Genomic DNA, 56405 nt, shown 5'->3' with positions numbered 1-56405 from the left:
CGTCGCTCGTGGCGCGCCAGGTGCAATGTGCACCGCGCGACTTGCCTCCGCCAGGGCCGCCGGAATCCGCGACGGATCCTCGGCCCGCAGCTCGTAGAGGGCGTCCCCGGCCCGCACCACATCGCCCGGCCGCTTGTGCAACACCACACCGGCCGGCACGCTCACCGGGTCCTCCTTGCGGGCCCGGCCCGCGCCGAGCCGCCAGGCCGCAACCCCCATGGCGTACGCGTCGACGGCCGCGACGTGCCCGTCCTGTTCGGCACGGACCACCTCGACCTCCGGCGCGGTCGGCATCGGCGCGTCCGGGTCGCCGCCCTGCGCGCGGATCATCGCCCGCCAGGAGTCCATCGCCCGCCCGTCGCGCAGCGCCGCCGCGGGGTCGGCGTCTGGCAGGCCGGCGGCGTCGAGCATCTCCCGGGCCAGGGCCAGCGTCAGCTCCACCACGTCGGCCGGCCCGCCCCCGGCCAGCACCTCCACCGACTCGGTCACCTCCACCGCGTTGCCGATGGCCAGTCCGAGCGGGGTGGACATGTCGGTGAGCAGGGCGACCGTCCGCACGCCGTGCGCACCACCCAGCTCGACCATCGTGCGGGCCAGCTCACGGGCCTGGTCGACGGACTTCATGAAGGCGCCCGAGCCGACCTTCACGTCCAGGACCAGCGCACCGGTGCCCTCGGCGATCTTCTTGCTCATGATCGAGCTGGCGATCAGCGGGATCGCCTCCACGGTGCCGGTGACGTCGCGCAGCGCGTACAGCTTGCGGTCGGCGGGCGCGAGCCCGGCGCCGGCCGCGCAGATCACCGCGCCGACCTCTCCGAGCTGGGCGATGAACTCGTCGTTGCTCAGCGAGGCCCGCCAGCCCGGGATGGACTCCAGCTTGTCCAGCGTGCCGCCGGTGTGCCCGAGGCCGCGCCCGCTGAGCTGCGGAACGGCGGCGCCGCACGCGGCCACCAGCGGGGTGAGCGGCAGGGTGATCTTGTCACCGACACCGCCGGTGGAGTGCTTGTCGACGGTCGGGCGACGGACCGCCGAGAGGTCGAGCCGCTCACCGCTGGCGATCATCGCGGCCGTCCACCTGGCGATCTCCGGCCCGGTCATGCCGTTGAGCAGGATCGCCATGGCCAGCGCCGACATCTGCTCGTCGGCGACAGCTCCCCGGGTGTACGCGTCCAGCACCCAGTCGATCTGCGCGTCCGACAGCACACCCCCGTCCCGCTTGACCCGAATGACGTCAACAGCAGCAAAACCACTCATTAAAAGATCTTCCTAGTCGATTGCAGATCCCGCCCCCCAAGCTCAGCCACCAGCCCACCGCACCGGGATCTCAGCAGGCGGCTCCCCCTCGCCGGCCCAGAAGATCGTCCCGGTCTCGTCGACAACGACAACTCGGGGCGTGCGCGCCATTCCCCAGGTGATCGCCTCGTCCGGGTCGTCCCAGCTCGGAGCCTCCTCCAGCACGCCGGTCTCGGCGCTCGCGTCGTCTCCCGCCGAGCGCTCCCAGTACGCCGTCCAGACCTGCTGCCCGTCCGAGAGGTCCGGGTGCACGAAGACGGTGCCACGTCCACGCCAGGCGGCCAGCCGCTCCGGGACCACCGGCACCGGGGTCTCGCCGGTCACCGCCTCCAGGTCCTCCACGCCGAAGGCGTGCGGCAGCAGTTCCGCCATCCGCAGCGGGCGGCTCTTCGTCTCGATCAGGCACTCCGGCCCGCCGTTCTCCCAGAGCAGTTGCCGGCACCTGCCGCACGGCATCAGCGGCTCACCTGTCGCGTCGACACAGGAGAGCGCGACGAGGCGACCACCACCGGTGGCGTGCAGGCTGGACACCACTCCGCACTCGGCGCAGAGCGTCACGCCGTACGCGGCGTTCTCCACGTTGCAGCCGACCACCACGCGGCCGTCGTCGACCAGCGCGGCCGCGCCGACCGGGAACGTCGAGTACGGCGCGTACGCGTGCCGCATCGCCTCGGTGGCGGCGGCGCGCAACCGCGCCCAGTCAATGTCGGTCATCCCATCATTCTGCCGAAGCAGCCCAGGTCAGAAGCAGGCAGGGCAGGGTTGCCGGATACTCTGTACCTACTGGTATGTACAGTGAGGTTATGGACTCGCGACAACTACTGGTCGACACGATGAGCGAGCTCATGTGGGAGCGCGGCTACGCCGACACCAGCCCGCGTGACGTTCGCGAAAGGTCCGGCGTGGGCCAGGGCAGCATGTACCACCACTTCCCGACCAAGCGGGATCTCGCGCTCGCCGCCCTTGAGCGCAACATCGCCGATCTGCTGCCGGCCGCGTCCGAGCTCGACGCTCCGGGGGACCCGATGGCTCGGATCGAGGCCCACCTGATGCGTCCCCGCGACGCCCTCAAGGGCTGCAAGGTCGGCCGGATGACCCAGGACCCGCAGGTCCGCGAGGATCCGGTGCTGCTCGCCCCGGTGGCGCGCGCGTTCGCCCAGGCCCGCCTCAGCTGGGTCAGGGTGCTGCGCGAGGCCATCGCCGCGGGCGAACTGCGGGACGGCCTCGACCCGGAGCAACTCGCCAACACCCTGATGGCAGTCCTGCAGGGCGGCTATGTGCTCGCGATCGCCCAGCAGGACCCGGGCCCGTTCGACGATGCCCGCGCCGGCGCTCTCGCCCTGCTCCGGACGGCGGCACCAGGCGGGCTCGCCCACGAGAACAACAGGAGGAACTGAAGCCATGACGGTACGCATCGGCATCAACGGGTTCGGACGGATCGGGCGCACCTACCTGCGCGCGGCCCTGGCGAACAACGCCGACGTCGAGGTGGTCGCGGTGAACGACCTCACCGATGCCCGCACGCTGGCCACCCTGCTCGAGTGGGACTCGGTCTCCGGTCATCTGGAGGGCGTCGCCTTCGACGGCGACGCGATCGCCGTTCGGGGCACGCGCATGAGGGTCTTCGCGCAGGCCGACCCGGCCGCCATCGCCTGGGGTGACCTCGGCGTCGACGTCGTGATCGAGTCCACCGGCCACTTCACCGACGGCGACGCCGCGGCGGCCCACCTCAAGGGCGGCGCGAGGAAGGTCATCATCTCGGCACCGGCCAAGGGGGACGTGCCCACGTTCGTTCTCGGGGTGAACGACGACCGGCTCGACCCGGACGGCCACGACGTCTTCTCCAACGGCTCCTGCACCACGAACTCGCTGGCACCGCTGGCGAAGGTGCTCAACGACTCGTTCGGCATCGAGTCGGGACTGATGACGACGGTCCACGCCTACACGGGCGACCAGCGGCTCCACGATGCGCCACACTCCGACCTGCGCCGCGCCCGCGCGGCGGCCGTCTCGACAATCCCAACGTCGTCGGGCGCGGCGAAGGCGATCGGCAAGGTCATCCCGGAGCTCGACGGGCGTCTCACCGGCGCCGCACTGCGCGTGCCCGTCGCAACGGGCTCGATCACCGACCTCACCGTGGTCCTTAGCCAGAGCGCCGACGTCCAGGACGTCAACGCGGCGTTCCGCGAGGCGGCGGCATCCGAGAGGCTGCGGCGCTACCTGCAGTACTCGGAGGCGCCGCTGGTCTCGGCGGACATCGTCGGCAACCCCTACTCGTCGATCTTCGACGCGCCGCTGACCGAGGCCGTCGGCAACCAGGTCAAGGTGTTCGGCTGGTACGACAACGAGTGGGGCTTCTCCAACCGTCTCGTGGAGTTTTCCGAGCGGATCGGAGCGACTGCGGCGGCCTGACGCCGATGACCAACAGGCGTGCCCGGCGGGACGTCCCGCCGGGCACGCCTGTTGGTGTCAGCCCTTGATGTAGGGCTTGCCGTCGGCGGCCGGTGCCCGGACCCGGCCGACCAGACCGGCGACCGCCAGGATGGTCGCCAGGTAGGGCAGCATGGCCAGGAACTGGCTGGGGATCGAGCTGTTGATCGCGCCCAGATAGGTGGCGAGCTGGTCGGCGAAGCCGAAGAAGAGCGCGGCGAGCAGCGCCCCGGTCGGGTTCCACCGGCCGAAGATCAGCGCGGCCAGCGCGATGAACCCCTTGCCGCCGATCATGTTCTTGGTGAACGAGTAGAGCGCCAGCGTGTACGACGCGCCGCCGATGCCCGCCACCACGCCGGCCAGCAGCACGTTGCGGTAGCGCACCCGCAGCACCTTGACCCCGAGCGTGTCGGCGGCGATCGGGTGCTCGCCGACCGACCGGGTACGCAGGCCCCACCGGGTGCGGAACAGCCCGATGTGGATCACCAGCACCAGGAGCAGGCCGACGTAGAGGAAGATGTTGCCGCGGAACAGCGCCGGCCCGAGCACCGGGATGTCCTTGAGCAGGGGGATCTCCCAGTTGCTGAAGCGCGGCGCGCTGTTGTACTTCTCCGCGTCGGTCTGCATGAGCCGCTCGTAGAGGAAGCCGGTGACGCCGACCGCGAGCAGGTTCAGCACGATGCCCATGACGACCTGGTCGACCAGGTAGCGGATGGCGAAGACGGCCAGCAGCAGCGAGATGAACGCGCCACCGATGGCGGCGGCGACCAGACCCACCCAGACGTTGCCGGAGATGCTGCCGAACAGGGCCCCGCTGAACGCGCCCATCAGCAGCTGACCCTCGATGGCCACGTTGACCACGCCGGACCGCTCGCAGAGCACCCCGGCGAGCGCGCCGAAGATCAGCGGCAGGGCCAGGATGAACGTGCCCCGGATGATGTTGACCAGCGGCATGAAGTTCTGCCCGGTCGGCGCGGCGGAGACCTGCCAGCAGAGGAAGGAGAGCACGAAGCCGACCAGCCCGACGGCGAGCACGGGCAGGAACCAGCGCTTCGGCACACCGGCGAGCAGCGCCGCGCCGGCGGCGATCGCGATGATCCCGAACAGGATCGCCCCGATCGTGCCATTGATCTCCAGTGCGGCGCCGGCCGCGTCGTCGCTGAGCGTGAACCGGGCCTGCTGATCGGTGGCGAGCGCCCCGAAGAGCACCGCCGACAGCAGACCGAGCGCCAGCAGCGTGAGACCGACCTTGCGGGTCCGGGTCCAGAAGCCCTCGTCGACCGCGGCGACCGCGACGTCGGGGACAGCCATGGTGGACATGCGTTACCAGCCCTTCGCCAGGCTCGTCTGCAACCGGGCGGCCCGTGCGGCCCGGAGCTGGAAGATCGCCTTCACCAGGGCCGGCGCGGCGATGAAGATGACGATCAGCGCCTGAAGCACGGTCACCAGCTCCAGCGAGATACCGGAGTACGACTGCATCCGGTTGCCTCCGGCCTGAAGCGCGCCGAACAGCAGCGCCGCGAGCAGCACCCCCCACGGCTTCACCCGGCCGAGCAGCGCCACCAGGATGCCGTCGAAGCCGATCTGCGCGACCACCAGCGGGGTCAACGCGCTGGCCGTCGAGCCGAGCACCATGTTCGAGCCGCCCAGGCCGGCCAGGATCCCGGAGAAGACCATGATCAGGATGTACGTCCGGGTGACGCTGATGCCCGCCGTCCGCGCGGCGTCCGGGTTGGCGCCGACCGCGCGCAGCTCGAAGCCGAGTGTCGACCGGTTCAGCAGCCAGGCGACCGCCCAGGTGGCCAGCACGGCGAGCAGGATGCCGGCGTGCACCCGCAGGTTGTCGCCGAGCAGGCGCGGCAGCTGGGCGGAGGTGTCCACCGCCTTGCTGATCGCGTCGGTCCGGGTCGGGTCCTGCACGCCGTTCTGCACGATGAGCCAGGTCAGGAAGTACGTGGCGACGTAGTTGAGCATGATCGTGTTGATCACCTCGTGGGCACCGGCGCGAGCCTTGAGGATGCCCGGGATGAAGCCCCAGATCGCCCCGCCCAGTGCGCCGGCCAGCACCGCCACCAGCAGGTGCAGGCCGGGCGGCAACGGCAGCAGGAAGCCGGCCAGCGCGGCCAGGATCACGCCGATGGTGGCCTGGCCCTGCGCGCCGATGTTGAACAGGCCGCCACGGAAGGCCAGCGCCACCGCCAGGCCGGTGAAGACCAACGGCGCGGCGTACGTCAGCGTCTCGGAGATCGGCGCGAGCACCGCCTGCCAGCCGTTGCTGCCGTTCACCCAGCCGGAGAACGCCTCGGGGTCGAAGATCGAGCCCTTGAACAGGTTCGCGTACGCCTCGCTCACCAGCGTCCAGCTTGAGTTGAGCGCATCGGCGGGACGGGCGGTGATGTAGGTGTAGGTGTGCAGCACGTCCGGGTCGGAGACGATCATCAGCACCGCGCCGACGACGATCGCCAGCACCAGCGACAGCAGGGTCACCGTGAAGGTGTTGGCCGCCCAGAGGTTGTCCAGGAAGAGCCGACCCAGGGACGGCTTCGGCTGCGGCTCGGGTGCCTTCGGCGTGGTGGTCGTGCCGGCCCGCTCGGTGTTGCCGAGCGCGTTCTGCGCCGCCTGCGCCTCGCTCGCCGGCTCCTTGTCCGGGGAACCCGACTGCGGATTGCTGTCGCTCATGCCTCGTCCTCGTTCGCGGAGCCTGCGTCGCTCGCCGGGCTCCCGTCGGCCACGCCGGTCTCGCTGGCGGCGGGAGTCGTGCCGGTCCCGGCGGCAGCGGGGGCCGCGTCGGGCTCGGCCGGGGTGCCGGAGCCGGCAGCGGCGTCCGGGCGGATGCCGGCCATCAGGAGGCCGATCTCCTCGCGGGGGGTGTCCGGACCGACGATGCCGATGATCCGTCCGCGGTACATCACCGCGATCCGGTCGGCCAGCCCGACCACCTCGTCAAGCTCGCTGGAGACCACCATGACGGCCGTGCCGATGTCCCGCTCGTGAATGATCTGGCTGTGGATGAACTCGATCGACCCGACGTCCACGCCACGGGTCGGTTGGGCGGCGATGAAGAGCTTCAGCGGCCGGGACAGCTCCCGGGCCACGATCACCTTCTGCTGGTTACCGCCGGAGAGGGTGCCCACCGCCGCGTCCGCCGATGAGGTGCGGACGTCGAACTGCTCGATCCGCTCGCGGGCCGAGGACGCGATGGCGTCCGGCTTGAGGGCGAGCCCGGCACCGAACGGCGGCCGGTCGTAGATGTCCAGCACCAGGTTCTCGGCGACGCTGAACTCCTTGACCAGGCCGTCCACGCTGCGGTCCTCGGGGACGTAGCCGACGCCGGCGCGGAGCACCTTCTTGGTCTTCCAGCCGTCGATCCGGTCGCCGCTGAGGCTGACCGTGCCGGCGAGCACCGGGCGCAGGCCCATGATCGCCTCGATCAGCTCCGTCTGGCCGTTGCCCTGCACGCCCGCCACGCCGAGCACCTCGCCCGCGCGTACGGTCAGGTCCACGCCGTCGACCGCCCGGATCTGCCGGTCGTCGTCGACGACCAGCCCGGCCACCTCCAGCACCGGCTCGCCCGGGGTGGCCGGCGACTTCTCCACGGTGAGCCGGACGCTGCGGCCGACCATCAGGGCGGCCAGCTCGTCCCGGCTCGTCTCCGGCGAGGCGGTGCCGACGGTCTTTCCGCGCCGGATCACCGTGATCCGGTCGGCGATCGCCTTGACCTCGCCGAGCTTGTGGGTGATGAAGACGATCGACTTGCCGGCCGCCTTCAGCGACCGCATGACCGTCAACAGCTCCTCGGTCTCCTGGGGCGTGAGCACCGCGGTCGGCTCGTCCAGGATGAGCAGGTCGACGTCGCGGGTGAGCGCCTTGACGATCTCCACGCGCTGCTGGATGCCGACCGGCAGATCCTCGATCACCGCATCGGGGTCGACCCGCAGGTTGTAGCGCTCGGACACCTCGGTGACCTCGCGCCGGGCCCGCCGCCGGTCCAGGAAGCCGGCGATGCCGCCCCGGACCTGCTCGGCGCCGAGCATGATGTTCTCGGCCACCGTGAAGACCGGCACCAGCATGAAGTGCTGGTGCACCATGCCGATCCCGGCCGCGATGGCATCGGACGGGCCCTTCAGCTTCAGCGGCGTGCCGTCGACCAGGATCTCGCCCTCGTCGGGCTGGTAGAGCCCGTAGAGCACGTTCATCAGGGTCGACTTGCCCGCGCCGTTCTCGCCGAGCAGGGCGTGAATCTCTCCAGGCTCCACCGTCAGGTCGATGTGGTCGTTGGCGACCAGATCACCGAACCGCTTGGTGATGCCGCGCAGTTCGAGTCTCAGCGCAACCTCCTGGAGTGCGAGCGATGGTGCAGCGTAGCTGCTGGTCGACCGGGCCGGACCAGGCCGGTCACCGTGGCGCGCGATCGGCCGCTCCGGCCCCACGGGTGGTCACCCGCGGGCCGGAGCGGCCGGATCGGTCGTACCTGTACCCCGCCGCTCCTGCGATGATCTCACCGGAGCGGCCGGGCGGTTGTCACTTGGTCGGCTGGGCCTTCGAGGTGACGGTGATGGTGCCGGCGGCGATGTCCGCCTTGATCTTGTCGACCTCGGCCTTCAGCTCGGCCGGAACCTTGCTGTCGAAGTCGTGGTACGGGGCGATCGAGACACCGGTGTTGGCCAGGGTGCCGACGAAGCCCGGGTTGGCCTGCAGCTTCTCGCCACCGGCGGCCTTGACCACGGCCTCCTTGACGGCCTCCGGGATGTTCTTGACCACGGTGGTGATGATCGCGGCGCAGTCCGGGGTGCTCTCGCAGCCGTCGACGTCCACCCAGATGGTGTTGTACTTGCCGCCCGAGGCCTTCGCCGCCGAGGTGGTGCCGAGGCCGGAGCCGCCGGCGACCGGCATGATGATGTCCGCGCCCTGGGCGACCAGCGCGTCGGAGACCTTCTTGCCCTCGTCCTGCTTGGCGAAGTCGTTGGTGAAGGAGCCCTTCTGGGTCTCCTTGTTCCAGCCGAGCGCCTGGACGTTCTTCTTCTTGGTGGTGTTGTAGTACGCCACGCCGTCGACGAAGCCGTCCATGAAGATCGTCACCGGCGGGATCGGCAGACCACCGTAGGTGCCCACCTTGCCGGTCTTGCTCATCCCGGCGGCCAGGTAGCCGGCCTGGAACGCAGCCTGGGCGGTGTCGAACTGCATCGGGTAGACGTTGGCGTCACCCGGGTTGGCGTCGACGATGCCGAACTGCTGGTTCGGGTTCGCCTTGGCGATCTTCGAGGTCGCGTTGGCCATCAGGCCACCGACGGCCAGGATGAAGTCGCACTTCTGGTTGACGTACTGCGTCAGGTTCGGCTCGTAGTCGGCCTCGGCCTTCGACGCGACGTACTTGATGTCGATGTTGTCGTTGGCGGCCTTGGCCTCCTGCAGGCCCTTCCAGGCCGAGGTGTTGAACGACTTGTCGTCGATGCCGCCGACGTCGGTCACCATGCAGGCGCTGAACTTCTTGGCGCCACTGCCGGCGTTCTTGTCATCATCGGGGGCCTCGCCACACGCGGCGGCGCTGAGCACGAGCCCACCTACCGCGAAGATCGAGGCGATCCGCATCCCACGCACCGAGCGCAAGACGTCTCCTTCCCATTGCACACCGCGCCTAGTGCGGTGGCAGCCCATCAGCCGACCTGCGGGTGTGCCGCCGGCTGTCCCACGTTACGGACGGGAGCGTACGCCCGCGCCCACCCACCGGCCGACAATCGTGCACGACTGTTGAGCGCCTGTTACCCGGGTGTAACCCTTGGGTGGGGCAAGTCACTCTTCGTGCTGGTAGTCGAGCATCAAGGCGTCCCGAACGTCCGGTTCGGCGGAGGTCATCCCCTCCCCGGACGCTACCGCCAAAAGACCGCGACCGCCGCGTTGACCAGGGTCAGGCCGACGATCGCGAGGAAGTGGCCACGGTTGACCACGTCCCGCTTCCGCGAGAAGAAGACCATGACAAAGATGAGCAGCGCGATCACCAGCTTCGTCACAAGTTTCGCCGGGTCCGGCTCGTCGTCACCGCCGCCGCGCAGCGGCGCGGAGAGTCCGAGGCCGGTCAGCAACTGGATCACGGCGCCCCAGAGCATGGCGGAGTTGATGCGCAGCTTCCCGCTGACGTACTGGGCGATCGAACCGCCGAGCAGCAGGGCGAAGCCGATCAGATGGACATAGAGGAGAATGAGTCGCAGTGCTTCCACGCCGCCCATCCTCCCCCATCAACGACGGTTCGTAGTAGGGGGTCAGCCGGTCGGCGCGTCGAGGGGGCTCACCCCTTCACCGCGCCGGAGGTCAGGCCGGAGACGATGAAGCGCTGAAGGAACTGGAACACCAGCACTGTCGGGATCGCGGTGAGCAGGGTGCCGGCCGCGAAGATCCCGAAGTTGGTGTTCCGCTCGCCGCCCTGCAGCATGCCCCGCATGCCGACCGCGAGGGTCTTGGCGTCCGTGTCGGTGAGGAAGACGCTCGCCATCAGGAACTCGTTGATGGTGTTGATGAACGCGAGCAGCCCGGTCACCGCGAGGATCGGCGCCACCAACGGCAGCATGATCCGGAAGAAGACCTGTGCGTGCGAGGCGCCGTCCATGGTGGCCGACTCGTCCAGCTCCCGGGGCAGGGTGTCGAAGAAGCCCTTCATCAGCCAGGTGTTCACGCCCAGCGCCCCGCCCAGGTAGAGCAGCAGCAGACCCCACGGGGTGTTGAAGCCGACCGCCGGCCACAGGTCGGTGATCGTGCCGAAGATCAGGAAGATCGCCACGATCGCCAGGAACTGCGGGAACATCTGGATCAACAGCAGCGACAGCAACCCCACCCGTCGCCCCGCAAAGCGCATCCGCGAGAAGGCGTACGCCGCGAGCGCCGAGAGGAACACTGAAGCGAACGACGCGCCCCCCGCGATGAGCAGCGAGTTCAGGAACCAGTTGGCGAAATCGGTGCGGGCGAAGAGGTCCCCGAAGTTCTCGAACGACACCCCGCCGGTCGGCACCAGCTCGGTGGAGGAGAGGGTGCCGAGCGGGTTGAGCGCCGCCGAGACGACAAAGACGAGGGGGAAGAGGCTGAACAGCACGCCGAGCAGACCGACCAGGTGCCGCCAGCCGACCTGCGCAAACCAGCGGTTCCTCCGCCTTCGCGCCGGGCGGTCGACCGCCGTCGGGCGGCTCGTGCCGGTGAGTGTGGTCACGCGTACACCTCCTCCTGTTGCCGGGTCCGCCGGAAGCTGACCGCCGACACCACCGCGACGATGGCGAAGATGAACAGCGAGACCGCCGCGGCGAAGCCGAACTGTGCGGCCTGCCCACCGAACGCCAGCCGGTAGGTGTACGTGATCAGCAGGTCGGTGGCCCCGTTGCTGGGGTTGTCCGCCGGGAACGGCGCACCCTCGGTGGTCAGGTAGATCGCGTTGAAGTTGTTGAAGTTGAACGCGAACGACGAGATCAGCAGCGGCGAGAGCGCGACCAGCAGCAGCGGCAGGGTGACCGCCCGGAACGACTGCCAGGGTGAGGCCCCGTCGACCGAGGTGGCCTCGGTCAGCTCCCGCGGGATGGCCTGGAGCGCGCCGGTGGCCACCAGGAACATGTACGGGTAGCCGAGCCAGAGTTGCACCAGGATCACCGCGGCGCGGGCCGTCCAGTCCTGACCGAACCAGTCGACGCCGAGCCCGAACAGGTTGTTGATCAGCCCGAAGTCGGTGTTGAACATGTCCCGCCAGACCAGCAGCATCGCGAACGACGGCATGGCGTACGGCAGGATCAGCAGCATCCGGTAGAGGTTGGTGCCCCGCATCCGGGGCGAGTGCAGCGCGAGCGCGATGAGCATGCCGAGGATGAACGTGCCGCCGGTGGAGCCGATCGCGAAGGCGAAGTTCCAGACAAGCGTTCCGAGGAAGGGCCCGGAGATCCGCTCGTCGGTGAGCACCCGGGTGAAGTTGGACAGCCCGACGTTCACCTTCCAGCCCTGGGCCAACCGCTCGCCGTCGGTGGCGACGAACGCGCCGGCCTCGCCATCCGCGGTCCAGGTCCGGCCGCTGTCACTGTCCCGGACGCAGTCGCAGCCCGCGTCGTACGCCCGCACGGCCTTGCCCTCGTACGCCCGGGACAGGCCGGACGAGCGCAGCGCGCCGCCGGCGGTCGGCACCACCAGGTCGGTGATGTCCTTGCTGCGCGCGCTGGCCTGGCCGATGGTCAGCACGGTGTAGCCGTCGGCCGCGGTGACCTTTCCGCCGAGGGCGACGGTGACCGCGTCGGGGTCGAGCGGGCGCAGGCCGCCGGTGTCGCCGACGGAGACCGTGTTGGTCTCCGGGTCGGTGATGAGGAAGACCAGGTCGCCGGTGGCGGGGTCGCCGGTGGTGGCGACGGACAGCGGGTACTGGGTGGAACCCGGGACCTGCTTCACCGAGGAGCTCTCGATGGCGACGATCGCGTCGTCCTTGCTGCCCCGGTGGCCGTCGCCGAAGTTGGTGAAGGCCGTGCTCGCGGTGTAGAGCACCGGCACGATCTGGAAGGCGATCAGGAAGAGCGTTCCCGGTACGAGGTACTTCGCCGGGACGTGCCGGCGGCCCGCGTACAGGTAGAACAGCGCGGCGGTGGTCACCACCAGCACCGCCAGCCCGATCCACTGCCCGGCCTCCACGAGCGGGAAGGCCGCCCAGATCGCGATTCCGGCCACCAGGCCGAGCAGGATCACCTTCGCGGCGAGACCGGCCGCGGTGATCGGCGCGTGGTTCCGCGCGGTACGGGACGTGCGCGGGGACCCGCTACCCACGGGCCCCCGGCCCGGGGTCTGCTGGGCAGACTCCGGGCCGGACAGCGGCATACTCATTATTTGATCGAACCGGCGATCGTCTTGCCGGCAGCGGTGACCGTGCTCGTCGGGTCGGCGCCGCCGATGACTGCGGCCTCCGCCTTGCCGAACGGGTCCCAGATCGCGGCCATGGCCGGGATGGCGGGGAGCACCTGGCCGTTCTTACCGGCCTCGATGAACTTCGCCAGGTCCGGGTCGCTGCCCTTGACCTGGTCCAGCGCGGCGGTCAGCGCCGGCGGGCGCGGGTCGGCCTGGTAGAGCGCCACGGCCAGTTCCGGCTTGGCGACGTAGTTGGCGACGAACTCCTGGGCCAGAGCCTTGTTCTTGCCCTTGGCGGCGACGTAGAAGGACTGGACGCCGACGAACGGGGCGGCGGGCTTGCCACCGGCGAAGCCGGGAACGGCGGAGATGTCGTACGTGATGCCGGCCTTCTTGACGTCGGCGGTGGCCCACGGTCCGGAGACCAGGAAGGCGCACTTCTTGCTGGTGAAGGTGGCTGTCGAGTTGGTGTCGGCGATAGAGCGCTTCAGCACGCCCTCGCCCTTCTCGCCGAGCGCGGCGATCTTCTTGAACGCGGCGATCGACTCCGGCTTGCCCACGCCGAGGTCCTTCGGGTCGTAGTCGCCGTTCGCCGTGGTGCCGAAGAGGTAACCGCCGGCCGAGGCGTACAGCGGGTAGATGTGGTAGGCGTCGCCCTTCTGGCCGACCTGCAGGCAGAGCGTCTCGGTGACCTTCTTCTGCGCCTTGAGCTGCTTGCCGGTGGCGACCAGGTCCTCGATCGTCTTCGGCGCCTCGGGGGCCAGGTCGGTGTTGCGGATCAGCGCGAGGTTCTCCTGCGCGTACGGCACGCCGTAGAGCTGGCCGTTGAACGTGACCGCCTTGATGGCGGTCTCGTTGAAGGTGGCCTTCTGCTCGTCGGGCAGCTGCACCGGGTCGATGGCACCGTTCTGGACCAGGTTGCCGATCCAGTCGTGCGCGCCGATCACCACGTCCGGGCCGCCGCCCTGGCTCGACACGGTCACGAAGTTGTTCTGGAGGTCCTCGTTGGGGACGGCCTGCACCTCGACGGTGACGCCGTTCTCCTGGCCGAACTTGTCCGTGAACGGCTTGAGGGCGGCGGTCCGCTTGTCGTCGGCCCAGATCACGAGCTTGCCGCCGGCGGCCTGGGGGGAGGCGCCGGCGCCTGGCTTGTCGCTCTTGTCGTCGCCACCGCAGCCGGAAGCGGCGAGCGCCAGGGTGAAGAGGGCGACCACACCCGCGGTACGGATGCGCATCGGTACTCCTGTCGTCATGGCGGAGCCGCCGGGGGAAGGGCGGTCCGCCAGTGGGAAGTTGAAAGTTTTTGCCAACCGACGCAGCGATGCTGCGCCGCTGCTCGCGTATGTTGCGGGGACGTTAGCAAGACGTTGCAGATAATGGAAGGGCTTGCAGAGCACCCCGCAAGAACTTGCCGGTGGGCTAAAGTGCCGCCATGCGCGCTCGACTGTCCGACATCGCCCAGCAGGCCGAAGTCAGCGAGGCCACGGTGTCGCGGGTGCTCAACGACCGCCCCGGCGTGGCCCCGGAGACCCGACAGGCCGTCCTGACCGCCCTCGACGTCCTCGGCTACGAGCGACCGGCACGACTGCGCAAGCGCAGCGCCGGCCTGGTCGGCCTGGTGGTGCCCGAGTTGGACAACCCGATCTTCCCCGCGTTCGCGCAGGTCATCGAGTCGACGCTGGCGCAGAGCGGGTTCACCCCGGTGCTCTGCACCCAGACCGCCGGCGGCGTGACCGAGGACGAATACGTGGAGATGCTGCTGGACCGGCAGGTCTCCGGGATCGTCTTCGTCTCCGGCCTGCACGCCGACACCGCAGCCAACCACGACCGCTACCGGGCGCTGATCGCCCGGCCGCTGCCGGTCGTGATGATCAACGGGTACGTCCCCGGCATCGGTGCCCCCTTCGTCTCCTGCGACGACCGGGAGGCCGCCGAACTCGCCGTGGCCCACCTCGTCGCGCTCGGGCACCGGCGGATCGGCCTGATCACCGGCCCGGACCGGTTCGTGCCGGTGCAGCGCAAGGTGGCCGGCTGGCGGGCGGCGATGACGCGCCTGGCCGGCGTCGCCGAGGCCGACCTCGGCCCGCTGGCCGAGCTGACGCTGTTCGGTGTGGAGGGTGGCGAGGCGGCGGCCGGCCGCCTGCTCGACCGGGGCGTCACCGGCCTGGTCTGCGGCTCCGACCTGATGGCGCTCGGCGCGGTGCGGGCGGCCCGGCAACGCGGTCTGACCGTTCCGGGCGACCTCTCCGTGGTCGGCTACGACGACTCGCCGCTGATGGCGTTCACCGACCCGCCGCTGACCACCGTGCGGCAGCCAGTCATCGCCATGGCGGTGGCCGCGGTCCGGGCCCTGGTGGACGAGATCAACGGGCACGGCGCCCCGCACTCGGAGTACCTGTTCCGCCCCGAGCTGGTCGCGCGGGGTTCGACAGCTGTCGCCCCGGCCGCCGTGCGGTTTCCTTACGCAAGATCTGCTTGACTCTTGCAGAGGCGGGCGGCATATTGCTCAGACAGCCGCGCCCGAGCCTGAGACAGACGGGGAAACATCACCAATGGCCGTCAGCACCATCACCCCGCCCCGCACCGACGACTGGTGGCGCTCGGCGGTCGTCTACCAGGTCTACGTGCGCAGCTTCGCCGACAGCGACGGTGACGGCGTCGGCGACCTCGCGGGCATCCGGGAGCGGCTGCCGTACCTGCGCGACCTCGGGGTGGACGCGCTCTGGCTGACCCCCTTCTACACCTCCCCCATGGTCGACGGCGGTTACGACGTCGCCGACTACCGGGACGTCGACCCCATGTTCGGCACGCTCGCCGACTTCGACGCGATGATCACCGACGCGCACGCCCTCGGCCTGCGGATCATCGTCGACCTGGTGCCCAACCACACCTCCAGCGCGCACCGCTGGTTCGTCGACGCCCTCGCCGCCGGCCCCGGCTCGCCCGAGCGCGCCCGCTACCACTTCGCCGACGGCCGGGGCGAGCACGGCGACAGGCCCCCCAACGACTGGGAGAGCATCTTCGGCGGCCCGGCCTGGACCCGGATCGCCGACGGCCAGTGGTATCTGCACCTGTTCGACCCGGCCCAACCGGACCTGAACTGGCGCCACCCCGAGGTCCGCGCCGAGTTCGAGGACGTCCTGCGGTTCTGGCTGGACCGGGGCGTGGACGGCTTCCGCGTCGACGTGGCCCACGGCATGATCAAGGCCGAAGGGCTGCCGGACGTCGGCTTCGGCACGGCGACGACCGGGCAGCGCCAGGTCGACCTGCTCGGCCGGGCCCGCCTGCCCTACTTCGACCAGGACGAGGTGCACGAGATCTACCGCGCGTGGCGGCCCATCCTGGACAGCTACCCGGGCGGTCGAATGGCAGTCGCCGAGGCATGGGCCGAGACACCGCAGCGGCTGGCCCGCTACATCGGCCCGGACGAGCTGCACCAGGCGTTCAGCTTCGACTTCCTCGACGCCACCTGGTCGGCCGACTCGTTCCGCAAGGTGATCGACACCGCCCTCGCCGAGGCGACGGTGGTCGGCGCCCCCACCACCTGGGTGCTGTCCAACCACGACAAGCAGCGACACGTCACCCGCTACGGCGACGGCGCCGAGGGTCTGCGCCGGGCCCGCGCCGCCAGCCTGCTGATGCTCGCCCTCCCCGGCAGCGCCTACCTCTACCAGGGCGAGGAGTTGGGCCTGCCCGAGGTTCTCGACCTCCCCGACGAGCTGCGCCAGGACCCGGCGTTCCTGCGGACCGGCGAGAGCCGCGACGGCTGCCGGGTGCCGATTCCGTGGAGCGGTGAGCTGGCGCCGTACGGCTTCGGGCCGGCCGGCAGCGAGCTGAGCTGGCTGCCCGCACCCGCGACCTGGCGTGCCCTGTCGGTCGCCGCGCAGGCCGGTACGCCCGACTCGACGCTGGAGCTGTACCGGGCCGCCCTGCGTATCCGTCACGAACACCCGGCGCTGGCCGTCGACGCCGGCGAGGTCACCTGGCTGCCGGCCGAACCGGGCGTGCTGGCCTTCTCCCGCACCGCGGGCACCACGGCGCTGACCTGCGTCGTCAACCTCAGCGGAGCGCCCGTGGCCATCGACGGGTACGGCGAGCCCATCGTCGCGAGCGCACCGCTCACCGATCACCTGCTGCCCATCGACGCGTCCGCCTGGTTGGAACGGCGCTGAGCGGGTAAGCCCAACTCGACCTGGTCGTCCGTCGTGCCCCGCGCCAACGGGCGACTGGGCTACCGGCCCCTTGTGGTGGGGGGTGAGGTGCACCGGCGTCACGCGGAGTCCGCTCCGCGCGGCGCCGGTGTCCGTGTGCGACAGGTGGTGTGCCTCGTCGCCCCGGTGGGTACCGCCGTCGCGACGGAGGTGACCCCATGGCGGTACGGATGGCGCAGTACACGATCGATGTCGAGAACCTGGACGTGATGGTCGCGTTCTGGTCGGCGGCGCTCGGCTACGAGGTCGAGCAGGGCGACGACGGCAGCGCCAAGCTCTGGCCGCCGGAGGCGCCGTCCGCCGCCGCGCCCACCATCTGGTTGCAGGGCTCCGGCACCGCCAAGCAGGGCAAGAACCGTCTCCACCTCGACCTGGTCGCGGACACCGACCCGCAGGCGGAGGTACGTCGGCTGGTGGGCCTCGGCGCGCGGCACGTCGACGTCGGCCAGACCGGCACCGAGCGGTTCACCGTGCTCGCCGACCCCGAGGGCAACGAGTTCTGCGTGCTGGACGAGCCGCCGACCCGCTGAGCGGTCGCGTCACTTCGCGGTGAGCAGCGCCGCGATCCGGGTGAAGCCCGCACGCACCTCGGCCTCGTCCGGCGGCTCGGCGGGCTCACCGTGGCCCGCCTCGTCGGCCGCCGCGTCCAACTCCTCGTCGATCACGTCCTCGAAGTCTCCGTACAGGTCAGCCCCCTCGACCTGCCGGGCCTCGTCCTCGGCGGCCACCTGGGCGGCGGCGATCTCGCTGCGGATCTCGTCGGCCGACAGCGCCGGCAGCAGCGGCTCGACAACTGCCATCAACTGCTCCTCGGCCACCACCGCCTCGGCCAACGCCAACGCGTGCGGCCGTTCGTACGGCCCGCAGACCACCGGCTCCCACTCGTCGAGGTCGCCCAGCGGCCCGAAGGTGATGATCCACGGCAGGCCGAGCATCGGCGAGTCGGCCGGCAGGTCCAGTGTCATGAGTGCGCCCACGCGCTCATCATGGTCCGCGAACGCGAGCGCCGGTGCGGTTCTGTTCAGTTACCGCCCGTCCGGCGGTCAATGGGGGACCGGTCAGCCGCCGACCGAGGTGTCGCCCGGTCAACGCGCGAACAGGTTGAGCGCGAAGTTCTCGTCGGAGTTGTGGTTGGCGAGTAGCTCGTACCCGGAGGTCCGCCGGAACTCGTACGTCGGAGCGGAAAAGTCGACGCCGATCAGCCAGTTGAGCACCGCCCTGCGTTCCTTCGCCCCGAGGGCCGGGCCGATGCACCCGTCGACAAGCGTCTGCAACAACTGCCGCTGCACGCCATCGCGCAGTTTGACCATGCAGAGGACCTGGGCCACCTCGTTCTTGCGGTCCTTCGAGGGCTGACCGACCGCGGCCGACAACTGGCCCTGCTTACCGGGCAGGGTCACCCGGATGATGTGCAGCGCGCCGTCCACCTTGACCGGGACGGGCCACCGCCCGGCCCAGGCGTCCATGACCGTGCTCGGTGTCATGCCGGGGAACACCGCCATCGGGCCGGAGCGAGTAGGCGAGCTGGACGGGTACTCCCCCGGCTCCCCTCGCGTTCCCTGCTGAGTGGCGGACCGCTGCGGGGGCTTGCCCCTGTCGCGCACCACCGACACAGCCGCGAGCCCGGCCAGCACCAGCGCCACGGCAGGCACCGCCAGCAGGAGCCATCGTTTCGACGTCGCTCCACGACCCGCCGGAGGTGATCCGGCTTCCCGCTCGGTCCCACTCACATCGTGCTCCCCGTGTCACGGCTGATCGGCGGTGGCGCCACCCACCGCTGGCCGCCTCGCAGGGTACGCACGGCCGCAACACCGGTCAATGTCACACATTCATCGGCACCCCTGGAGCCGGTGGCTCGTGCAACCAGAGCAATAGCCACGGGAAACGTTCACCGATCTGCGCGGCTCAGTCGTGCCGGGTGGCGTCGAGGGCGGCGCGGACGAGAGCGACAGCACGCTCCGGGGGTACGCCCAACCGCCGTGCCTCGGCGGCGTACTCGACGGCGGCGCGGTGCAGCCGGTCGACGGCGTCGTCGCGGCCGGGTGCGACGAACGTGCCGTTGCGCCCCCGGGTCTCCAGCAGCCCCGCCACCTCCAGCTCCCGGTACGCCCGCGCCACCGTGTTCGCGGCCAGCCGCAGGTCGGCGGCGAGCTGCCGGACGGTGGGCAGGCGGCTGCCCACCGGCAACCGGCCGTCACCGATCAACTCGGCGAGCTGCACCCGCACCTGCTCGTACGGGGGCACCGGCGAGTCGGAGTCGACAGTGATCAGCACGTCAGGCACCTCCGCCATCAGCTCGCACCCCCCGGCGCACCGGGATCGGTGTCCTCGTCGGGATCCACCGGCGGGGCACCCTCCGCCAGATCCACCACCCGCCCGCTCGTGCTGGTCGCGAGCAGCGCCGCCCCGAACAGCACCAGCTGGTTGAGCAGGTAGAGATAGAGCAGCAGACCGACCGCGCCGGCCACCACCGTGTACGCCGGGTTCCGCTCGGTACGCACGACGTAGTACCGCCCGACCGTGTTGAGCAGGGTGATGCCGATCGCCACCAGCAGCACCACCGGGCGCAGCCGGGACCGGCTCATCCGCAGCCGGGGCACCGCGAGCAGCAGCGCGGTGGCGAGCACCGCGTTGACCAGCACACTGAGCACCGCGCTGACCGTGGTCAGACCGACCGACCCGGTGCTGCGCAGCAGGAAGCGCAGCAGCGACTCCAGCGCGTCCACCGCCGCCACCGAGAGGCCGAGCAGCACGAAGACGCCGATCATCACCCCCAGGTCGACAAGCCGCCGGACCACGAGGTTGCCGGGCTGCTGGTTGAGGGCGTACATGAGGCGCTGCGAGGAGCGGATCGCCTCCACCCAGCCGATCCCGGTGAAGACCAGGATGACCAGGCCGACCACGCCGACAGTGCCGCTGGAGTTGGCGATCTGCTGCGCGTCCAGGAACGGCAGGTTCTCCTTCAGGAACCCGGCCGCCGCCGCGGAGACCTCGTCGTTGTCCTCCAGGATGGCGCCGAAGATGGAGTACGCGACCAGAGCCAGCGCGAAGACGGCGAAGAAGCCGTAGTAGGCGATCGCCGCGGCGAGCCGCCCGGCCAGCACCTCGGCGTAGAGCGCACCGGCCCGCCACACGTGGTCGAACAGGTTCGACCGACTGCGCGCGGCACCCACCCAGCGGTCGATGCCCGCCTCGATACGGCCGATCACGTTCACGCGATCATCCTCGCCGATCTCCCACCGCCGCCGTGGCAACCGGCGCAAGAGTGCTCGCCGCCCGGCGGGTCGCCGACCGTCAGTCGCCGAGGCGGAAGTCCCGGCGGGGCTGCCACCGGGCCTGCCCGCTGTGCGAGAAGAGGGTGAACCCGTCGACCTCGAACATCGCGGAGAAGTCGGCCAGATCCTCGTACACCTTGTCCAACGCCTCCGGTGCGACGTCCTGCGCCACGGTGACGTGCGGATGGTACGGGAAGCGGGTCTGGCGGTGCAGGCCCGGCGCGGTAGCGATCGCGGCGGCCAGCAGTTCGCATTCGCTGATCCCGGCGGCCACCGCGACGAACACCACCTGCGTCACCGGCCGGAACGTGCCGGTGCCCCGCAGGTGCAGCGTGAACGGCAGATGCGCGGCGGCCACGGCGGCGAGGTGCCGCTCGACGCCCGGCAGGACGGCGGTCGGGATCTCGGTCGGACCGAGCAGCGTCACGTGTGCCGGCACCGCGAGGGGATCGCCCGCCTCGACCCGTCGCCGGGTGAGCTGTGCCCCCCACGGCTCCGGGATGTCCACCGCTATGCCGATCTGGACGGTGTCGCCGGAGGGCGGCACCCCGCCACTGCGATCCACGCTCCGCGCCGCCACGTCGGCCACCGACCCGCCCACCTGTCCCGCAGCGCTATTCGCCGCGCACCGGCGGGAAGAAACCGATCCGCTCGTACGCGGACCGCAGGGTCGTGCCGGCCACCGACCGGGCCTTCTCCGCGCCGGCGGCGAGCAGCTTGTCCAGCTGCGCCGGGTCGTCGAGGTAGGTGCGCGTGCGCTCCTGGATGGGGCGGACGAACTCCGCCACGACCTCGGCCAGCTCCTTCTTCAGGTCTCCGTAGCCGCGGCCGGCGAACGCTGCCACCAGCTCGTCGATGCCCCGCCCGCTGAGCGCCGAGTAGATGGTCAGCAGGTTGGACACGCCCGGCTTGGTCTCGGCGTCGAAGACGATCTCCCGGCCGGTGTCGGTCACCGCGGAGCGGATCTTCTTCGCCGACCGGGCCGGATCGTCCAGCAGGTCGATGATGCCGGCCGGCGAGGACGACGACTTGGACATCTTCGCCGTCGGGTCCTGCAGGTCGGTGATCTTGGCGGTGTCCTTGACGATGTGCGGCGCGGGCACCGTGAACGTCGCGCCGAACAGCGAGTTGAACCGCTGGGCCAGGTCACGGGAGAGCTCCAGGTGCTGACGCTGGTCCTCGCCGACCGGCACCGCGTTGGCCTGGTAGAGCAGGATGTCGGCGGCCTGCAGAACGGGGTAGGTGAAGAGCCCGACGCTGGCCCGCTCGTTGCCCTGCTTCTGCGACTTGTCCTTGAACTGGGTCATCCGGCTGGCCTCGCCGAAGCCGGTGATGCAGCCGAGCACCCAGGCCAGCTGCGGATGCTCGGGCACCTGCGACTGCACGAACAGGGTGCTGCGCTCCGGGTCGAGACCGACCGCGAAGAGCTGGGCCGCCGCCACCCTGGTCCGCTGGCGCAGCAGCGCCGGATCGTGACCGGCGGTGATGGCGTGCAGGTCCACCACGCAGTAGAACGCGTCGTGGGTGTCCTGCAGGGCCACCCAGTGCCGCACGGCTCCCAGGTAGTTGCCGAGGTGGAACGAGTCGGCCGTCGGCTGGATGCCGGAGAAGACGCGGGGTCGCTCGGAAACGTCGGGCATGGCGATAATTCTGTCAGCAAGCGGGCGGGGCCGTCATGACGGGCCGGCGCGTCGGCCACGGCCGGCCGGTGTCGGGGCGCTGACCTCGCGTGGCAAGCCCGCGCGCCGCTGCTCCGGCACGCGGAGCGCCGACACCGCGAGCCGGGCGACCCGGCGGCCGTCCAGGGCCAGCACCCGCAGCAGCCACCCGTCCGCCGGGTCCACCGGATCGGGACCGCCGTCGTCGGGCGGCTCGGCGGGTACGGGCACCTCGTCCCCGGGCAGCGGCAGCCGGCCCAGCACCGCCATCACGTACCCGCCGACCGTCTCGTACGGTCCGGCGGGCAGCGCCACGCCGGTCCGCTCGGCGAAGTCGGCGAGGTTGAGCCGGCCGTCGACCACCGCCGGTAGGCCGGCGTACGGCGGGTCGGGGTTCGTGTCGTACTCGTCGTGGATCTCGCCGACGAGTTCCTCGATCAGGTCCTCCAGGGTGACGATGCCGGCGGTCCCGCCGTACTCGTCGATCACGACAGCCAGGTGGTGACCCTCCCGGCGCATCTCGGTAAGCGCGGCCAGGACCGGCTTGCTGCCCGGCACCTGCTTGACCTCACGGGTCAGCTCACCGACCGTGACGCACGGGTCGGCGTCCGGACGCAGCAGGACGTCCCGCAGGTGCACGAACCCGACCACGTCGTCCTGGGTCCCGTCGGTCACCGGGTAACGGGTGTGCGTCTCGGCCCGCACCAACCGGGCGGCCTCGGCGATGGTCAGCCGGGCCGGCAGGAAGACCACCTCGGTGCGGGGCATCATCACCTCGCGGACGAGACGCGCGCCGGCCACCAGCACCTCGTCGATGATCCGCCGCTCGTCCGGGTCGAGCACCGTGTTCACCGCGAGCAGGTCCCGTAGCTCGGCCTCGGAGATGCGTTCCCGCCCGGCCGCCGGGCCGGCCCCGAGCAGGTCGGTGACGAGGCGGGTGGCGCCGTCGGCGGTGCGGACCAGGATCCGGGCGAGGGCTCGGGCGAGCGGGCCGGGGTCGCGGCGGGGCTTCCCCCGCACGCGTCGCCGGAGCCCGGAACGGGCCGCTTCCCGCATGACAGAGATGGTAGACACCGGGTGCCCGCCGCACCGGGGATCGCGCCGAGTCGCCGGCGATGTGCGGCTCTGTTTAAACGTGAGAGATTATGATGGAATGGGTTGGCGGCGTGCTCGACTCCGGTCCCATCCGCCGCCGTAGGGTGATCACCAAAGGCCACGTCCCGGCGGGCCAGGCAGGAGGCAACGACGTGAAACTGCTCGTCACCGGGGGCGCCGGGTTCATCGGCAGCGTGGTGACCCGGATGCTGCTCGACGCGGGCCACCAGGTCGTCGTCCTGGACGACCTGCGCACCGGTCACCGCGAGGCGCTCGCTCCCGACGCGACCCACGTCGAGGCGTCCATTCACGACGCCGCCCAGATCCTCACCCCCGACGCCGGCTTCGACGGTGTGCTGCACTTCGCCGCCCTCATCGCCGCCGGCGAGTCGATGGTGAAGCCGGAGCTGTACTGGCAGACCAACACCGTCGGCTCGCTCGCCCTGATCGACGCCGTCCGCGCCGCCGGGGTGCCCCGGATGGTCTTCTCCTCCACCGCCGCCGTCTACGGCAACCCCACCGAACTGCCGATCACCGAGACCGCGGTCAAGGCGCCCACCAACACGTACGGCGCCACCAAGCTCGCCGTCGACCTGGCGCTCACCTCCGAGGCCATCGCGCACGGGCTGGCAGCCGTCTCACTGCGCTACTTCAACGTCGCCGGCGCGCACCTCACCGGTGACATCGCGCTCGGCGAGCGGCACGACCCGGAGACGCACCTCATCCCGATCGCCCTGGAGGTCGCCGCCGGCCGGCGGGAGAAGCTCCAGCTCTTCGGTGACGACTACCCCACTGTGGACGGCACCTGCGTCCGCGACTACATCCACGTCGCCGACCTGGCCCGCGCCCACCTGTTGGCGCTGGACGCCGCCACGCCGGGCCAGCACCGCATCTACAACCTCGGCAACGGCAACGGCTTCACCAACCGGCAGGTGGTCGACGTGGTCCGCGAGGTCACCGGGCACCAACTGCCGGTCGAGGTGGCGCCGCGCCGCGAGGGCGACCCCGCCGAGCTGGTCGCCTCCTCCGCGCTGGCCCGGGACGAGCTGGGCTGGGTGCCGCAGAAGCCCACCCTGCACGACATGGTCGGCGACGCCTGGGCCTTCTACCGCACGCACGTCCTGGAGCAGTCATGAGCACCCCCACCGGTGACGTCGTCGAGCGGGCCGCCGCCGGCTTCACCGACCAGTACGGCGGTCAGGCCACCGGCCTCTGGGCCGCGCCCGGCCGGGTCAACCTGATCGGCGAGCACACCGACTACAACGACGGGTTCGTGCTGCCCTTCGCGCTGCCACTGCGTACCGTGGTCGCCGCCGACCGACAGGACGACGAGCGCTGGACGGTCTGGTCCGAGCTGTCCGACGAGACGATCACCTTCGGCGCGGATGACGTGGCCGAGCCCGGTCGGGTGACCGGCTGGGGCGCGTACGTGGCCGGGGTCGTCTGGGCGCTGCGCGACGCCGGCCACGCGGTGCCCGGCGCCCGGCTGGCGATCGCCTCCGACGTACCGCTGGGTTCCGGGCTCTCCTCGTCGGCCGCGCTGGAGTCGTCGGTGCTCGCCGCCCTGCTCGACCTCGGCGGGCTGGACCTGTCCCCCGAGCGGCAGCCGCGGCTGGCGCAGCGGGCGGAGAACGTCTACGTGGGTGCACCGACCGGCATCATGGACCAGTCCGCGGTGATCCGCTGCCGCGAAGGGCACGCGCTCTTCCTCGACTGCCGCGACGAGTCCGTCGAGCACATCCCGTTCGACCTGGACGCCGCCGGGCTGGCCGTGCTGGTCATCGACAGCCGCGCACCGCACCGGCACGCCGACGGGGAGTACGCCGCCCGCCGCCGGTCCTGCGAGGCGGCCGCCAAGGCGCTCGGCGTCGCCGCGCTGCGTGACGTGGCAGTCGATCAGCTCGACGGCGCGTTGGCCCGCCTCGACGACGAGGAGACCCGACGGCGCGTCCGGCACGTGGTCACCGAGGACCAGCGTGTGCTGGACACGGTGGCGCTGCTGCGCGCCGGCCGGGTCCGGGACATCGGCCCGCTGCTCACCGCCTCGCACGTCTCCATGCGCGACGACTTCGAGATCACCGTGCCGGAGATCGACACGGCGGTCGAGGCAGCCCTGTCGGCCGGCGCGCTCGGTGCCCGGATGACCGGCGGCGGGTTCGGCGGCTGCGTCCTCGCCCTGGTGGACACCGACCGCGTCGAGGCGGTGGCGGCAGCCGTCACGGCCGCGTACGCCGAACGCGCCTTCACCGCCCCCACCACGATCCCGGTCCTCCCCGCCCCCGGCGCAACCCGCCTGCCCTGACCCACCCCCGCCCACCCCCGCCCGCACCCCCGCCCGCGCACCTCCGCGTTGATCAAGAGGTTTGCGTCAGAATCCGGGCTCGGACTGACGCAAACCTCTTGATCAACGGTCGAGGCGGCGGGCGGCGGGCGGCGGGCGGCCGGTGGCCGGTGGCGGGTGGCGGGCGGCGGGGCCGGCGGGGCCGGCGCCTCTGGAGGCCGGGGAGATCGTGCTTGTTCATGGAAGTAGTGGCCTCGCCCGACGGGCGAGGCCACTACTTCGTGGATCGGGTGCGATCTTGTTGGCGCGGGGCGCGGGGGGGTTAGCTGGCTTCGACGATCATGGCGGCGCCGACCGTGCGGTTGGTGGCCTCGTCGATGATGACGAAGCCGCCGGTGGTGCGGTTACGGCGGTACTCGTCGGCCAGCAGCGGCACCGTCGTGCGCAACCGCACCCGGCCGATCTCGTTGAGTCGCAGCTCGTCGGCCGACTCGTCGCGGTGCAGCGAGTTGATGTCCAACCGGTAGTGCAGCCCCCGCACGATCGCCCGGGCCGACCGGGTGGTGTGCTTGATCGCGTACCGGCCGCCGACCCGGAGCGGGCTGGTCTCGTCCATCCAGCAGACCATCGCCTCGATGTCCTGGGCCACCGCCGGCGCGTTGTTCGGCCGGCAGATCATGTCGCCCCGGGAAATGTCGATCTCGTCGGCCAGCCGTACCGTCACCGACATCGGCGGGAACGCCTCCGCGACCGGCCCGTCGGCGGTCTCCACAGCGGCGATCCGGCTGGTGAAGCCGGACGGCAGCACCATCACCTCGTCCCCCGGCTTCAGCACACCGGAGGCGACCTGACCCGCGTAGCCCCGGTAGTCGGTGACGGTCGTGGACTGGGGGCGGATCACGTACTGCACGGGGAACCGGACGTCGACCAGGTTGCGGTCGCTGGCGATGTGCACCCGCTCCAGGTGGTGCAGCAGCGACGGACCCTCGTACCACGGCATGTTCTCCGACCGGGCGACGATGTTGTCGCCGCGCAGTGCCGAGATCGGCACCACTGTCAGGTCGGGTACGTCGAGCTTCGCGGCGAACGCGGTGAACTCGTCGGCGATCCGCTCGTAGACCTCCTGCGACCAGTCGACCAGGTCCATCTTGTTGACGCAGAGGACCAGGTGCGGCACCCGCAGCAGCGAGCAGAGGAACGCGTGCCGGCGGGACTGCTCGACGAGGCCCTTGCGCGCGTCCACCAGGATCAGCGCCAGGTCGGCCGTCGAGGCCCCGGTGACCATGTTGCGGGTGTACTGGATGTGCCCGGGCGTGTCCGCGATGATGAACTTGCGGCGGGGCGTGGCGAAGTACCGGTACGCCACGTCGATGGTGATGCCCTGCTCGCGCTCGGCGCGCAGGCCGTCGGTGAGCAGCGCCAGGTTGGTGTACTCGTCGCCACGGGCCGCGCTGACCGCCTCCACCGCCTCCAGCTGGTCGGTGAAGAGCGACTTGGTGTCGTAGAGCAGCCGGCCGATCAGTGTCGACTTGCCGTCGTCCACGCTGCCGGCGGTGGCGAACCGCAGCAGGTCCATCGGCCGCACCTCACCGGTGGCCTCGGTGCCGGCGGCGGCCGGGGCCACGATCTCGGTGGTCATCAGAAGTACCCCTCCCGCTTGCGGTCCTCCATGGCGGCCTCGCTGACCCGGTCGTCACCACGGGTCGCGCCCCGCTCGGTGATCCGCGTGGCCGCCACCTCCTCGATGACCTTCTCCACCCTGTCCGCGTCCGAGCGGACCGCAGCGGTGCAGGAGGCGTCGCCGACGGTGCGGTAGCGCACCTGCGCCTTGAACCGTTCCTCACCCGCGCGGGGACGGAAGAACTCGTTGACCGCGTAGAACATGCCGTCCCGCTCGATCACCTCGCGCTCGTGCGCGTAGTAGATCGACGGCAGCGGGATGCGCTCGGAGGCGATGTAGTGCCACACGTCCAGCTCGGTCCAGTTGGACAGCGGGAAGACCCGGATCGACTCGCCCGGGTGGTGCCGGCCGTTGTAGAGCGACCACAGCTCCGGGCGCTGGTTCTTGGGATCCCACTGGCCGAACTCGTCGCGGAAGCTGAACACCCGCTCCTTGGCCCGCGCCTTCTCCTCGTCGCGGCGGGCGCCGCCGAACAGCGCGTCGAAGCGGTGCTTCTCGACCGCGTCCAGCAGCACCGGCGTCTGGATCCGGTTGCGCATCCCGTCGCCCGACTCGCGGACCAGCCCGCTGGCCAGGGCCTCCGGCACGCTCGCCACCACGAGTTGCAACCCCAGCTCGGCGACCCGCTGGTCGCGGTATTCGAGCACCTCGGGGAAGTTGTGCCCGGTGTCGACGTGCATGACGGGGAAGGGAATGTTGGCCGGAGCGAACGCCTTCTGCGCCAACCGCAGCATGACGATCGAGTCCTTGCCGCCGGAGAAGAGCAGCACCGGGCGTTCCATCTCGGCGACAACCTCGCGCATCACGAAGATGCTCTCCGCCTCGAGGGCGTCCAGGTGGGAGACCCGGTAGGCCGCGGGGGACGTCATGACACTCGCTCGCTCATCCGATTTCCAGACCTTTCCGGTCGGACATGTCAAGAAGTGCGCTCAGGCTACCCGGAATGCCTCTGCAGCGCTGCAAGCAACCGGTTGGCGAGATCCTTGCGACAGACCAGCAGGTCCGGCAGGCGCGGATCCGCCTCGTTGTATCGAAGCGCAGAACCGTCGATCCGGGAAGCGTGTAGTCCGGTGGCCGTCGCCACAGCAACCGGGGCGGCCGAGTCCCACTCGTACTGCCCACCCGCATGGATGTACGCGTCCACCTCGCCGGTCACCACCGCGGCGATCTTCGCACCGGCCGAACCCATCGGCACCAGGTGCGCGCCGACGTCCTCGGCCAGGTCGGTGAGGAACACCGGCGGTCGGCTCCGGCTCGCCGCCAGGCGGATCTTGCGCTCACCGGCCGTCGCCGCCTCGACAGTCATCGGCGGGTACGCGGGCGGGTAGTCGGTGCCCAGCACCCGGTGCTGCGCCGGCAACCCGACGGCCCCGGCGACCAGCCCGTGCGGGCTCGGCGCGCTCCGCGCCCAGAGCGCGACGTGCACCGCCCAGTCCGAGCGGCCCTCCTCGGCGAACTCCCGGGTGCCGTCCAACGGATCGATGATCCACACGCGGTCCGCGTTCAGCCGGGACACCGCGCCGGTGTTCACCTCGGCCGCCCAGGCCAACCGCGAGCCCTCGTCCTCCTCGGAGAGCACCGCGTCGCCCGGCCGCCACCGCGCCAACTCCGTGCGGATCAGGTCGTGCGACACCTTGTCCCCGGCCGACTTCAGCGCGCCCGTGTCCGCGAAGCCCAACTCCGTCCGCAGGTCGAGCAGCGCCTGACCGGCCCGCGAGGCCAACCACCGGGCGAACGCCCCGTCGATCATCGGAGGACTGCCCATCTGCCCGCTCCCGTCGCCTCGCCGCGGCCCGTGCCCGCACGCACCGATCGGCCGCGACCCGCGTCGCCGGTCACGGCACGCCGAAAGGCGCAGACTACCGGCCAACCGTTTCCGATCCGGTACGCCCCGCCCGGCTCAACCGCCGTGATACAGGTTCTGGGTCGGCTCCACGCCCTTGACGATCACCGACTCCACCACGTCAGCGGCCCTGTCCACCAGGAAATCGAGCTCCTTGCGTTCCGCCGCGCCGAAATCCGACAGCACGTAGTCCGCCGGATCCTGCCGCCCCGGCGGCCGACCCACGCCGAACCGCACCCGGACGTAGTCCTTGGTGCCCAACGACTTGGACATCGACCGCAGGCCGTTGTGCCCGCCCTCGCCGCCGCCACACTTGATCCGCACCTGGCCGAAGCCGATGTCCAGCTCGTCGTGCACCGCGATCACCTGCGCCGGGGGCACCTTGTAGAACTGCGACAGCGCCGCGACCGGCCCACCGGACAGGTTCATGTACGTCAGTGGCTTCACCAGCACCAGCTTCGGACCGCCGAACCCCAGCCGCCCTTCCGCGACCTCGGCCACCGCCCGCTTGTGCCTACCGAACCGCGCGCCCAACCGCCCCGCCAGCAGCTCCGCCACCATGAACCCGACGTTGTGCCGGTTCCCGGCGTACTCCCGGCCCGGATTGCCCAGGCCGACAACCAGCCACGGCCCCGCCTCGTCCGTCACGACCCGCCCCTCCCGCCGTCTTCACCGACTCCCGATACGCTGGCAGGCGCCCCCGAAAATCGGGGACGCCTGCCGCACGGTACGAACCGATCAGGCCTCGGTACGAGCCTCGGTGTTCTCGGCGCCCTCGGCGGTGTCCGCGCCCTCGGAGCCCTCGGTGACCTCGCCGGTCTCGGCCTCGGCCTCCTCGGTGGCCTCCTCGACCTCGGGCAGCGTCGCCTCGAGCTGCTCGGCGGTCGGCGCGGCGGTCACCGCGGCGACCGGCAGCGTCGGGTCGACGGCCAGCTCGACACCGTTGGGCAGCTGGACGTCGCCGGCGGTCACCGAGGACCCGGCCTCCAGGCCCTCGATCGACGCCTCGAGGTGGTCCGGCACCTTGGTGGCGTCGGCGGTCACCGAGAGGGTGTCGTGGTCGTGCACGATCAGGGTGTCCCGCGCGGCCTCGCCGGTCAGCTGGACCGGCACCTCGACGGTGACCTTCTCGCCCCGGCGGACCAGGATGAGGTCCACGTGCTCGAAGGTGTCCCGGATCGGGTCACGCTGGATCGCCTTCGGCAGCGCCAGCACCTGGGTGCCGTCGGTGATGTCGATCGCGAAGAGCTGGTTGGCACCACCCTTGCGGATCGCGGCGGCGAACTCCCGCGACGGCAGCGCGATGTGCTTGGGCTTCTCGCCGTGGCCGTACAGCACGGCGGGCACCTTGCCGGCCCGGCGGGTACGGCGGGCACCACCCTTGCCGAACTCGGTACGGGGCTCGGCGCTGATCTTTACCTCGGACACGGGGAAACTCCTGATGCTTTTCGCTGCGGCGGCTTGTCGTCTTGCGGTGCTGGGGCGAGGGGCTCGCTGGGGCTCATGCGTCATGAACGACTGCCCGGAGCACCGCGTCGATGACGGTGCCTCCGTGCGGCGCTTTTCAGCGGCCCGCCGGGCACCCTCGCCGTGGCAACCGCACCAGTCTACCCGAGGTGTTTCCCGGGTTTCCGGCAGTCCCCGATCACGGCTCCAGGCCGGCACGCCGACGGTGTTTCCCGCCAGCGCGCCAGCCCGTTTCGACCAGTTTGTCAGGTCCTGCCGGCCGACTCGGCCACCTTCAGCTCAGGCCACCGAAGAGGGTGGTCACCGAGCCGTCGTCGAACACCTCCCGGATCGCCCGCGCCAGCAGCGGCGCGATCGACAGCACGGTCAGCTTGTCCAGCTGCTTCTCCGGCGGCAACGGCAGCGTGTTGGTGACCACCACCTCGCTGATCGGGCTGTTCTTCAACCGCTCGGTGGCCGGATCCGACAGGAGCGCGTGGGTGGAGGCCACCACGATCTCCGCCGCACCGGACTCCTTGAGGATGTCGGCGGCCTTGGAGATCGTGCCACCGGTGTCGATCATGTCGTCGACGATCAGACAGACCCGGCCCTCCACCTCACCGACCACCCGGTTCGCGACCACCTGGTTCGGCTTCATCGGGTCGCGGGTCTTGTGGATGAACGCCAGCGGGCAGCCGCCGAGGCGGTCGGTCCAGCGCTCGGCCACCCGTACCCGACCCGAGTCCGGCGCGACCACCGTCATCGGCCGGCCCGCGTACTTGTGCTCCACGTACTCGGCGAGGATGTCCATCGCGAAGAGGTGGTCCACCGGCCCGTCGAAGAAGCCCTGGATCTGCGCGGTGTGCAGGTCGACAGTGAGGATCCGGTTCGCGCCGGCGGTCTTCAGCAGATCCGCCACCAGCCGGGCCGAGATCGGCTCCCGACCCCGGTGCTTCTTGTCCTGCCGCGCGTACGGGTAGAACGGCAGCACGACGGTGATCCGCTTCGCCGACCCCCGCTTCAACGCGTCCACCATGATCAGGGTCTCCATGACCCAGGTGTTCACCCCGTGCGTCACGGACTGCACCACGAAGGCGTCCGAACCACGTACCGAATCCTTGAATCGTACGAAGATCTCGCCGTTGGCGAACTCGTACGCGTCGGCCGGCGTCGGTGCCACACCGAGCACCTCGCCGATCTCCTTGGCCAGCTCCGGGAAACCCCGTCCGGAGAAGAGCATCAGGCTCTTGCGGTTTTCGGCGACGATGCTGCCCATGGGCCCGTCTGCTCCCGTTTGTCGGCGGTACCCGGCCCGGTGGTGGTGGGTCGGGGACTATTCGGTTGCAGTATCTCCCGCGCCGGACGCACCGCCCACCGTCTCGGCCCGCCCGTGCATTGCCTCACTGTCGCTTGCGGTCCCGGCCATCTCCGACGCACCCTTCGCGTCGCCGGCGCGCTGCGCGGCCTCGGCCGCCGCCGTACCGGCCCGCCGCTTCACCACCCAGCCCTCGATGTTGCGCTGACGCGCGCGGGCGACACCCATCGCGCCCGCCGGCACGTCGTCCACGATCACCGAGCCAGCCGCCGTGTACGCGCCGTCACCCACCTCGACCGGCGCGACGAACATGTTGTCCGCCCCCGTCCGAGCGTGGCTGCCGATCACCGTGCGGTGCTTGTTGACCCCGTCGTAGTTGACGAAGACCGACGCGGCGCCGATGTTGGTCTGCTCGCCGATCGTCGCGTCGCCCACGTACGTCAGGTGCGGCACCTTCGAGCCGGGCCCGATCTCGGACTTCTTCACCTCGACGAACGTGCCGACCTTCGCCTTCTCGCCCAGCCGGGCCTCCGGCCGCAGGTACGCGTACGGGCCCACGCTGGCGCCCGCGCCCACCTCGGCGCCCACGGCGTGGCTGCGCACCACCGAGGCGGCCGGACCGACGATCGTGTCGATGAGCGTCACGTCCGGCCCGACCAGCGCGCCCGCGCCGACGACAGTGGCCCCGCGCAGCTGGGTGTTCTGGTCGATGACCGCGTCGCGGTCCACCGCCACCGTCACGTCGATCCAGGTGGTCGTCGGGTCGAGCAGGCTCACCCCGGTGCGCATCCACGCCTCGTTGACCCGGTCACGCAGGAGCCGCCGCAGCGACGCCAGCTCCACCCGGTCGTTGCAGCCCAGCGTCTCGACGTGGTCGACGGCCACGTGCACCGCGACCGGCTCGCCGACGGAGCGGAGCAGGCCGAACACGTCGGTCAGGTACTCCTCGCCCTGGTCGTTGTCGGTGGAGAGCTTGCCCAGCGCGTCGCGCAGCCGCACCGCGTCGAACGCGTAGATGCCGGCGTTGATCTCCCGGATCGCGCGCTGGGTCACGTCGGCGTCGCGTTCCTCGACGATCTGCTCCAGCCGGCCGTCGGCGTCCCGGACGATCCGCCCGAGCCCGGTCGGGTCGGGCACCTCGGCGGCCAGCACGGTGGCCGCGGCTGCGGCCTCCTCGTGCGCGGTCACCAGCGCGCCCACCGTCTCCGGTCGCAGCAACGGCACGTCCCCGTTGATCACCACGACCGTGCCGGCGCCCTCCGGCACGGCGTCCAACGCGATCCGCACGGCGTGCCCGGTGCCGAGCTGCTCGGCCTGAAGCACGGGCGTGGCGTCGGGGGCGATCTCGGTCAGGTGGGCCCGGACCTGGTCGGCGCCGTGGCCCACCACGACGACTGTGCGGTCGGCGGCCAGCGGCCCGGCGGCGCTCAGCACGTGGCCGAGCAGCGTACGGCCGAGCAGGGGGTGCAACACCTTGGGCAGTGTCGACTTCATCCGCTTGCCCTCACCCGCGGCGAGCACGACGACGGTACGAAGGTGGGGCTGGGGCACGACGTGGCTCCCGTCGGGACGGCGGACACTCTCGCGGCCATGCTAACCACGCAGCCCGGCAGCGCGTCCTCTTACCCCCAGCAGAACCCGAAACGGACTTGTAGGGACAGCTCGGCCGCCAGGGTTCGAACCTGAAATACGGGTACCAAAGACCCGGGTGTTGCCAATTACACCACGGCCGATTGCAACGTCAAGAACACCGTCGCCGCTGGGGCGAGCATCCTGCCGCTACACCTTAACGCCCGACGGCCGCGACGCCAGCACTCACGCCCTTCATGATCCCCTCCACCTGGCCGCCCAGCGCACGTGGTTCATGACCTTGGCGCCGGCGAAAACCCGCTCGAACGGCCGCCCCGGCGGCACACCACGGCGCTCGGCAAAACCGCGATGACCAGGTCTTTAGGACCTACGTACGACAGCTTTTCCAAACTTCCCCGTGCGATCTACCGAGCCGTAAGTTACGGTGACGTAGGCGTAGGTTAGTGATCGTTTCCGTCCCCTCTGCGAGGTGCCATGTCCACTACCGTCCTCGAACCCAACACTGCCGGCCCCGGCCCGAAACCGCTCACCGACGGCAGTCAGTCCTCCGGGATCCTGGCCGCCCTGTGGGCCTTCGTCGTGATCCCCTTCGTGGCCCTGCTGGTCGCTGTGCCGGTCGCCTGGGGCGGCTGGCTGGGCTGGACCGACGTGGTCATCGGCCTGGTCTGGTACGTGGTCTCCGGGCTCGGCATCACCGTGGGCTTCCACCGCTACTTCACGCACGGCTCGTTCAAGGCCAAGCGGTGGCTGCGGGTGACCCTGGCGGTCGCGGGTTCGCTGGCGGTCCAGGGCGAGATCATCCAGTGGGTGGCCGACCACCGGCGGCACCACGCCTTCTCCGACCTGGAGGGTGACCCGCACTCGCCGTGGCGTTTCGGCACCAGCTTCTGGGCGCTGACGCGGGGTCTGTTCCACGCACACGTGGGCTGGCTGTTCCGCCGCGAACTGTCCAACCGGCAGCGGTTCGCACCGGATCTGATCGCCGACCGCGACATCAGCCGGGTGGACCGACTGTTCCCCGTGCTGGTGGCCGTCTCGCTGCTCGGCCCGGCGCTGATCGGCGGCCTGGTGACCTGGTCGTGGCAGGGCGCGCTCACCGCGTTCTTCTGGGCCGGACTGGTCCGGATCGGCCTCCTGCACCACGTCACCTGGGCGATCAACTCGGTCTGCCACGTGTACGGCGAGCGCCCGTTCGCGATGCGCCAGGGCGACCGCGCGTCGAACTTCTGGCCGCTGGCGATCCTGTCGTTCGGTGAGAGCTGGCACAACCTGCACCACGCCGACCCGACCAGCGCGCGACACGGTGTGCTGCGCGGTCAGGTCGACATCTCGGCCCGGGTGATCTGGCTGTTCGAGAAGGTCGGCGCGGCGTCGCAGGTGCGCTGGCCGAAGCCCGAACGCCTCGCGGCCAAGCTCGTGAAGCCTGCCGCACCCCGGTAAACCGGGCGGTGCCACGAGAGGTCGCCTGGCAGGATGGCCGGGTGACCGAGCGGAGCGGGGGACCGGACGGCTCGGCGCACGGGGAGCCGGGCCCGATCCGGGTACGGTCGGACGGCACGGCAGGGCGGCCCGGCCGCCCGCCAGTGAGGCGACGACGTGAGCGGGCACAGCGGAAGCACCATCGGACGGCAGGGCGTCACCGAGCGCCAGCGAGGCGGCGACATGCCCGAGGTCAGTGACGAAGCCGGCAGCCGGCGCGCAGTGCCGGCTGCGGCGGCGAAACCCAAGCCCCCCTCACGGGTACGCATGTCCGCCGCGCAGCGGCGGGAGCAGTTGATCGCGATCGGCCGGCAGCTGTTCGCCGAGCGAGGGTTCGACGCCACCTCCATCGAGGAGGTGGCGGCCCGCGCCAAGGTCTCCAAGCCCGTGGTGTACGAGCACTTCGGTGGCAAGGAAGGGCTGTACGCGGTAGTCGTCGACCGGGAGGTCCGGGCCCTGCTGGACCGGATCACCACGGCGCTGACGGCGGGGCATCCGCGTGAGTTGCTGGAGCAGGCCGCGATGGCCCTGCTGGGCTACATCGAGGAGGAGACCAGCGGGTTCCGGGTGCTGGTCCGCGAGTCGCCGCTGATGTCCGGCACGGCCACCTTCAGCAGCGTGATGAACGACGTGGCCCACCAGGTCGAGCACATCCTGGGCGCCGAGTTCAAGAGCCGCGGGTACGACCCGAAGCTGGCCGAGCTCTACTCGCAGGCGTTGGTGGGCATGGTCGCGTTGACCGGCCGCTGGTGGCTGGAGGTGCGCAAGCCGCGCAAGGAGACGGTGGCGGCGCACCTCGTCAACATGGCGTGGAACGGGTTGTCGCACCTGGAGGCGAAGCCCACGCTGATCACCGCCCGCCGCCGCTGACGCCCGTTCAGCTCCGGTGCGCGTCGGCCACCGGATGTTTGCGGCGGGCCAGCTCCGCCTCGGCGTGCTCCGACGGGCCGATCTTGTCGTAGAGGCCGGTGCCGAGCAGGATCAGGCCGAACAGCATCGACACGATCACTGTCGACATCGAGAAGTTGAGGAAGTTCGCGTCGGTCTGCAGCACGGACATCATGAGGATGCTGGTCACCAGGAACACCACCCCGGCGGTGAGGTTCATGTAGTGGCCGAGGTTGCTGCGCCGGGACGCCCCGATGATCAGGACGACGCCGAAGACCACCGAGGCGAGCGAGAAGGCCAGGTTGGTCCGGAGGCCGAGGGCCCAGGTGCTGTTCCGCGCGAAGAGCGGGTCGCCGATCGTCTCGGCGACACCCCAGACGCCGAAGACCAGGATGTAGACGCCGATCAGACCGGAGAGGACCCGGTAGAGCGGCCGTGCCGGATGGTTCACCGGAAAGTGCGGCATACCAGACCCCATCCACCTGAGTTAGACCATTTCAGGAGGATTGTCGCCCAAGCAAGAGCCAGCTGTCCGAAGAACCCCAAAGCCGGAACGGTCCGCCGAAGGGCCGGACCAGATCGGATTTTCGCCGGAGCCCGAGCTGCGCAGGGATCAAGCCTGACCGCCCGGAGCAGCCCGGGCTCCGGCGAAAACCCACAGCCGTAACCGCGGAAGAACTCAGAGAACGAGACGAGCCTTCTGGAACGCCTCCGCCTCATCCTCCGTGCCGACCTTGCCGTACATGCCGGCCATGAGCAGCACCAGGGCGGCCGTCATCACGACGATCACGGTGAAGATGCTGAAGTTGAAGTAGTTGGCGTCCGTCCGGATGAACGCCAGACCGGCCAGGCTGATCACCATCAGGGCGTACGCCAGCCACTGGTTGATCGCCACGTCGATGTTGCGGCCGAGCGCGGTGCCGGCCAGCACGACGAGCCCGAGCAGCACGCACAGCAGCGAGAAGCCGAGGTTGGTGCCCTGGCCGAGGACGCGGGTGTCGTCCTGGGCGAGGATCTCGTTGCCGGCGCCCGCGATGATGCCGAGCACGCCGAAGACCACCAGGTACAGACCGGTCAGCCCGCCGATCGCCCGGTAGATCGGCCGCGCGGGGTGGTTGATGGGGGTGTGGGCCATGTCTGGGTCTCCAAGGGTGAGGTGTCGCCGACGATTGTCCCGCATGTGTCGGTGTGACGCCGCACACGGCCCCCGCGCCGGCGTGCCCGACCCGCTCAGCTCTCGGGCAGGTCCTCGGCGAGGGTCATCCAGGTCTCCTCGATCCGCTCCCGTTCGGCGCGCAGATCCTTGAGCTGGGTGTCCAGGTCGGCGACCTTGGCGTAGTCGGTGGCATCGGCGGCGAGCTGGTCGAGGAGGGTGACCTCGCGCTGGTCGAGCTTGCCGAGCTGCCGTTCCAGCCGGGTCAGCTCCTTGCGGGCCTGGCGCACCTCGGCGGCGGACATGCCACCCGTGGTGGGCCCGGCCGGCGCGACCGGGCCGGTGCCGCCCGCCCGGGTGGCGCCGGCCCGCTCGGCGGTCCGGGCGAGGTACTCGTCGACGCCACCCGGCAGGTGCACGAGCCGGCCGTCGCCGAACATCCCGTACGCCGTGTCGGTGACCCGTTCGATGAGGTAACGGTCGTGGCTGGCCACGATGATCGTGCCCGGCCACGAGTCGAGCAGGTCCTCCAACGCGGCCAGGGTGTCGGTGTCCAGGTCGTTGGTGGGCTCGTCGAAGAGCAGCACGTTGGGCTCGCCGGCGAGCAGCCGCAGCATCTGCAACCGCCGACGCTCACCACCGGACAGGTCGCTGACCGGCGTCCAGAGCCGGCGGTCGTCGAACCCGAAGACCTCGGCCAGCTGGGCGGCGGAGACCTCGCGGTCGCCGAGCTGGACCCGGCGGGCGACCTCCTCGACGGCCTCCAGCACCCGCAGGTGCCCGGGCAGCTCGGCGAGTTCCTGGGAGAGGAACGCCGGTCGCACCGTGGAGCCGGTGCCGAGACGGCCACCGTCGGGGCGGGTGATGCCGGCGAGCATCCGCAGCAGAGTGGTCTTGCCGGCGCCGTTGGCGCCGAGGATGGCGATCCGGTCACCCGGGCCGACCAGCCACGTGGCGTCCCGCAGGATCTCCTTCGGCCCGGCGTGCAGCTCGACGTTCTCCAGCTCGTACACCTGCTTGCCGAGCCGGGACACGGCCATGCGCTGCAACGACATGGTGTCGCGGGCCGGCGGCACGTCGGCGATCAGCGCGTTCGCGGCGTCGATGCGGAACTGGGGCTTGGAGGTCCGGGCCGGCGGGCCACGGCGCAGCCAGGCGATCTCCTTGCGGAGCAGGTTCTGCCGACGGGCCTCGGTGGCGGCGGCGACACGTTCGCGCTCGGCGCGGGCGAGGGTCCAGGCGGCGAAGCCACCCTCGTACGCCCGGACGGTCTGGTCGGCGACCTCCCACGTCGTGGTGCAGACGGCGTCCAGGAACCACCTGTCGTGGGTGACCACGACGAGGGCGCCCTTGCGGCCGACCAGGTGCCGGGCCAGCCAGTCGACACCGCCGACGTCCAGGTGGTTGGTGGGCTCGTCGAGGATCAGCAGGTCCGAGTCGCGGACGAGCAGCGCGGCGAGCGCCACCCGCCGCCGTTCGCCACCGGACATCGGGCCGACCGGCTGGTCGAGCCCGAGGTGCGGCATGCCGAGGCCGTCGAGGATGTTGCGGACCCCGGCGTCACCGGCCCACTCGTGCTCGGCGCCCATGCCCTCACCGAGCCAGGCGGTGCCCAGCACGACGTCCCGGACTGTGGCGTCCGGGGCGAGGGTGAGCTGCTGCGGCAGCCAGAGCACGCGCAGGTCGCGGCGGTGGGTGACCCGGCCGTCGTCGGGGTCCTCCTGCTTGGTGAGCAGGCGCAGCAGGGTGGACTTGCCGGCGCCGTTGAGGCCGACCACACCGATCCGGTCGGCGTCGTCCAGGCCGAGCGAGACGTCCGTGAGCAGCCGCCCGGCGGCGCCGTACCCCTTGGACACCCGGTCCAGATTGACGATGTTGGCCACGTTCCACCCTTCAAGATCAAGGCGTCCGGGTGCCGGCGGGCACCTCGGGACGCCTGAACCCAAGGGTACGCGGACGTCCCGGCCACCCGCGCCGCGCGGGCCGCGACCTCAGCCGACGCGGGCGCCCGCCACGGGCCCGTGCGCGACCCGCGCCTCCCGGCACACACCGGCGCTGGTCAGCTCGGCGGCGATCCGCTCGGCGTCGGCGGCGTCCGCGGCGAGGAAGACGCAGGTCGGGCCGGACCCGGAGACGATGCCGGTGAGCGCGCCGGCTGCCTCGCCGGCCTTGAGGGTGTCGGCCAGCGCGGGCCGCATGGCCAGCGCGGCGTCCTGCAGGTCGTTGCCCAGCGTTCGGGCGAGGACCCGGGGGTCACGTTGACGCAGCGCGCCCAGCAGCGCGTCGGTGCTGCCCAGCGGAGCACCGGCGGCGCCGGAGTCGCGCAGCCGGTCCAGCTCGCGGTACGCGGCCGGGGTGGACAGGCCGACATCGGCGATCGCCACGACCCAGTGCCACGAGGTGGCCCGGGCCAGCACCGGGCTGACCGCCTCACCCCGGCCGGTGCCCAGCGCCGTACCGCCGTAGATCAGGAACGGCACGTCGGAGCCCAGGTCGGCGGCGATCCCGGCCAGTTCGTCGCGGGACAGCCCGGTGCCCCACAGCGCGTCACAGGCCACCAGCGCGGCGGCCGCGTCCGCGCTGCCGCCGGCCAGCCCACCGGCGAGCGGAATCTGCTTACGCAGGTGCAGGCGGGCGTGCGGCAGCACCCCCGCGTAACCGGCCAGGGCGTGCGCGGCACGGATCACCAGGTTGGAGTCGTCAAGCGCCAGCTCGCCGGTGCCCTCGCCCTCCATGGTCAACGCCAGCGTGTCGCCCCGCCGGGCGGTCAGCTCGTCGTAGATGGAGATGGCGTGATAGACGGTGTTCAGCTCGTGGTAGCCGTCGCGGCGCAGCGGGCCCACCCCGAGGTGCAGGTTCACCTTGGCGGGCACCCGGACCTTCACCGGACCGGCGGCCCCGCGTCGCTCGTCCTCGTCGTCCGGTCGCCAGGCCTCGGTCACGGGGTGAGGTCCCGCGTGCGCAGGCGAATGTCGAACGGCTTGCTCAAAATCAGCTCCTCGGCGGAGTCGGCGGACACGGCGTCAGCCTACTTCGCGGCCACCGTACCGGCCGGGGCCGACGCGGCGATGGCGGCGAACTGCTCGACGGTCAGGGACTCCCCCCGGGCGCCGGGGTCGACGCCGGCGGCGGTCAGCGCGGCGGCGGCCCGGTCCGGGCCACCGGCCCAGCCGGCCAGCGCGGCGCGCAGGGTCTTACGGCGCTGCGCGAACGCCGCGTCCACGACGGCGAAGACCCGCTCCCGCGGCACGTCGGCGCGGGGCGGCTCGTGGCAGGTGAAGGCGACCAGACCGGAGTCGACGTTGGGCACCGGCCAGAACACGTTAGGCGGCACCTTGCCCGCGCCCCGGGCGTGGGCGTACCAGGCGAGCTTGACCGACGGGATGCCGTACACCTTGGAGCCGGGACCGGCGACGAGCCGGTCGGCGACCTCCTTCTGCACCATCACCAGGCCGTGCCGGAGGCTGGGCAGCTCGGCGAGCAGGTGCAGCACCACCGGCACGGCGACGTTGTAGGGCAGGTTCGCGACGAGCGCGGTCGGCGGCGGGTCACCCAGGTCGGCGGCGCTGACCCGCAGCGCGTCGGCGCGGTGCACGGTGAGCCGGGCGGCGTCCGCACCGGCGTGCCGGGCGATCGTCTCCGGCAGCGCACCGGCGAGCGTCGGATCGATCTCCACGGCGTGCAGGTGCCCGGCGACCGGCAGCAGCCCCAGGGTGAGCGAGCCGAGGCCGGGGCCCACCTCCAGGGCCACGTCGTCGGGGGTCAGGCCGGCGGCGGTGACGATCCGCCGCACCGTGTTCGGGTCGTGCACGAAGTTCTGGCCGAGTTTCTTGGTGGGTGCGACGCCCAGCCGGGCGGCCAGCTCCCGGATCTCCGCCGGGCCGAGGAGACCGGTCATGCCTGGCAGCGTAGCGGCGTCGTCGGGACCGGCCGGCGGGCCGGGCTCACCACGGGCCGAAGGCCCGGTCGCCGGTGGCGGAGATGGCCGCGCACAGCTCGTCCAGGTCGCTGCCGGTGGTCTGGGCGAGCGCCCGGACGGTGAGCGGGATGAGGTACGACGCGTTCGGCCGGCCACGGTGCGGGGTCGGGGTGAGGTAGGGGGCGTCGGTCTCCACCAGGATCTGGTCCAGCGGGGTGAGCGCGGCGGCCGCACGCAGGGCGGTAGCGCTGCCGAACGTGACAGTGCCGGCGAAGCTGAGCAGGTAGCCCCGGCGCACGCACTCGCGGGCGAACTCGGCGTCGCCGGAGAAGCAGTGCAGCACCACCGTGTCCGGTGCGCCCTCGTCGTCGAGGATCCGCAGCACGTCGGCGTGCGCGTCCCGGTCGTGGATGACAAGCGTCCTGCCGTACCGCTTGGCGATGGCGATGTGCGCCCGGAAGCTCGTCTCCTGCGCCGCGCGCCCCTCGTCGCCGGTGCGGAAGAAGTCCATGCCGGTCTCGCCGATCCCTCGGACCCGGTCGCGGGCAGCCAGCGACTCGATCTCCCGCAGCGCCTCGTCGAGGTCGGCCAGCCGGGGGGCCTCGTTGGGGTGCAGCGCCACGGTGGCCAGCACGGCCGGGTACGCCTCGGCGATGTCCGCGCCCCACCGCGAGGACGCCACGTCCACCCCCACCTGGACCAGCCGGTCCACGCCCACCTTGGCGGCGACCGTGATCGCCGTGCCGATCGGGTCGTCGGACGGCCCGCCGCCGGGTACGCCGGCCTCGCTGACGGTGATGTCCAGGTGGGTGTGGCTGTCCAGCACCGGCCGGGGCAGCGGCTCGGGGGCGGGCGGGAACTCTCCGGCCCGCCGGGCGGCACGCTCGCGGCGGGTTTCAGTCGGCTCGCTCATCAGCGACAGCATCACACACCGGGGCCGTCCATCCGCCCGCCACCCGGCGTTCACCTCGACTACGCCGCGCGACTCTACCGTCGCCGGGTGAGCGAGCTCAGCAGTCCCGCCAGTGCGCGCACCGGGCTGCGCGTGGCGTTCGGCGGCGGCGTCTACCCGGCCGAGGAGATCGCCCGGGGCGCCGCGTACGAGCTGTTCAGCGCCGAGGAGGTGGCCGGCTTCGAGCGGGCGCCCCGTCCGGGCAGCGCCCTGCCGTGGCGTCGGTTCGTGCACGTCACCGAGGTGAGCGCGGTGCACGGTGCCGTCGTGCCGGCCGAGGAGCCGGAGACACCGCTGATGATGCCGGCGCACCGGGAGCACGGCTGGTCGCACGTACACCAGTTGAGCCAGCAGCCGTCGGCGGCGGGTGACCCGGTGTTGGCCGCGGTGCGTGCGTCGGCGGTCATCCGGCGCGGCACCCGGATGGTCAAGGTGCTCTCCGCCCGGCAGCTCGCCGGGTACGTGCGGGGTTGGCTGCCGCACGGCTTCTGCTACCGCGAGCACGACGTGGCGCACCTGCGTACACCGTCGACGACCACCGTGTTGCGCACCGACGGCGACGTCGGGCGGGACGGCTCGGACGTGGCGTACGCGCTGCGCTGGCGGGCCGCCGACCCCGGCGACTACGACGTGCCGGTGGGCGAGGCGCACCGGGGGCTGACGGCGCTGGCGTCCCGCGACCGGCTGGGCCCTCCGGTGCTGGGCACCGGTTTCGTCCCGAGCAACGGCCAGCTCATCCCCGAGTTCATCACCCGGGACTTCGCGGACCTGCCCATGCCGGCGAACGCGACGCTTGTCGCCTACCCCGCCGAGGGCGTCGAGGTGGTGCTCTACAGCTACCAGGCCGAGCAGCGGGCGTGGCTGCGGATGGTGGGCCCGCAGTGGCGGCACCTGCTGGCCGCGGTGCCGGGCCTCTCCCCCGACCAGGAGTACGTGCCGACCGGCGACGCCCCGCGCTCCACCCAGCTGGTAGGCCTCTACGGCGATACGGAGTACGAGGCGGTCGCCGACCTGCCCGGCGGGTTCCGGGTGCTGGCGATGACCCGGGCGGCCCGCTACCCGGTGGAGGCGGTGGCCCGGCGGCTGCGGTTCGCGCAGTGGCGGGGCGTGTCGTGCCTGGTGCTGCGCGAGGAGGCCGGCTGGCTGCGGCTCCGGCTGCGCTTCCCGGACCCGGACGCGGTGGTCGCCACCGGCGCGCAGTGCCACGACCGGGGTGTCTACGAGACCTGGGCGCCGGGCGCCGAGGTGAGCAACGACCAGGTCATGGACACCCGGTACGTGATGTGACGGCGCGCGGCGGTGGGAGCGCCCACCGCCGCCCGCCGTTCGCTGATCAGCCGGCCAGTCGGGCCAGCTCCTCGTCGACGATCGACGGGTCGAGCTTGCGGAACACCGGCTTCGGCGCGGCCAGCGGCCGACCGACCTCCAGTGGCACCGACTCCCAGCGCGCGCCCACCGTGTAGTCCCCGGTCAGCACCGGGTACGCCGGCCCGCCGTCCAGGTCGTCGACCTGCTCGATGACCGGCATCGGCGCGTGCACGCCGGTGCCGCCCAGCAGCTCGTGCACCTGCTGCGCGGAGTGCGGCAGGAACGGGGTGAGCAGCGTGTTGGCGTCGCTGACCACCTGGAGGGCGACGTGCAGGATGGTGCCCTGGCGGGGCTTGTCGGCCTCGGCCTTGAGCTTCCACGGCGCCTGCTCGGACAGGTACTTGTTGGCCTCGGCGACGACCTTCATCGCCTCGCCGATGGCCTGCTTCTGCCGGTGCCGGCCGATCAGCTCACCGACCGTGTCGAACCCGGCGCGGGCGACGGCGAGCAGCGCCTCGTCGGCCTCGGTGAGGCCGGCCGGGTCGATCGACGGGATCGCCCCGAAGTTCTTCGCGGCCATCGAGACGCACCTGTTGACCAGGTTGCCCCAGCCGGCGACCAGCTCGTCGTTGTTGCGGCGCAGGAACTCGGCCCAGGTGAAGTCGGTGTCGTTGCTCTCCGGGCCGGCGGCGGCGATGAAGTAGCGCAGCGCGTCGGCGTCGTAGCGCTCCAGGAAGTCGCGGACGTAGATGACCACCTTGCGGGACGAGGAGAACTTGCGCCCCTCCATGGTCAGGTACTCGCTGGAGACCACCTCGGTGGGCAGGTTGAGCCGGCCCAGCTCGCCCGGCTCGCCGTCGCGGGAGCCCTCGCCGGAGTAGCCGGAGAGCAGCGCCGGCCAGATCACCGAGTGGAAGACGATGTTGTCCTTGCCCATGAAGTAGTAGGACCTGGCGTCCTTGCCCTCGCCGTCGGTCGACCACCACCTGCGCCACGCCTCCGGGTCGCCGGAGCGCCGGGCCCACTCGATCGAGGCGGACAGGTAGCCGATCACCGCGTCGAACCAGACGTAGATCCGCTTGTCGGGCCGGTCCCGCCAGTCGTCCAGCGGAATGGGCACGCCCCACTCCAGGTCCCGGGTGATCGCCCGGGGCTGGAGGTCGTCGAGCAGGTTGCGGGAGAACCGCAGCACGTTGGGCCGCCACCCGTCGCGGGTGTCCAGCCACTGGCGGAGCACGTCGGCCAGGGCGGGCAGGTCCAGGAAGAAGTGCTCGGTCTCGACGAACTTCGGGGTCTCCCCGTTGATCCGCGACTTCGGGTCGATCAGGTCGATCGGGTCGAGCTGGTTGCCGCAGTTGTCGCACTGGTCGCCGCGCGCGCTGTCGTACCCGCAGATCGGGCAGGTGCCCTCGATGTACCGGTCGGGCAGGGTGCGCCCGGTGGACGGCGAGATCGCGCCCATGGTGGTCTTCGGCACGATGTAGCCGTTGCGGTACATCCCCTCGAACAACTCCTGCACCACCGCGTAGTGGTTGCGGGTGGTGGTCCGGGTGAACAGGTCGTAGGAGAGCCCGAGGCCGTGCAGGTCCTCGACGATCACCCTGTTGTACCTGTCGGCCAGCTCGCGCGGGGTCACCCCGTCGGCGTCGGCCTGCACCTGGATGGGGGTGCCGTGCTCGTCGGTGCCGGAGACCATGAGCACGTCGTGGCCGGCCATCCGCATGTACCGGGCGAAGACGTCGGAGGGAACGCCGAAACCGGAGACGTGGCCGATGTGGCGGGGGCCGTTGGCGTACGGCCAGGCCACTGCCGCGAGAACGTGACTCATGAGCAGCAAGCCTAGTGACCCGCCCGGGGCGTCCGCGAACCAATGGGGGGTGCCGGGCCGCCGGACCGGACCGACCACCCCGCCCATTGGTCCGATTTGTCGTCGACACGCGGTCCAACTGCCCGATCTGCCTCCGCCACCGGTGTGCAATGAACGTCGTGACTGGCAGAGGATCGGCCCGGGACCACGACGAGCGTCCCACCGGGCCGACCGGCGACGACGAGCCCGGCGCACCCCGGGCCGGGGTCGCGCCGCAACCCCGGCCGGTCCCCGCCGCCGAACCCGACCGGCCCGGCCACCAGCGGCCCACGCCGGCCGGACGGGCGGCCATGCCACGGCGGGACACCTCGACGGAGCTCGCGGCCAGCCCGGCCCGGCCCACGCCTGCCGCGCCGGCGCCCACCCCGGCCCGGCCCAGCCCGCAGACGCCCGTGCCCAGCCCGGCCCGCCCGAACCCGCCGAAGCCGCCGGCCCCGTCGGCCGACGGCGCGGCGACCGGGCGCGAAGCGGCCCGATCGGCGGTCGAGGCGCAGCCGGCTATCGGGGTCCCGGGCGAGGTGGAGCCGACCACCGGGGCGCCGGTGGACGCGGTGCCACGTCGGGTGCCGGTACGCCAGCAGAGCCGTCGCCGGGATGTGCACCGGGTCGACGGGGACCGGCCACCGGACGACGAGGGCACGTTCTGGGCGCCGATCGAGCAGGTGCACTGGGACGGCACCCCCGTCCGGGAGGACGTCGCCCCCCAGCGCCGTGCCGCGACGCGGGCTCGCCGTGACTCCTCGCGGACGTTGCCGGACCCGCTGCCCGGACTGACCGCGCTGGTGCTGCTGAGCCTGGCCGCGGCCTTCTTCGCCTGGGTCAGCGCCGGCCCGTTCTGGCTCGCGGTCGGGCACGGGCGCGACGGCACTGTGGTGATCGACAACTGCACCGGAGGCGGTCTCACCCAGCGGTGCCGGGGCATCTTCACCGCCGACGACGGACGGTTCCTGGCCCACGGCGTACGGGTCAGCGGCGTACCCGCCGGAGGTGGCACCCCCGGGGCCGCGCTGCGGGCGCGGATGACCGGCCCGGACAGCAGCACCGCGTACGCCGACACCGGCGCGGGACGTCACCTGCGCTGGCTGCCCGGGCTGCTGGCGGTGCTCGGCTGCGCCGCAGGCATCGTCCGGTGGACGGGGTCGGCCCGGCTGCCCGGCCGGCGACACCGCCGCTGGGCGGTGGCCGCGGCTCTCGCCGGCCCCGCGCTGATCACAGTCGGCTTCCTCGCCGCCGCGTGGTGAGTGCGCCGGGAGTCAGCTGTGCACGATCGTGTAGACCTCGCGTCGGCGCAGCGAGTATTCGGTGGCGACGTCGGTGATGGCGTCCCGGCGGGACCGGCCGGTGGCCTCCCGCTCGGCGACGGCCGCGCGCAGGGTGTCGTCGTCGGGGCGTTCCGGGGCGGTCACCGGCGAGCCGGCCACCACCAGGGTGATCTCCCCGCGCGGATCGCTCTCGGCGGCCCACCGGGCCAACTCGCCGAGAGGGCGGCGGAGCACCTCCTCGTAGGTCTTGGTGAGTTCCCGGCAGAGCGCGGCCGGCCGGTCCGCGCCGAACGTCTCGGCCAAGTCGGCGAGCGCCGCCCCGATCCGGTGCGGCGCCTCGAAGAAGACGAGGGTGCGCTCCTCGGCGGCGAGCGCGCGCAGCCGGGACCGGCGGGCGCCCCCGCTGCGGGGCAGGAACCCCTCGAAGCAGAACCGGTCGCAGGGCAGCCCGGAGACGGCGAGGGCGGTGGTCACCGCGCTGGGTCCGGGCGCGACGGTGACCGGCGCTCCGACGTCCAGCGCGGCCCGGACCAGCCGGTAGCCGGGGTCGGAGACGCTCGGCATCCCTCCGTCGGTCACCAGTGCCACCACGTACCCGCCGAGGATGACCTCGACCAGTTCGGGCGTACGCCGCTCCTCGTTGCCCTCGAAGTAGGAGACGATCCGGCCGCCGACCGTGACGTCGAGGTCGCGGGCCAGCCGGGTCAGCCGGCGAGTGTCCTCGGCCGCGACCACGTCGGCGGTGCTCAGCACCTCCCGGAGTCGGGCCGAGGCGTCGGCGGGGTTGCCGAGCGGGGCACCGAGCAGGATCAGGCGCCCAGCTTCGGACATTTCACCCACGAATTCGTCTCCTTCATCGACAGCGAATACCGGTATCAGGGACGACGGGCGCCACACGACACCCTGGCAGCCTACGATCGCCGGGTGACGAGTGCGTCGACAGCGCAGAGCCCGAGCGCCGACCCGGCAGACACGGTCGAGGTGTCCGGCGAGCCCAGCCCCCACCAGGAACCGGCGGCACCACGTGCCGACGGCGGGGGCATATCCGCCGTGGTCCGTCGCCGGTTCGCCACCGTCGACAGCCGGATGGACCCGTATTCGTGGCTCGCCACCGCCGTGGTGGTGGTGATCGCGGGGATCCTGCGCTTCGTGGGCCTGTCCAGCCCCAAGGGCAAGATCTTCGACGAGACGTACTACGCCAAGGACGCGTACGGGCTGATCAGCCGGGGCGTCGAGTGGAACTACAAGGACAACGTCCCGTCGTACGTGGTGCACCCACCGCTGGGCAAGTGGCTGATCGGCGTCGGCGAGTGGGCCTTCGGCTACCAGGACGCGGAGTCGAAGGTCTCCGTCGGTGGGCACCTGTTCACCACCGCGCCGGAGTTCGGCTGGCGGTTCTCGGCGGCCGTGATCGGCACGCTTTCGGTGCTGCTGCTGGTCCGCATCGGCCGGCGGCTGTTCCGCTCGACGGTGCTCGGCTGCGCGGCCGGCCTGCTGCTCGCGCTGGACGGCTTCCACCTGGTGCTGTCGCGCGCGGCGCTGCTCGACATCTTCCTGCTGTTCTTCGTGCTGGCCGCCTTCGGCGCGCTGGTGCTCGACCGGGACGCCCGCCGCCGGCGCTGGGCGCGCGCCCTGGACGACGGGCTCGACCCGAGCCTGCCGGGTCGCGCGGGTCGACCGCCGACCGGCTGGCGCACGTGGCCGTGGTGGCGGCTCGCCGCCGGGGTGCTGATCGGCTGCGCCTGCGCGGTCAAGTGGAGCGCGCTCTACTTCGTGCCGGTGTTCGCCCTGTTCGTGGTCCTCTGGGAGGTCGGGGTCCGCCGCTCGGCGGGCGTCCGCAGGCCCTGGCGGGACACTCTGCTCGACGAGGTCCCCTGGCTGGTGCTGGCCGGCGTGCTGATGGTCGGCACCTACCTCGCGACCTGGTCGGGGTGGCTGCTCAGCGACGACGGCTACTACCGGCTGGCGTCGTCGACGGCGTACCCGACCGGCTCCCTCAGCGACACCCCGGTGATCGGCCCGCTGGTCAACCTCTTCGAGTACCACCGCGCCGCGTACGGCTTCCACGCCCAGCTCGACGATCCGCACAAGTACCAGTCGTGGCCGTGGCAGTGGCTGCTGCTCGGGCGGCCGGTGGCGTTCCACTGGTCCGGCGACGGCGCCTGCGGGGCGCCGACCTGCGCCTCGGAGATCCTGCTGCTCGGCACCCCGCTGCTGTGGTGGTCGTTCCTGCCCGCCTTGGTGGCGCTGGTCTGGCTGGGCATCGCCCGACGGGACTGGCGGGCCGGCGCGATCCTGCTCACCGTGGCCGCCGGGCTGCTGCCCTGGTTCTGGTTCGCTCTCGACGGCCGGACGATGTTCTCGTTCTACGTCGCGCCGGCGCTCCCGTTCCTGGTGCTGGCCGTGGTGTACGTGCTGGGCGCGCTCATCGCTCCGCCCGGCGGTGACGTGGGTGAGACGGCAGCCCTGGTGCCCGGCGACGCGGGCTACGAACGCCGGCTGGTGGGCAGCGTCGCGGCCGGGGCGTACGTGCTGCTGGTGGGGTTGTGCTTCGCGTACTTCTATCCGATTTTCGTGGGACGGGTGATCCCGTACTCGGACTGGCTGTCCCGCATGTGGCTCGACGGCCGCTGGATATAAGCACCGGCAGGCGACGCGCCGCACAGCGCGACGGAAATCGGGCCCGCACGCGTCTCGCGTGCGGGCCCGACCTCTTACACAAAGACGCGCGCCCCGATCGCCTGCCACGGGGGAAGCGGGCGATTGGGGCGCGCATGAAGAGCTTAACCACCGCGCACCACCGGCACAACGGGTCAACTTGGGTCAGATTTCCGACGGATTCCGCCCGGCACCACTACTCCCCTCCAACCGTTGACCGAGGGTGACCTGGCGTGGACCCAGCGCCCCGAACCGGCGTCCCGACGCCGACGGAGGCCGCCGCGAGGGCTGCCGGCGACGCGGCGCGAGGCACTAGGCTCGCCGTGGTGGACGTCGCGATCGTGACGGGAGGCGGGATGCCGTGGAGCTGTTGGAACGGGTCCGGGCGGTCTGCCTCGCGCTGCCCGAGGTGACCGAACGCCCCAGCCACGGGTCACCGACCTGGTTCGTCCGGGACAAGAGCGTGTTCGTCACCCTGCACGCCGACGGGCACCACCAGAACGACTTTCCCCACCTCTGGTGCGCCGCGCCGACCGGCGCCCAGGCGGAGCTGACCGCCGCCGATCCGGCCCGCTTCTTCCGCCCGCCCTACGTCGGCGGCCGGGGATGGCTCGGCGTACGGCTCGACGGCACCGTCGACTGGGCCGAGATCGACGAGTTGTGCCGGGACGCGTACCGGGAGATCGCGCCGAAGCGGCTTGTCGCACTGCTCGATCCGCCCGCCTGACCCGGCCGGTCCCGCGCGTCAGCGGTCATCCGGGACGACCAACCACCCCAATGATCATCCAAAGTGGATTTCACTACACTGCCGGCCGTGATCAACTTCAGACGATCGGCGGCCGTCCTCCTCGGACTGCTGGCGACCACCGCGCTGACCGGGCCGGTCCCGGCGGCGGCCGACGAGGAGCAGGCGGCCGAGCCGCCCCGGGTCGAGCTGGTGCTCGACGTCAGCGGCTCGATGCGGGCCGCGGACATCGACGGGCGCAGCCGGATCTCGGTGGCCCAGCAGGCGTTCAACGAGGTGGTGGACGCGCTGCCGGAGGAGACCCAGCTCGGCATCCGGGTGCTCGGCGCGACCTACAAGGGCAAGGACAAGAAGGTCGGCTGCCAGGACACCCAGCAGATCGTTCCGGTCGGGCCGGTCGACCGGACCCGGGCCAAGGCGGCGGTCGCGACGCTCCGGCCGACCGGGTTCACCCCGGTCGGGCTCGCGCTGCGCTCCGCCGCGCAGGACCTGGGCACCGGTGCCACCACCCGGCGGATCGTGCTGATCACCGACGGGGAGGACACCTGCGCACCGCCGGACCCGTGCCAGGTGGCCCGGGAACTGGCCGCGCAGGGCACCAGCCTGGTCGTCGACACGCTCGGTCTCGCGCCCGACGAGAAGGTACGCCGCCAGCTGCTCTGCATCGCCGGGGCGACCGGAGGCACCTACACCGCCGCCCAGAGCGCCGACGAGCTGACCGGCCGGATCAAACAGCTCGTCGAGCGGGCCGGTGACACCCACACCCGGGCCCCGACAGTGGTCGGCGGCGCGAACGCCTGTGACTCCGCGCCGCTGCTCGCCCCGGGCGTGTATGCCGACCGGGAGGCGTTCTCCGAGCACCGCTACTACCGGGTGCCCGTACGCCCCGGGCAGGAGCTGCGCGCGTCGGTGAGCATGGCGCTGGACCGGCCGGTGAACCGGGACTACGGGGTGCTGCTGCGGGCGACCGCGGTGGATGGCCGGGAACTGGTCCGTGGCGCGGACGCCGGCAGCGGCCGGGCCGACGTGCTCTCCGCCGGCCTGCGCTGGTCGGCCACCGCCGACGACGAGGACGCCGCCGACGACGAGAACGAGACCGCCGAGACCTCGACGCCCGTCGTCGAGCCCACCACCGTCTGCCTGGTGGTGAGCAACTCCTTCGCCGCACGCCCGGGCACCGCGGCGACGCCCGGCATGCCGGTGGAGCTGACCATCGACGTGGTCGCCGCCGCGGGGACCCCGGACGGGCCCGACCTCGGCCGAGGCTGGGTGCTGCTCGCCCTGCTCACCGTGGCTGGCCTGCTCACGGGCCTGATCGCCGGCCTGCTCACCCGCTGGTGGGTCGCCACCTGGAGGGAGAACTGATGCGTACCGCACTGTTCCGGTCACTGGCGGCGCTGCTCGCGGCCGGTGGGGCCGCGCTGCTGCCCGGGGCTGCCGTGGCCGCCCCCACCCCGTCTCCCGGCGCCACGCCGGTGACCCGGGCCGGCACCTCGTTCCTCACCGCCACGCCGATCACGGCCGGCCAACCGGTACGGGTGGACGCCTCGGTCGGCGATTACCTCTACTGGTCGTTCCCGGCGACCGCCGGGCAGGTGCACGAGATCAGCGCCACCGTCACCTTCCCGAAGGCACGCAGCGGCGCCTCCACCTGGACCATCGACGTGTTCGACGGGCTGCGCCGACGGCAGGCGTGCACCGCCGGGGCGCAGACCCCGACTGTGGACGGCAAGGCGTCGAGCGTGGCGCTGGGCTGCACGCTGCGCGAGGTGCGGCCCTGGGCGGAGCCGTGGTCGGCCGACCCGCTGCCCGGCACCTACGTCGTCCGGCTCTCCGTCATCGACCTGCCCGAGCCCGACCTGGGCGCACCCGTCGACGTGGACCTGCTGGTCGGCGTCCTCGCGGACCGGGGCGCCTCGGCCGACGACGGGGAGCTGGCCGCGCCGCTGGTGGCGAACACCAGGGCGGGCACGGTGCTCAACGCCGTACCGACGCCCGACCCGGAGGCCGACGACGAGGGCGACTCGCTGACGGACTGGCTGCCGGATCTCGGCTCGCGGTGGATCTGGACCGGCATCGGCGGCGTGCTCGCCGCGGTGGCCGGGGTGTTCGGGTTCGCCCTGACCCGCCGGCCCCGCCGGGCCTGAACCCGCCCGGCCGCCTGGTGGCCCCGCCCACGTCGGGCGGGGCCACCGGCAGGCTCAGCGACGTCTCGCGCCGCGTGGCAGCCAGCCGATGAACCGATCCTGCAACGACATCACCGGGGCCGCTCGCAGGTCCTCGGCGGCGGCGGCGAGACACGAGCCCAGGTAGACGCTGAGCATGGCCCGGTCATCCCCGTATTCCGCGATCAGCCGGCTGCGCTTCGTCGCGCACGGCCACTCGTCGCCGCAGGAGCCGCAGCTCCAGCCCGGGGTCGTCGGTGCGTGGTCGTCGGCCCGACCCCCCGGCGGTTCGGTGCCATCGCTCATCGCAGGTCCTCTCCAGATGTTCGCGGGACTGGCCAGCTATTGATGGTGGTCCCCCCGGAGCCATCTTGGAGGGCACGACGCGTCCCTCCGGTGTTACATCTTTGCGGTACCTTCTCCCGTCGTGGGAGTCGGAAATCTGACGGTCGAGCGGATGGCCCTTCGCTACCGGACGGTAGGTGGCGGCGGTGCGTGACCTCCTGCCTCCGACGGTCGCCGTGGCGGTCGCCGCTCCCGACGACTGGACCGGGGAACTCCTCACCGCCGAACAGGCGTGCCTCGGTGAACGGGCGGTGCAGACCCGTCGACGGGACTTCACCGCCGGCCGGGTGTGCGCCCGTCGGGCGATGGCCGACCTCGGCCTGCCGGCGGTGGCCGTGCCGTCCGCCGCCGACCGCGCGCCGATCTGGCCCGCCGGTGTGGTCGGCACCATCACCCACACCACCGGCTACTGCGCCGCCGCCGCGGCGCGCGCCACCGATCTGCGATCGGTAGGCATGGACGCCGAACGGCACCGCGAGATCAACGCGGGGGTACGCCGACTCGTGCTGCTGCCCGAGGAGGAGGAGAGCCTCGCGCGGCTGCCCTCCGACACCTTCTGGCCCGTGGTGCTGTTCAGCGCCAAGGAGACCGTCTACAAGGTCTGGCACCCCGTCGTCGGAAGCTGGCTGGACTTTCACGACGCCCGTTTGGACATCGACCCGGACGCCGGCACGTTCACCGCCCGGATCGCACCGGCGCGGGTGGACGCGGCGGAGGTCGCCGATCCCCCGAGCACGATCACCGGCCGGTTCGTGGTCGCCGACGGCCTGATCCGCACCGCCGCCGTCCTCACTCTCCGCTGACCCCGGCACCGTCCATGCTGGCCGGTCCGTCGACGACTCGCGGACGGTGGGACGCGAGCCGGCGCGGCGACCGGCGGGTCGGCGACGCACGGTAGCGTCGGCGGGTTCCCGAACCGCACGTACGACGCGTCAAGGAGTACGGTGACCCACCCCCAGCCCCCCGCCGGGCCGCAGGACCCTCAGCAGCCGAACCTGGAGCCGCCGACGCAACCGTTCGCGGCGACACCGCAGCCGCAGCAGTCCGCCGCCGACCCGACGGTCCCGCAGGCGCCGATGCCGCCCAACCCGTGGTCGGCAGCGGCGAACCCGCCGCAGCCACCGTTCTCCGGCGGCGCGTACCCGCAGGCCGGCGGCGCCTACCCGCAGGCCGGCGCTGGGGCCTACCCACCGCCGGGTGTGCCGGGCTACCCGCTCATGCCGCCGTCGCCCGTGCAGACGAACAAATCGAAGAAGACGGTGGTGGCCATCGCGGTGACCGCGGCCGTGCTCACCCTGCTGTGCTGCGCGGGCGGCATCGTGGCGGTGGTCATCGGCGCGAACCGCGCCGCGAACGAGGTGACCGACGCGCTGCCCACCCCGGGAGTGACCCGTGGCGTCGGGCAGCCACCGGCCACCACCGCGCCGTCGCCCCGGGCGTCCACCGACGGCGAAACCCGGAACATGTCCGCCGGGGAGACCCTGGTCATCGACGACAACGGCGGCACCGTCGAGATCACCGTGACGAAGTTCAGCACCGCCACCAAGCCCTGCACGTCGTACGGCCTCAAGCCCGACGAGGGCATGTACGTGATCGCCGACGTGACGGTGGCGGTCACCAAGGGCACCGCCTCGGCGAACCCGCTTTACTTCCAGTGGGTCGCCGCCGACGGCACGGAGACGAACGCGATCGCCGGCGCCTTCTCCGGCTGCGGCAAACCGATGCCGGCCGCCAACGACCTGACCGCCGGCACCAGGCGCACCGGCAGCGTCGTGTTCGACGTGCACGACACCGCGGGAGTGCTGGAGTACCAGCACAAGTTCGCGACCGCCGGCTCCTGGAAGCCGTGACGTGCAGTGGGGCCGGCCCGATTGATCGGACCGGCCCCACGCCCCCGTTTGTCGCGCGCTCAGCAGCCCGTCCAGCGGATCGGAGTCAACCGGTCGTCAGGTACTGGTTGTCGTTCTCCCCGACCCGCAGGACGGCGCCGGCGACGAATCTTGCCCGAGGTGTGGCGTGGTTGGAGGATGAGGCTGGTGAGCACCGATCGGCCGCCCTCGGGGCCTTCGTTGGACTACCACCTGGTCCTGCCCGCGCCGGACGACCATGAGGCGGAGGGCCTCCTCGTCGAGGAGTTCACCCGGCACGACGACTTCACCACGACAGGGCTGCACAGCGCGGGTTGGACGCCGAACGCCGGTTGGTGGAGTTCCGCTCCGCTGAGTCGCGGCCTGCGCACCGATCCGGCAGTGCTCGCCCGGGTTGTTCCCATCACACGCGTCGACGCCGCAGCCGCCTACCGTCGCCTCGGAGGTGGGCACCTGCCCTCCGAGGCGATCCTGCGCACGCACTTTCGTGACCATCAGGCCTTCGCGACCGCCCCGCCCCTGCGGCTCGGCCCGACGCAGCCACCGGAGGGCTTCCAGGAGCGACGCGTGTACCGCGTCCTCTTCGCCAAGGACCTCCGCGCGGATCAGGTGGCGACCCTGAGGGCCGCCTGGCGGACGACGGACGGCGGCACTGCCGGATCTGTCGCCGGCGGCCACCACGAGAGAGGCGGCCACCAGTTCTCGTGGGACCTGCGACGGGTCGGCCACACCCTCGCCTGGGCTCTCGACGTGACAGTCCTGATGGGAACCGGCGCGGCAGGGGCTGTTCGCTCGACCCTGACCGACCTGACGCACCTGCTGCGGCAGCACGGCCTGATCGCCGTGACGACCGAACGGTTCTGCTAGCTGTTCAAGAGGTGGAAGAAGAGCGTGTGGTGCTCCACATCGAGGAACACGGCGCTCAGCTCCGCGACGTGACTTCCCACGCTGTACGACGAGCTGTACTGCCACCGTGGCTTGTCGGGCAGATACGACGCGAGCGCCGGCCATACATCTGCCGGGCTGTTGGACAGAGGCAGCTCATCCGGGTCCAGAGTGGCGTACGGCACGAAGTCGTACTGGTCCGCCAGCACCCGCGCATCCTCCGGGCGCAGGTCGACCACGCCCTGGTACGCCCAGTCAGTCGGCCCCGGCCCAAACGAACAGGGGTTGCTCAACGGCCGCACCTGCCAGTGGATCTCCGGATCCGTGCCGACGCCCGGCAGGTCCGCCGGTGGGTCCCACGCATCGGTGCGCACCTTCGCCTGCGAAGCGTTCGCCGACTCCTGGCAGGCACGTCGGTCGGCCGCGTCTTTCTGCATCAGGAGGAACCCGGCTCCGGCGCACACGACGGCCACCACCGGGATCATCCAGGCCGCCGCGATCACGAGCTTGCGCAGATTCACGGACGAGAGCGTAGGTGGAGCACCGACGATCGGGTGCCCGCGGGACGGGCGACCCTGGTGTCCATGGCCAGCGGCACGGTCACGGACAGCCTGTCCGCCGACAGCCTCGATCGTCAGCGACCGTCACTGGGCTTCGCCGGTTCCCGCGCCGCCCGCTCGCGGCGCGCAGCCCGCCGGCCACCCCAGATCCGTGCCACGATCACCAGCGCCACCACCGCGAGCAGCACCTCCCCGCCCAGGCCGAGCCGCCGCTCCAGCAGCCCGTACGAGGCGCCAGCCAGGTAACCGAGCACCGCCACCGCCGCTGCCCACAGCGCCCCGCCGGCAACGTTGGCGAGCGTGAACGTACGCCGCGGTATGCCGCTCATGCCCGCCAGACCCGGCACCAGCGCCCGCAGCGCGGCCGCCCAGCGGCCGAACACCACCGCGGCGGCGCCCCGCCGACGGATCAGGTCGAACGCACGGCGCACTTCACCAGATCGAACGAACCGGCGTGGCGCCCGGTTCAGCAACCGGCGGCCGTAACGACGGCCAACCAGAAAACCCACCTGGTCACCGAGCACCGCCCCGGCCAGTGCCACAACCACCACCGCCCACAGCGGCAGCCTCCCAGAGTGGGCGACGACTCCGCCGACCAGCACGGCCACCTCCCCCGGCACCACCAGGCCGAGGAAGGTCGACGCCTCCAGCGCCGGGAGGAGGAACGCCAAGACGAGCACCACGACAGGTGGCAGCCCCACCAACACGTTGAGCACCCGATCCATCCGGCAATTGTCACCCAATGGCCGAGTTGTGCCGCCCAGTGCCGCGGACCTGGGGCTCTGTCCGGCGGTCAAACGACGGTCAAACGATCAAAGGCGAGTTCCCGTCATCCGAGAACCCGCCCTGACCTGCTGTTTCTTGGTGGAGCTGAGGGGATTTGAACCCCTGACCCCCTCGATGCGAACGAGGTGCGCTACCAGTCTGCGCCACAGCCCCCCACCGGAAAACCGGCTTCGGTCCCACCCGGCTTACACCGGGCGGGCCGGCAGCAAGGCTAACAGGTCGCCGGCCTCCACCGCGAATCCGCCCCCGGTGCGGCGCTGACAGCAGTACGGAGATCGACTCGACTTCCCGGAAACCGGGGCACCCCGGACGCCCCGACACCCCGACTTCAAGGAAACCGAGTCGATCAAGCGCCCGCACATCCTTGATCGACTCGACATCGCCGATGTGGCGGCATCATCTCGCGGCGATACCGCCACCTCGGCGAACCGGAGACGATCAAGCGCCGCCACGCGCCGGGCAGCACCGCCACGCGCCGGGCAGCACCGCCACGCCCGGGCAGCACCGCCACGCCCGGCAGCGCGACACCGGGCAGCGCGACACCGGGCAGCGCGACACCGGGCAGCGCGACACCGGGCAGCGCGACGTCAGGCG

At 71.5% G+C, this 56405-nt stretch carries 54 protein-coding genes and 2 tRNA genes (1 of these 56 running past the window's edge); 18 read left to right on the top strand and 38 right to left on the bottom strand.

All coding sequences use genetic code 11. From position 1 onward, the window contains the following. Positions 1–1254, bottom strand: the 5' portion of a protein-coding gene (locus B0E54_RS18155) for a thymidine phosphorylase (RefSeq protein ID WP_234585751.1). The gene continues 27 nt to the left of window position 1, outside the view; the window shows 1254 of its 1281 coding nt (coding positions 1–1254); the start codon lies at positions 1252–1254; its stop codon lies off the left edge, out of view. Between the two features lie 42 nt (positions 1255–1296). Beyond that, a complete protein-coding gene (locus B0E54_RS18150; RefSeq protein WP_234585739.1) occupies positions 1297–2007 on the bottom strand; it encodes a cytidine deaminase in 711 nt (236 codons plus the stop codon). A gap of 89 nt (positions 2008–2096) precedes the next feature. Here B0E54_RS18150 and B0E54_RS18145 point away from each other — a divergent pair, with 89 nt between their 5' ends. Continuing rightward, on the top strand, positions 2097–2690 hold the full coding sequence (locus tag B0E54_RS18145) for a TetR/AcrR family transcriptional regulator (protein WP_234585737.1): 594 nt from the start codon (positions 2097–2099) through the stop codon (positions 2688–2690). Positions 2691–2694: 4 nt separating this feature from the next. After that, positions 2695–3705 (top strand): type I glyceraldehyde-3-phosphate dehydrogenase, encoded by a 1011-nt coding sequence (gene gap / locus B0E54_RS18140; RefSeq protein ID WP_234585735.1) that lies wholly within the window; start codon positions 2695–2697, stop codon positions 3703–3705. 57 nt (positions 3706–3762) lie between these two features. On the opposite strand, the gene B0E54_RS18135 is transcribed toward gap, so the two are convergent. The 8 genes from B0E54_RS18135 to B0E54_RS18100 all read right to left on the bottom strand — a co-directional run bounded on the left by B0E54_RS18135 (position 3763) and on the right by B0E54_RS18100 (position 13811). Continuing rightward, complete coding sequence (locus B0E54_RS18135) at positions 3763–5043, bottom strand: ABC transporter permease (protein ID WP_234585720.1); 1281 nt, start codon at positions 5041–5043, stop codon at positions 3763–3765. A 3-nt stretch (positions 5044–5046) separates the two neighbouring features. Beyond that, the gene (locus B0E54_RS18130) at positions 5047–6402 is read right to left on the bottom strand and encodes an ABC transporter permease (RefSeq protein ID WP_234585707.1); all 1356 of its coding nucleotides are present in this window, start codon (positions 6400–6402) and stop codon (positions 5047–5049) included. Beyond that, on the bottom strand, positions 6399–8153 hold the full coding sequence (locus tag B0E54_RS18125) for an ABC transporter ATP-binding protein (RefSeq protein WP_308195376.1): 1755 nt from the start codon (positions 8151–8153) through the stop codon (positions 6399–6401). Before B0E54_RS18125 ends, B0E54_RS18130 begins: the two co-directional genes overlap by 4 nt. A 91-nt stretch (positions 8154–8244) precedes the next feature. After that, entirely contained in the window at positions 8245–9312 is a 1068-nt protein-coding gene (locus tag B0E54_RS18120; protein ID WP_234585834.1) for a BMP family protein, read from the bottom strand. Between the two features lie 278 nt (positions 9313–9590). Further along, complete coding sequence (locus B0E54_RS18115; protein WP_234585695.1) at positions 9591–9938, bottom strand: hypothetical protein; 348 nt, start codon at positions 9936–9938, stop codon at positions 9591–9593. Positions 9939–10006: 68 nt separating this feature from the next. Then, a complete protein-coding gene (locus B0E54_RS18110) occupies positions 10007–10918 on the bottom strand; it encodes a sugar ABC transporter permease (RefSeq protein ID WP_234585692.1) in 912 nt (303 codons plus the stop codon). Then, entirely contained in the window at positions 10915–12555 is a 1641-nt protein-coding gene (locus B0E54_RS18105) for an ABC transporter permease subunit (protein ID WP_234585690.1), read from the bottom strand. Before B0E54_RS18105 ends, B0E54_RS18110 begins: the two co-directional genes overlap by 4 nt. Then, on the bottom strand, positions 12555–13811 hold the full coding sequence (locus B0E54_RS18100; protein ID WP_234585688.1) for a maltose ABC transporter substrate-binding protein: 1257 nt from the start codon (positions 13809–13811) through the stop codon (positions 12555–12557). Before B0E54_RS18100 ends, B0E54_RS18105 begins: the two co-directional genes overlap by 1 nt. Before the next feature lie 197 nt (positions 13812–14008). On the opposite strand from B0E54_RS18100, the gene B0E54_RS18095 reads away from it, so the two are divergent. From B0E54_RS18095 to B0E54_RS18085, 3 genes are all read left to right on the top strand, one after another. Further along, positions 14009–15055, top strand: a complete 1047-nt coding sequence (locus B0E54_RS18095) for a LacI family DNA-binding transcriptional regulator (protein ID WP_234585685.1) — start codon at positions 14009–14011, stop codon at positions 15053–15055. Positions 15056–15128: 73 nt separating this feature from the next. Beyond that, the gene (locus B0E54_RS18090) at positions 15129–16748 is read left to right on the top strand and encodes a glycoside hydrolase family 13 protein (RefSeq protein WP_234585682.1); all 1620 of its coding nucleotides are present in this window, start codon (positions 15129–15131) and stop codon (positions 16746–16748) included. 197 nt (positions 16749–16945) lie between these two features. Beyond that, positions 16946–17317: a VOC family protein gene (locus tag B0E54_RS18085; RefSeq protein WP_234585680.1), complete on the top strand. Its 372-nt coding sequence runs from the start codon at positions 16946–16948 to the stop codon at positions 17315–17317. Between the two features lie 9 nt (positions 17318–17326). Here the strand turns inward: B0E54_RS18085 and B0E54_RS18080 are convergent, their stop codons facing one another. The 7 genes from B0E54_RS18080 to B0E54_RS18050 form a co-directional block, all read right to left on the bottom strand. Next, a complete protein-coding gene (locus tag B0E54_RS18080; protein ID WP_089017805.1) occupies positions 17327–17764 on the bottom strand; it encodes a hypothetical protein in 438 nt (145 codons plus the stop codon). 108 nt (positions 17765–17872) lie between these two features. Beyond that, a complete protein-coding gene (locus tag B0E54_RS18075; protein ID WP_234585677.1) occupies positions 17873–18271 on the bottom strand; it encodes a hypothetical protein in 399 nt (132 codons plus the stop codon). 421 nt (positions 18272–18692) lie between these two features. Then, on the bottom strand, positions 18693–19079 hold the full coding sequence (locus tag B0E54_RS18070) for a GntR family transcriptional regulator (RefSeq protein WP_234585674.1): 387 nt from the start codon (positions 19077–19079) through the stop codon (positions 18693–18695). Further along, a complete protein-coding gene (locus tag B0E54_RS18065) occupies positions 19079–20002 on the bottom strand; it encodes a YhjD/YihY/BrkB family envelope integrity protein (RefSeq protein WP_234585662.1) in 924 nt (307 codons plus the stop codon). Before B0E54_RS18065 ends, B0E54_RS18070 begins: the two co-directional genes overlap by 1 nt. Positions 20003–20081: 79 nt before the next feature. Then, complete coding sequence (locus tag B0E54_RS18060; RefSeq protein WP_234585639.1) at positions 20082–20651, bottom strand: 2'-5' RNA ligase family protein; 570 nt, start codon at positions 20649–20651, stop codon at positions 20082–20084. A 25-nt stretch (positions 20652–20676) separates the two neighbouring features. Continuing rightward, complete coding sequence (trpS, locus tag B0E54_RS18055) at positions 20677–21702, bottom strand: tryptophan--tRNA ligase (RefSeq protein WP_234585634.1); 1026 nt, start codon at positions 21700–21702, stop codon at positions 20677–20679. Between the two features lie 33 nt (positions 21703–21735). Further along, positions 21736–22776 (bottom strand): hemolysin family protein, encoded by a 1041-nt coding sequence (locus tag B0E54_RS18050; protein ID WP_234585632.1) that lies wholly within the window; start codon positions 22774–22776, stop codon positions 21736–21738. Between the two features lie 191 nt (positions 22777–22967). On the opposite strand from B0E54_RS18050, the gene galE reads away from it, so the two are divergent. Both galE and galK read left to right on the top strand, forming a co-directional pair. Next, a complete protein-coding gene (galE, locus tag B0E54_RS18045) occupies positions 22968–23951 on the top strand; it encodes a UDP-glucose 4-epimerase GalE (RefSeq protein ID WP_308195375.1) in 984 nt (327 codons plus the stop codon). Further along, the gene (gene galK / locus B0E54_RS18040; protein ID WP_234585630.1) at positions 23948–25117 is read left to right on the top strand and encodes a galactokinase; all 1170 of its coding nucleotides are present in this window, start codon (positions 23948–23950) and stop codon (positions 25115–25117) included. Before galE ends, galK begins: the two co-directional genes overlap by 4 nt. A gap of 301 nt (positions 25118–25418) precedes the next feature. On the opposite strand, the gene B0E54_RS18035 is transcribed toward galK, so the two are convergent. The 8 genes from B0E54_RS18035 to B0E54_RS18000 form a co-directional block, all read right to left on the bottom strand. After that, positions 25419–26735 carry a sulfate adenylyltransferase subunit 1 gene (locus B0E54_RS18035; RefSeq protein WP_234585625.1) on the bottom strand — a complete coding sequence of 439 codons (1317 nt, stop codon included), beginning with the start codon at positions 26733–26735 and terminating at the stop codon, positions 25419–25421. Further along, positions 26735–27646: a sulfate adenylyltransferase subunit CysD gene (gene cysD, locus B0E54_RS18030; RefSeq protein ID WP_234585611.1), complete on the bottom strand. Its 912-nt coding sequence runs from the start codon at positions 27644–27646 to the stop codon at positions 26735–26737. Before cysD ends, B0E54_RS18035 begins: the two co-directional genes overlap by 1 nt. Positions 27647–27711: 65 nt before the next feature. Next, positions 27712–28542, bottom strand: a complete 831-nt coding sequence (locus B0E54_RS18025) for an inositol monophosphatase family protein (protein ID WP_234585608.1) — start codon at positions 28540–28542, stop codon at positions 27712–27714. A gap of 135 nt (positions 28543–28677) precedes the next feature. After that, a complete protein-coding gene (gene pth / locus B0E54_RS18020; protein ID WP_234585606.1) occupies positions 28678–29268 on the bottom strand; it encodes an aminoacyl-tRNA hydrolase in 591 nt (196 codons plus the stop codon). Between the two features lie 90 nt (positions 29269–29358). Continuing rightward, entirely contained in the window at positions 29359–30048 is a 690-nt protein-coding gene (locus tag B0E54_RS18015; protein WP_234585581.1) for a 50S ribosomal protein L25/general stress protein Ctc, read from the bottom strand. A 313-nt stretch (positions 30049–30361) separates the two neighbouring features. Continuing rightward, complete coding sequence (locus B0E54_RS18010) at positions 30362–31342, bottom strand: ribose-phosphate diphosphokinase (protein WP_234585567.1); 981 nt, start codon at positions 31340–31342, stop codon at positions 30362–30364. A gap of 57 nt (positions 31343–31399) precedes the next feature. Beyond that, the gene (gene glmU, locus B0E54_RS18005) at positions 31400–32932 is read right to left on the bottom strand and encodes a bifunctional UDP-N-acetylglucosamine diphosphorylase/glucosamine-1-phosphate N-acetyltransferase GlmU (protein ID WP_308195374.1); all 1533 of its coding nucleotides are present in this window, start codon (positions 32930–32932) and stop codon (positions 31400–31402) included. A gap of 110 nt (positions 32933–33042) precedes the next feature. Next, positions 33043–33114, bottom strand: a tRNA-Gln gene (locus tag B0E54_RS18000). A gap of 331 nt (positions 33115–33445) precedes the next feature. Between B0E54_RS18000 and B0E54_RS17995 the strand changes: the two genes are divergently transcribed. Both B0E54_RS17995 and B0E54_RS17990 read left to right on the top strand, forming a co-directional pair. Next, a complete protein-coding gene (locus B0E54_RS17995; protein ID WP_234585565.1) occupies positions 33446–34411 on the top strand; it encodes an acyl-CoA desaturase in 966 nt (321 codons plus the stop codon). 222 nt (positions 34412–34633) lie between these two features. Continuing rightward, a complete protein-coding gene (locus B0E54_RS17990) occupies positions 34634–35320 on the top strand; it encodes a TetR/AcrR family transcriptional regulator (RefSeq protein ID WP_234585795.1) in 687 nt (228 codons plus the stop codon). A gap of 7 nt (positions 35321–35327) precedes the next feature. Here B0E54_RS17990 and B0E54_RS17985 read toward each other — a convergent pair whose 3' ends face one another. From B0E54_RS17985 to B0E54_RS17960, 6 genes are all read right to left on the bottom strand, one after another. Beyond that, positions 35328–35804 (bottom strand): DUF4383 domain-containing protein, encoded by a 477-nt coding sequence (locus tag B0E54_RS17985; protein WP_234585563.1) that lies wholly within the window; start codon positions 35802–35804, stop codon positions 35328–35330. Positions 35805–36017: 213 nt separating this feature from the next. Next, on the bottom strand, positions 36018–36473 hold the full coding sequence (locus tag B0E54_RS17980; protein ID WP_234585548.1) for a DUF4383 domain-containing protein: 456 nt from the start codon (positions 36471–36473) through the stop codon (positions 36018–36020). 95 nt (positions 36474–36568) lie between these two features. Next, a complete protein-coding gene (locus B0E54_RS17975) occupies positions 36569–38374 on the bottom strand; it encodes an ABC-F family ATP-binding cassette domain-containing protein (protein WP_234585545.1) in 1806 nt (601 codons plus the stop codon). Positions 38375–38482: 108 nt separating this feature from the next. Next, entirely contained in the window at positions 38483–39433 is a 951-nt protein-coding gene (locus tag B0E54_RS17970) for a 4-(cytidine 5'-diphospho)-2-C-methyl-D-erythritol kinase (RefSeq protein WP_234585542.1), read from the bottom strand. A gap of 86 nt (positions 39434–39519) precedes the next feature. Further along, positions 39520–40389: a 16S rRNA (adenine(1518)-N(6)/adenine(1519)-N(6))-dimethyltransferase RsmA gene (rsmA, locus tag B0E54_RS17965; RefSeq protein WP_234585529.1), complete on the bottom strand. Its 870-nt coding sequence runs from the start codon at positions 40387–40389 to the stop codon at positions 39520–39522. 46 nt (positions 40390–40435) lie between these two features. Continuing rightward, positions 40436–41335 (bottom strand): TatD family hydrolase, encoded by a 900-nt coding sequence (locus B0E54_RS17960; RefSeq protein ID WP_234585527.1) that lies wholly within the window; start codon positions 41333–41335, stop codon positions 40436–40438. A 75-nt stretch (positions 41336–41410) separates the two neighbouring features. Between B0E54_RS17960 and B0E54_RS17955 the strand changes: the two genes are divergently transcribed. Continuing rightward, positions 41411–42649 carry a hypothetical protein gene (locus B0E54_RS17955; RefSeq protein ID WP_234585524.1) on the top strand — a complete coding sequence of 413 codons (1239 nt, stop codon included), beginning with the start codon at positions 41411–41413 and terminating at the stop codon, positions 42647–42649. Positions 42650–42695: 46 nt separating this feature from the next. Here B0E54_RS17955 and metG read toward each other — a convergent pair whose 3' ends face one another. Then, on the bottom strand, positions 42696–44498 hold the full coding sequence (metG, locus tag B0E54_RS17950) for a methionine--tRNA ligase (RefSeq protein WP_234585522.1): 1803 nt from the start codon (positions 44496–44498) through the stop codon (positions 42696–42698). 158 nt (positions 44499–44656) lie between these two features. Here metG and B0E54_RS17945 point away from each other — a divergent pair, with 158 nt between their 5' ends. Then, the gene (locus tag B0E54_RS17945; protein WP_234585466.1) at positions 44657–45778 is read left to right on the top strand and encodes a hypothetical protein; all 1122 of its coding nucleotides are present in this window, start codon (positions 44657–44659) and stop codon (positions 45776–45778) included. Positions 45779–45790: 12 nt separating this feature from the next. Here B0E54_RS17945 and rsmI read toward each other — a convergent pair whose 3' ends face one another. Then, the gene (rsmI, locus tag B0E54_RS17940; protein WP_255787204.1) at positions 45791–46630 is read right to left on the bottom strand and encodes a 16S rRNA (cytidine(1402)-2'-O)-methyltransferase; all 840 of its coding nucleotides are present in this window, start codon (positions 46628–46630) and stop codon (positions 45791–45793) included. 255 nt (positions 46631–46885) lie between these two features. Here rsmI and B0E54_RS17935 point away from each other — a divergent pair, with 255 nt between their 5' ends. The 4 genes from B0E54_RS17935 to B0E54_RS17920 all read left to right on the top strand — a co-directional run bounded on the left by B0E54_RS17935 (position 46886) and on the right by B0E54_RS17920 (position 51349). After that, positions 46886–48439 carry a dolichyl-phosphate-mannose--protein mannosyltransferase gene (locus B0E54_RS17935; protein ID WP_234585793.1) on the top strand — a complete coding sequence of 518 codons (1554 nt, stop codon included), beginning with the start codon at positions 46886–46888 and terminating at the stop codon, positions 48437–48439. 379 nt (positions 48440–48818) lie between these two features. Beyond that, positions 48819–49184, top strand: a complete 366-nt coding sequence (locus B0E54_RS17930) for an MmcQ/YjbR family DNA-binding protein (RefSeq protein WP_234585462.1) — start codon at positions 48819–48821, stop codon at positions 49182–49184. 87 nt (positions 49185–49271) lie between these two features. Continuing rightward, positions 49272–50567, top strand: a complete 1296-nt coding sequence (locus B0E54_RS17925) for a VWA domain-containing protein (protein ID WP_234585460.1) — start codon at positions 49272–49274, stop codon at positions 50565–50567. Then, positions 50567–51349, top strand: coding sequence for a peptidase (locus tag B0E54_RS17920; RefSeq protein WP_234585446.1), 783 nt, complete (start codon positions 50567–50569; stop codon positions 51347–51349). Before B0E54_RS17925 ends, B0E54_RS17920 begins: the two co-directional genes overlap by 1 nt. A gap of 54 nt (positions 51350–51403) precedes the next feature. Here the strand turns inward: B0E54_RS17920 and B0E54_RS17915 are convergent, their stop codons facing one another. Then, positions 51404–51673 (bottom strand): hypothetical protein, encoded by a 270-nt coding sequence (locus B0E54_RS17915; RefSeq protein WP_234585444.1) that lies wholly within the window; start codon positions 51671–51673, stop codon positions 51404–51406. 185 nt (positions 51674–51858) lie between these two features. Here B0E54_RS17915 and B0E54_RS17910 point away from each other — a divergent pair, with 185 nt between their 5' ends. From B0E54_RS17910 to B0E54_RS17900, 3 genes are all read left to right on the top strand, one after another. Beyond that, positions 51859–52515: a 4'-phosphopantetheinyl transferase superfamily protein gene (locus B0E54_RS17910; protein WP_234585441.1), complete on the top strand. Its 657-nt coding sequence runs from the start codon at positions 51859–51861 to the stop codon at positions 52513–52515. A 141-nt stretch (positions 52516–52656) separates the two neighbouring features. Further along, positions 52657–53562: a hypothetical protein gene (locus tag B0E54_RS17905; protein WP_234585427.1), complete on the top strand. Its 906-nt coding sequence runs from the start codon at positions 52657–52659 to the stop codon at positions 53560–53562. Positions 53563–53748: 186 nt separating this feature from the next. Beyond that, a complete protein-coding gene (locus tag B0E54_RS17900; protein ID WP_234585413.1) occupies positions 53749–54447 on the top strand; it encodes a hypothetical protein in 699 nt (232 codons plus the stop codon). Here the strand turns inward: B0E54_RS17900 and B0E54_RS17895 are convergent. The 4 genes from B0E54_RS17895 to B0E54_RS17880 all read right to left on the bottom strand — a co-directional run. Further along, positions 54444–54986: a hypothetical protein gene (locus B0E54_RS17895; protein ID WP_234585410.1), complete on the bottom strand. Its 543-nt coding sequence runs from the start codon at positions 54984–54986 to the stop codon at positions 54444–54446. The genes B0E54_RS17900 and B0E54_RS17895 overlap by 4 nt on opposite strands. A gap of 113 nt (positions 54987–55099) precedes the next feature. After that, entirely contained in the window at positions 55100–55750 is a 651-nt protein-coding gene (locus B0E54_RS17890; protein ID WP_234585398.1) for a DedA family protein, read from the bottom strand. A 137-nt stretch (positions 55751–55887) separates the two neighbouring features. Further along, a tRNA-Ala gene (locus tag B0E54_RS17885) sits at positions 55888–55964 on the bottom strand. A gap of 193 nt (positions 55965–56157) precedes the next feature. Further along, positions 56158–56405 (bottom strand): hypothetical protein (locus B0E54_RS17880; protein WP_234585396.1); only part of this gene is annotated, 248 nt, incomplete at its 5' end.

The organism is Micromonospora sp. MH99, assembly GCF_021442385.1.
Taxonomy (GTDB): Bacteria; Actinomycetota; Actinomycetes; order Mycobacteriales; family Micromonosporaceae; genus Micromonospora.
The sequence above is the reverse complement of the archived record's forward strand: the minus strand, read 5'-3'. Positions and strand labels throughout refer to the sequence as shown.

Coding starts and splice junctions, on each gene's coding strand:
- B0E54_RS18100 (WP_234585688.1), bottom strand. CDS start 13,811: ATGCGCATCCGTACCGCGGGTGTGGTCGCCCTCTTCACCCTGGCGCTC.
- B0E54_RS17915 (WP_234585444.1), bottom strand. CDS start 51,673: ATGAGCGATGGCACCGAACCGCCGGGGGGTCGGGCCGACGACCACGCA.
- B0E54_RS17995 (WP_234585565.1), top strand. CDS start 33,446: ATGTCCACTACCGTCCTCGAACCCAACACTGCCGGCCCCGGCCCGAAA.
- B0E54_RS17935 (WP_234585793.1), top strand. CDS start 46,886: ATGGACCCGTATTCGTGGCTCGCCACCGCCGTGGTGGTGGTGATCGCG.
- B0E54_RS18050 (WP_234585632.1), bottom strand. CDS start 22,776: ATGCGGGAAGCGGCCCGTTCCGGGCTCCGGCGACGCGTGCGGGGGAAG.
- B0E54_RS18075 (WP_234585677.1), bottom strand. CDS start 18,271: ATGACACCGAGCACGGTCATGGACGCCTGGGCCGGGCGGTGGCCCGTC.
- B0E54_RS18130 (WP_234585707.1), bottom strand. CDS start 6,402: ATGAGCGACAGCAATCCGCAGTCGGGTTCCCCGGACAAGGAGCCGGCG.
- B0E54_RS18150 (WP_234585739.1), bottom strand. CDS start 2,007: ATGACCGACATTGACTGGGCGCGGTTGCGCGCCGCCGCCACCGAGGCG.
- B0E54_RS18035 (WP_234585625.1), bottom strand. CDS start 26,735: ATGACCACCGAGATCGTGGCCCCGGCCGCCGCCGGCACCGAGGCCACC.
- B0E54_RS18070 (WP_234585674.1), bottom strand. CDS start 19,079: ATGGCGGAGGTGCCTGACGTGCTGATCACTGTCGACTCCGACTCGCCG.
- cysD (WP_234585611.1), bottom strand. CDS start 27,646: ATGACGTCCCCCGCGGCCTACCGGGTCTCCCACCTGGACGCCCTCGAG.
- B0E54_RS17920 (WP_234585446.1), top strand. CDS start 50,567: ATGCGTACCGCACTGTTCCGGTCACTGGCGGCGCTGCTCGCGGCCGGT.
- B0E54_RS18120 (WP_234585834.1), bottom strand. CDS start 9,312: ATGCGGATCGCCTCGATCTTCGCGGTAGGTGGGCTCGTGCTCAGCGCC.
- B0E54_RS18135 (WP_234585720.1), bottom strand. CDS start 5,043: ATGTCCACCATGGCTGTCCCCGACGTCGCGGTCGCCGCGGTCGACGAG.
- B0E54_RS18090 (WP_234585682.1), top strand. CDS start 15,129: ATGGCCGTCAGCACCATCACCCCGCCCCGCACCGACGACTGGTGGCGC.
- gap (WP_234585735.1), top strand. CDS start 2,695: ATGACGGTACGCATCGGCATCAACGGGTTCGGACGGATCGGGCGCACC.
- B0E54_RS17990 (WP_234585795.1), top strand. CDS start 34,634: ATGCCCGAGGTCAGTGACGAAGCCGGCAGCCGGCGCGCAGTGCCGGCT.
- B0E54_RS17960 (WP_234585527.1), bottom strand. CDS start 41,335: ATGCTGTCGCTGATGAGCGAGCCGACTGAAACCCGCCGCGAGCGTGCC.
- B0E54_RS18105 (WP_234585690.1), bottom strand. CDS start 12,555: ATGAGTATGCCGCTGTCCGGCCCGGAGTCTGCCCAGCAGACCCCGGGC.
- rsmI (WP_255787204.1), bottom strand. CDS start 46,630: ATGTCCGAAGCTGGGCGCCTGATCCTGCTCGGTGCCCCGCTCGGCAAC.
- B0E54_RS17985 (WP_234585563.1), bottom strand. CDS start 35,804: ATGCCGCACTTTCCGGTGAACCATCCGGCACGGCCGCTCTACCGGGTC.
- galK (WP_234585630.1), top strand. CDS start 23,948: ATGAGCACCCCCACCGGTGACGTCGTCGAGCGGGCCGCCGCCGGCTTC.
- B0E54_RS17980 (WP_234585548.1), bottom strand. CDS start 36,473: ATGGCCCACACCCCCATCAACCACCCCGCGCGGCCGATCTACCGGGCG.
- B0E54_RS18145 (WP_234585737.1), top strand. CDS start 2,097: ATGGACTCGCGACAACTACTGGTCGACACGATGAGCGAGCTCATGTGG.
- rsmA (WP_234585529.1), bottom strand. CDS start 40,389: ATGACCGGTCTCCTCGGCCCGGCGGAGATCCGGGAGCTGGCCGCCCGG.
- B0E54_RS18025 (WP_234585608.1), bottom strand. CDS start 28,542: ATGGGCAGTCCTCCGATGATCGACGGGGCGTTCGCCCGGTGGTTGGCC.
- B0E54_RS18095 (WP_234585685.1), top strand. CDS start 14,009: ATGCGCGCTCGACTGTCCGACATCGCCCAGCAGGCCGAAGTCAGCGAG.
- B0E54_RS18010 (WP_234585567.1), bottom strand. CDS start 31,342: ATGGGCAGCATCGTCGCCGAAAACCGCAAGAGCCTGATGCTCTTCTCC.
- trpS (WP_234585634.1), bottom strand. CDS start 21,702: ATGCCCGACGTTTCCGAGCGACCCCGCGTCTTCTCCGGCATCCAGCCG.
- metG (WP_234585522.1), bottom strand. CDS start 44,498: ATGAGTCACGTTCTCGCGGCAGTGGCCTGGCCGTACGCCAACGGCCCC.
- B0E54_RS18085 (WP_234585680.1), top strand. CDS start 16,946: ATGGCGGTACGGATGGCGCAGTACACGATCGATGTCGAGAACCTGGAC.
- B0E54_RS17890 (WP_234585398.1), bottom strand. CDS start 55,750: ATGGATCGGGTGCTCAACGTGTTGGTGGGGCTGCCACCTGTCGTGGTG.